Genomic DNA, 52583 nt, shown 5'->3' with positions numbered 1-52583 from the left:
CATTGTCCCATGATATTTGTACCATTTAGTTGTCCCAAATATCTTTATTGATTCGAAATCATAAAAAAATCACAACCAGATGATTAGTTGTGATCAATTTAATACATTAAGTATATATTAGTTGCTTTTTGCTACACGTGGACGAACTACGTGGTAAGGCATTAAAGCGATAAATCTAGCTCTTTTAACTGCATTTGCTACTTTTCTTTGGTGTTTAGCACATGTACCTGTTGATGATTTAGCTTTGATTTGTCCTGTAGCTGTTACAAATTTGTTTAATAATTCAACATTTTTGTAGTCTACATATTCCATGTGGTTATCACAAAATTCGCATGATTTTCTTCTTCCGAAAGCTTTTTTGTTACGTTTAATGAAAGCCATAATTGTCTCCTTTATTAATCTAAATCATTTCCAAAGTCAAATAAGGCAGAAATGTCTTGTTCAACTTCATTTGATTTAGCTTCGTTATTGTTAATTTCAGTAGTTACATTTGGAGTTTGTTTCTTTTCAACAGATGAATAATCAATGTTTTCATTTCTGGTGTATGTACGTTGATTATTATTTGCTGGTGCATTGTTAAATGTTGGTGTAAAGCTATTATTTGCTACTGGTGCAGCGTTATTTCTCATATCGCGCACAGCTTTAGATTCAAGTGGCACTACACGTTCTACAGTAACATCTAGTGATCTAACTAATTGATTAGTTTGATTGCTATTGTATGTTGATGAATGTAATGAACCTTCAACTAAAATTAAGGCACCTTTAGGCAAGTTGTTGGCAATAAATTCAGCTGATTGTCTTCACGCTACTAGCGGAATAAAATCAGTGATATCATTGTTATTTCCAAAACTTGGTCTATTTACTGCAAGTGTTAATCTAACATATGCAATATTATTTGAGGTATGTGATAACTCAGGTGTACTGGTTATACGACCAACAAGTGTAATTTTGTTATACATGCTACTCCTTTAAAATGTAAAACTATTTTTCTGAGTTTTCTTTACGAACTCTAGGTTGACGTGGTTTTGCAACTCTTTCTTGAGCGTTGTTTGCGTCTTTTGTAACTCTTTTTCTTCCACGTGCTTTTGCTTTATCATCAGCTTTTTTATTAAATCCTTTTTCTGTATCAAGGTTAATAACTAGTACTCTTCAGATATCTTTAACGATATTTGAACGACGTGTAAATTCAGCAATTGCATTTCCTTCAGCTTCAACTAAAGCTAAAACGTATTGAGCGTGTTTTGATTTGTTAATTTCGTAAGCAAGTTCGTTCTTTTCAAGTTTTTCAACTTTAGAAACACCTTTTCCAAAAACTTCTGTTAATAAATCGTTTAAAACTTTAACATCAGCTTTAGGGTTTACGATTGACATAATTTCGTATTTGTTCATTTTTTCTCCTTATGGTCATTTCTGGGCTATATTAGCCAAGGAGTATTGCTATATACTCTTGTATATTATACAAGAGATATTATTTTTCATTTGCCTTGATTATTTTTTTAAACAACTATGGCATAGGCATTTTATAAATAATTTATCAAATAAAGAAAATATAGCACGGTTAAATGCTATATTTCTAATTTGTTATTGTAATACAAATGTTTGAACAACATCTACAAACTTATTATTAATTTTTTGTTGATATTTAACTGTTAAAGTTTTCTTTTTAGCATCAAATTCACCATCTAGATAGTAAATTTTACTTTTTCCTTTTGGTTTTGAAATTTTGTCAAAACTAATATTATCTTTTGAGATGCTGTCAGCAAATTTTAGTATTTCATTGTCAGTAGTTCCACCACTTGCTATTCCATAAGTATTTGTGTTTTTATAATATTGAAAAATATTTTTTGGATGTTTTTTCATTTTTTCATTTACATTTTTGAATGTTGCATCTTTTCCAAGAACAAATGCTGTACCTTCAGTTACACTAACTTCTGGAGAAGGAGTAACTGGTTGAGGTTTAGGTTCTGGTTTTGGTGCATTTTGTTTTAAGCCTTCTAGCACAATAACAAATGTACCAACTTGATCTTTTGCTTTGCTTTCATCAGTAGTTTGAGTATTTGGAGAAGCTAGCATGTAAAGAGCATTTGGTTTAGTAATTGTGTCAAATGTTACTGTTACTAATAATTTTCCTTCAGCATCTACTGCTTCAACTTTTGTAACTCTTCCATTCATTTTTGCAAGCATATCTGCTGTAATAACAAATTTATCAGCTTCATTTGATCCAACTAATGTGACTTCTTTTGTAGCTAAGACAATTTGTTCTGCACTAATTTCGGATGGAAGCACTTGGTCTAATGCTTTTCCTAATTTTGCGACAGTTTTTTCTACATCTACAACATATGGCTTATTAGCACCATGTCCATAGAAGTTTGAAATAGCTTTGGCAGAAAGCACTGGAGTTGGTAATTCATTTACAGTTACTTTACTTGCTTCTGATGAAGTATCACTTTTATCTTTATAAGCAAAAATGTAATCTCTAGAATATTTATCTAAGTATATTACAGGTTCTAAAACAGCGCTTTGTGTTTTAGGATCACTTGAAATAATGTTGTTATCAACTTTAATTTCTACACTGCCTTGTGGTGAAACAGCTTCTACAAGGGCTAATTTCTTTAGACTGTTTTCTTCATATGTACCATTTAAGAATTTGTAAGCCTTTGTCATTCCTTTTGTGGTATCAGGTTGAATTTTAACTTGAGCTTTATTTATATTAGCAACAGGTTTGATTTCTAAAGTTTTAAAGATTTCATCAGCACTAGCTTTTGAAATAAATCCAGCTACATCATAAGTTTTTTCAATTGTCTTAGTATCGCTGGCATCTTTTTTAGATGTAACCTTAATGGTGTATGTAATTTCATTAATTCCATTTAGCATTTTGGCTTTTAAAGCTTCTTTTGCTTCTGGGCTTAATGCAGAGTTATCACTTAAAGCATCTGCATAGAAAACTGGATCAAGTGCTTCAATGGTATAGTCTTTATTTTCAGCAAATTTAGGAGCAACAAAGTCTTCATCTGTTGCACTAAAAGCTGTTTTCTTACTTGCAGCTTCCACTAGAGTTGGAACTGCATTTCCCATAAGAGCTTCGATTTCAGCTTGGTCTAATTCAGCTGCTTTTTTGATTTCATCTTTCTTTAATTTTAAATTATCAACTAAAGTTGCAAGGTTCATTGTTTCTTTAACTAATAATTCTAAGTTTGATTGTACTGAAGCTTCTAATGCTTCATATTTAGCTTTTAAGACAGCTTTAACAGCATCATAATCTGTATCTTTAGGTAAAAGTTCATGTGCTTTTTTAGCTGCTGCTGCTTTCATTTCAGGTAAAAATCCTTGAATAGTTGCAAGTGCTGCTACTGGAGATTCACCTGATTTAATTTTGATTGCTTTTGCTTTTTGAGCAATAGCTGTGATTTGATTTTTAAAGAAATCACTCATTCCAGCACTTAACGCTTCTAAATTAGCTACATTCTTAGTGCTGTCATTTGTTTTTAATGTGTCAAATACTGCTTTAGCCACTTGACCAAAGTCGTCTGCTTTAGCAGTAAGAACATTTGCTATATCTTCAATAATTGCATTCATTTTGTCTGCATTAATGAAGTCTTTAATTGTGTTTATCCCGGTTTCAGATTTTAAATTGATTGCGTTTTGTAATGCGTCTACTAGTACTTTATTTAGAACTAAAGCTACTTGGTTATAGATGTTTGCTACCTTTTCGTTTTCACTTGCTGGTAGTACACCTTCAACAGCCTTAAGTACTCCTAAACTTTCTTTTTCTAGACCTTTAGCTACAGTTGCTGCATAGATAGAAATTAATTGTTTTTGTTCTTCAGATAAAGCATTTGCTTCACTGTTAAGAACTTCATTATAACTTGCTGCAACTGGTGCTAAGATACTACGAGCTACTTCTGGCGCACTTTTGCCAGCTGGAGTAACTGGTGTTGGTTCTGGGTTAGGTTTTGGTTGAGGTGTAGGTTCTGGTGTTGGATCAGGTTGAGGTGTTGGGCTAACTGCTTGGAATTTAATTTGAGCTGTTTTTACTTTTGAAAATGCAAAAACACCTTTGTCTAACTTCTTATTAACTCTAAATTTAAAGCTAATTGTTTTATTAGCAGCATCAACTTCCACTTTAATTTCTGCAGCCGGATCTGTTATTTGATCATCCCGAACAGTTTTAGTAATTAAGAATTCATCAGCAGCAGATAGACCTAATTTTGATTCTGAACTAAAGACTCTATCTGTTTTAGATGTTATTTTTTTGAAGTCATTTTTGCCACTACCACTCTTGTAGTTTAAGATTCCATCTTTAAAGTAGTATTTAATAGCTTTGTTGTTTTCTAAATATTTAAATAGTGCATCTATTTCTTTTTCATCAGTGATTGTTACAAATTTTGGTTCTGCTTGATCTAGTTGATCAATCGCACTTTGTTCAACTTTAGCAAAATCAGCTATAACAATGTCTTTTGTAACTTTGTCTTCTGGTTTTGTTTTATCAGCTAGTTCCACTGTAAAAGTAATTTTTCCTTCAGCATTATTTGCTTCCATTTTAGTTACTTTTACATCATATTTATTTGCATCAACTCCTGTGATTTGAGGTTTTACTTCAAAGGCTGAGGCATTAGCATGAGCTTTATATTTATTGCTGAATTCATCTAAAGCTAAGACTGCTTTATCTAATTCAGCTTTCAAAGCTGCTTTTGCAGCATCAGCTGAAGGAGTATCTGATCCCGGGTTAATTCCTCGGATTTTCTTTATTTTCAGGTTGAGATGTTTCAGAAGCTAATTTTAAATTATTAATTAAATCTCCTAAATTATTAGTTTTCTCAATTAATAATGTTAAATTGCTTTTTACTGAAGCTTCTAATGCTTCATATTTTGATTTAAGAATTGCTCTTACAGCCATGTATTCATTTTCATTTGTTAGTAAAGCATGAGCTTTGTTGACTGCAGCTGTCTTAAGTTCTGGTAATAAGTTTTTCATTTGACCTAGAGCAGCTGTTTGAGATGTTCCTTCTGCAAATGATAAGTCTTTAACTTTTTTAGCAATTTCTGCTACTTGTGTTTGGAAGAATGCTGTCATTTCAGTAACAAATGTATCTAATGTAGCAATGTTTTTTGTACTTTCTTCCATCTTTAATGATTCAAAGATTGATTTTCCAACATTAGCAATTGTTTCAGCATTTGCACTTAAAACATCAGCAACATCGTTTTTAATTTCACCCATTTTTGCAGGTGTTAAGTATGCTTTAATTTGTTCAATACCAGTTGTTTTTGCTTTTGTTTCAATAGCTTGTTTAAGCATGTTAACTAGTACATCATTTAATTTAGAAGCAACTTGTGTATATAATGTGGTTACAGTTGTATATTGAGCTTCAGGTAATACTCCTTCAACTGCTTTAAGCACACCAATAACTTGAGTTCCTAAACCTTTTTGAACTTCTGTAGAGTAAGTTTCAATTTTAGATACTTGGTCTGCACTTAATTTGTAATCTTTATTATCTACAATTGCTTTATATGCACTAGCAATGCTTGCATTAACAGCATTTTTAGCTGCTTCTTCATTTGTTGATGATACTGTTGGAGCAACATATTTAATTTTAAATCCATCAAATTTAGCTTCTAAAGTAACTTTTAAGTCTTTAAAGTTCTTTGATTGAATTGTATACTTAAATGTTAATGTTCCTTCTGCATCATTTGCAACAAGTTCAGGAACTTGTTTTGCTTTTGCATCATTTGTTGTATCAGATGTCTTAATTGCTACAGTAAATAATGATTTATTGTATCCTGCAAATATGATATCTGATGCTTTGATTGATGAAGCATATACTTCACTCTTATTGATTGTATCTGATAAAGATACTTGGATATTAGCTTTAGCTTGTTGTAATTTACTTTCTTGATCTTGATAATCTCTTTGGTTTTTGTAAATTACTGATGGAATTGCAACAGCAGCAGAACCGATTGCAAGCCCTCCAACTACAACTAATAAAAATTTTCCGACTTTTGACATTTAATTGTCCTTTCAACTTTTAATAAGTTTTATTTTTCATTTTTGATTGATGCAAGTATCTGTTCAATTTTTTGTCCATTTTTAGATACTTCATCTAAGTAAAAGTGTACGCTTGGTACTTTTCTTCAATCAAGTGATTGAGAAAGCACCTTTCTTACATATCCTGAGGCATTATTTAATGCTTCAAGTCCTTTTTGCTCATTGTTTAAAAATGAAACAAAAACTTTTACATGTGATAAGTCATTAGAAAGCGATACATCCATGACTACTGGATCAATTACATTAGTATTAGTGATATCGTTAGCTACAATATCAGCAATTAACTGTTGTAATCTCGCTTCTTTTCTTTTTAAATTGATTTCATTCATATTTTAATTATAAATGTTTTTTAGTTAAATAGCCTAGAACAATAGCCTTTTTTGTAAATTAGGGTATTTTTCCATTCTAACCTAATGTTATGGTTTGTTTATAATATTTGCCAGGTTGGTCACTAAGCATATATTTAACTACAAGTTGCTTGTTTGTTTCATCTAAACTAGCATCTAAGAATTTATTCTTCCCTTTTGGGTTAGTGGTTAAAATATTTTCCATATTTAAGCCACTATCTGCTTTTAAAGTAAGCACTTTATTACTTTTGTTTTGTGAATTAGCTGTAATTCCTCAAAATAGTCCTTCTTTTTTAGTTTCATATCTTTGCAAAGCTCCACCTTTACTTAAAAATTTATCTTTTTTGCCATTTCATAAATTAAGAATAGTTTCAAAATTCATTTCAGGGTTTAAATCAAAAATAGCTTTTTCTTCATAAACTGATTCTTCTACAGCTTTAGGAGCTTTAAATCCAGCTTTTTTAACCACAAAAGTTCCTGTCTTGAATTGATTTGGATCTTGACTTTGTTCAATACCTTTTCCTAAATATATTGTGCCATTTGGATCGTTACTTGGAATGGTATTAAATTCAAATGTTACATATAGGCTTCCTTCTTTTTCGTTTACTTTTAGTTCACTAATGTGTAAGTTAGATTTAGTTACAAAATCAGATGTTACATCAAACTTATCATATGGGTTATTAAGTCTGCTTTGCACACTGGTATGATTAATATCTAAAGCTTGAGTTAGCATCTCAACAGTTACATCTTTAGGATCAATTTCATCAAGTTTCTTTCCAGCTAATTCTTCAAGTTTTGCTTTAGAAAAACCAATCGCTTGATTTAGATTGTAATTAGTTGCAATAGCAAGCGCTGATAAAGCACGAGATGGTAAGTTGTTAAATAGTATTGAAGTATTTTGGTCGTCTTCAACATATTGTTTACCATTGCGATATGCAAAAAATGTATTAATAGACTTATCATCTAAATATAAGAATGGTTCAATTCTTAATTCATTCTTTGCAGGGTTGACAGCTAGCTTATTGTATTCATATGAAGCTTTTGCTAGCGTTCCTTCATTTTTAACACTGATAGCTTTATTTACAGATTTTGGATAGTAGGCTCCATAGATAAATTTATAAGAGTTATTGGTATTTTTGAATTCTTCTCTTGTGCTATCAATGTCAATTTCTAGCTGACTTTTATCAATTACATAATTATCATTAGCTAATAAATTCAATGAATTTGCAAAAATTTCATTAGCTTTTGCCTCTGAAATATAGCCAGCTAATTGATATGATGTAGTAAATTCTTTAGCTACGCTTGCATCTGCTTTTGAAGCCACCTTAAAGCGATAATCAACTTTCATTTTTCCTTGTTTGAGTCAATCATCAAAGCGTCCAAGTCTTTCTTTATCATCTGGCATGCTAATAGATACTATTGAAACTGCCTCTGTTTCACTTGGATTAAATTCAATATCTTTTAAGTCTTCCACTTGAGCTACTCAAGCTGTTTTCTTTTCAAAAACTTCATCTTTCAATGTAGGTGCATGTTTTATATATTTATTAACTAATGCATCATTGTCTAAGGCTAAAAAGTCTTTATTGATAGCAACACTAGTTGTTTTGTCTTTGCCATTTGTATTTCCTGGTTCTGTGCCTTGTTGTGGATCTTTTGTCCCACCTTGAGTTGCTGGGCTTGGTGTTTCTTTATTAATTGGATCCGTTGTTTGCTTGTCATCTTGCTTAGTGGTTTTAGCATCATTATGACACTGTGTAGCCACTAATGGTAAAGTACTTAAACAAACTCCTGACATAGATATAAGTAGTAATTTAATTTTTTTCATATTCCTCCATAATTTATAACATTCAATTATATTAATTACTATATAGAAAGGCAGGAAACAGTCAAAAATAAGCAAGATTTGTGGAAATTTCCACAAAATGTGGAATGTGGAAAAAAAGCCATCTTGTTGCCAAGATGACTTATATCCTCTGTTTTGTCTTGCTACTTATGTAGCAAAAATATTTTACCACATCACAGCTAACAACAGGCTGAATTTTTATTTTTTTTAGCTCTATTTCATAGGAGTTTTAAACTTAAAATTCAGTTATTTTACTAGACAAAAGACTATTTATTTTTACTAATTTCAAAATCCAAGCTAAATCCAATTCTACTTGTTCTATAAGTATTTTATTGGTAAAAATGTGCTTAGTTTTTAAGCAAATTATACTTATATGGCTATATCATAGTGTTTTTAGCTAGGTGGGCTAAAAAAATTAGGGCAATAAATTTTTGCTTTTTCTTATATAATTAAAGCATGAAAAAATTAGGAATTATTTTAGACTCATTTAGTGGTCTATATCAAGAAGAAGCTGAACAAGCTGGATTTAAATTTATTCCATTGCAAGTTGATCTTGATGGAATTGTATATCAAGATGGATTAGAAGATAAAATGACTGTGCTAGAAAAGCTTTCTAAAGCTAATAGTTTTAAGTCTTCTAGCCCTAGATTAGAAATAATTAACAATATTGTAAAAGAAGCAAGTGAAGAGTTTGATGAAGTTATTTACCTTGGAATTCACCCAGGATTAAGCTCAACATCAAGCCATGTTCGTACAGTAGCAAATGATTATAAAAATGTTTATGTGTTTGAAAACCACTGAAGTGGAATTCAACTAGTAAATGCTGCTAAATATGCTTTAAAACTTTATAAAGATGGCTTATCAATGAAAGAAATCTTTGATTTATTACAAAAAATTAATGATTCTTCAGCTACTTATTTAGTACCATTTGACATGAAATACATGATTCAAGGTGGAAGATTACATGGTGTTAAAAAATTCATCATGACTAAAATTAGTTTACTTCCAATCTTAGAATATACAACCGATGGAAAAGTAAGCCCTGTATTCTTAAAACGTACAGCTAATGGAGCCATTGCTAAAGCTATTGAAAAAGCATACTTCTTCCATGAAGGTGAAGATTTAGCTAACTATGAATTTAACTGAATGCATGGAATGGATCTCAATGTCAATGCTGAAGTATTAAAACAATGTGCTGAATTAGATATTAAACTAGCACATGAACAAATTACTTCAAGCGTTATTGCAATCCACACAGGTCCACAAGCCTTTGCTATCACAGTGATGCCAAAGCTTAACTTAGAAGACTAATGGCTAAACAAGCAACTAGTAAAAGTAAGAAACCTAAAAAGTCAAAACATGCAGCTTTAAAAGCTGAAATGGAATGTAATAGTACCACATCACTGAATGATAAACGTTTTACCAAACTTGTTGATAGTATTATTATCGAAAATCAACAAGATGAATTTGAAATAAAAAAATATCGCAAGAATAAGTGAGCTTATTTCCTTGCGATAGGTTCAATTATTTTAATCATTGCTTTAGTTGTAATTATTATCCTAGCTATCATTTATAAATGAGCTGGTTAATGAATAAATAAAGCAGAATTATGATTAATTGGCAACTCAACATAAACTAGAGAAACTAGTGCTGTTGAAATTATATAAGCTAATGCAACAAACAATATGTAAGTTGTGTTAGCTTTTATTTTATCTCTATCATAGAAGAGTGAAACTATATAAGATCCGGTTGAAACATAAATGTTAGTTGGGAATGATAAGCGTAACATTCAAGAAGCAGCTAATAAGATTAAATAAGTTAATAGTCCTGTATAGGTAGAAGATAAAATATAGTTATTACTTTTCTTGTTGATAACATATTGAATAATAAAGGTTAATAAGGTAAAAATAAAGATAAAGCCAGTATCTCAGCTTAATTCCTTGCTTTGAATTAAGGCTACATTCTTATATGAGTTGTTTAAGTGCACATTATTACGTTTAATTCAAGCTCATAGCAATCCTCCAATAATTCCACCAATAAAGTGGCCTAAAATAATTAGTCAAATATTAGCGACATGGATTTGAGTCTTAATTGGGTTAAAAACATAGGTAAAGACATAAAATAGTGTAACCATTGGGTTAACTATAGGAGGGATACTGTTATTAATCTTTAAGTATATTGCTCTTGGCTCAAAAATTTGGGCCAGTATTCTTAAAATGGCAAATGAAATAAAGGCTGAAGATAAAGTTGCTAATGCATAAAAGAAGGCATAAGTGAAATTTCTACGTTTATACTTTTTAGCAAAGTGGGTGCATAAAAAAGACATAAGTGTTAAAAACGCAACACTTATGAGTTCTGCTATAAAGAATTCTCAAATAAAGTTATTGGTTAATAAATATTGCACTTATGTCTCCTGAATAATTAATTATTTTTTATTCACTTGGGTTTTTGAATTTTGTCTCATGTGTTTTGATCCCTTAGTTACATAAATAATTCCTGAAACTACGCTTAAGATTAAAGCAACGTAAATTGGGATGTTTAAAACATACATGAAGTGGTATTGTGTAATAAAGTTTGTGTATGGTAATCAAATTAGCATTAATAATGTAACGCAAATTCCAATTGATAAAATTAAAGTTTTAATTTTTCCAAGTTTACCAGCTGCAACTGAAACTCCAATTTTAGCTAGAAACATTCTAACACCATCTACAATAATATCACGTAAGATAAAGATAGCTACTGCTCAGAATGGAAGTACGTTAATAACTCCAAAATAAATGAGCACTAAATTAGTCATCACTTTGTCAGCGATTGGATCTCAAACAATTCCAAAGTCAGTGACTAAATTTTGCTTACGAGCAATTTTTCCATCAAAGAAATCTGTAATCATTGCTGCTGCAAAGATTGCTAAAATAAATCCTGTAATTAATGAGAAAGCAATTTTAAATCCGGTTTCATGTAAATTAGCTAAATTTCCACCAAATTCAGAACCTCTTGATAATGTATAGTAACCAGCAATCATTAATAAGAAAGCTGGAATAACTAAAATTAAGCGAAGTAAAGTAAGCTTATTTGGTTTGTTCATTGTTTTCAAACTCATTCTTGTACACTCCTCTAATTTTTTCTTTAATATCATTTTCATCCTTAAATAAGGATTCAATTTCTGTTTTATTGAATTCTTCTACTTTTTTTGCAAACTTTTCAGGTGCTGCTGCGAAGTATTTAATATATTTAACACCTTTTTTGTCTCATAAATTAGCGTTTAAGTCTCTTAAAGCTACTAAGTTATGTTCAAGCTCATGATATTCTGCTGAAGGAATTTCTTTTATATAATCACGGAATTCAGGTGATTTGTATAATGATAGTACAACATTACGAGTATTTTTATTAATTTCTCCCATTGAATATTTTCCAATACTTGGAACAAATTCATCTAGTGTTGCACGATTTAGAACAACTAATTCATTGATCATGATAGATAATTCATAAGCATAAACTGCAGCATTTTTGCTAATTTCCACCATTTGGGCAGCTGCTTTCTTTTTTAAACGCTTGTCTTTGATGTATTGGTATAGGATTCAACCAATAAATAACACCATTACGACAGCAAATAGTATCCAAATACCTATTGTGGCATTCATTTCCATATTTTTTCTCCTCTATTTAGTTATTTTTAATACTCATTTTGAGTCTTTTTTCACCACGAATTGCTTCATGATTTCATCAAGTTGTTCTTCAGAATAAGTTATTCCTTGAATCATTGCTGTATATAAATAATTTGAATATCCTTTAAAATCAAAGGTTGCTTTAGGAGTTACTTCAGTGTATAAAATTTTTCCACCTTCTGATAAAGATTCAGATATAGTAACTTCTGTATCAGCAACTTCTTGCTTAATTTGTGTTAGATATTCTTTCATGTCAGCCTTAGCTCTTAAATAATTTTCAGCCAATAGCTTAACTCTTTCAACGTCTGCTACTTTCATTTAATCTCCTTATATTCAACACATAAAGTGTGCGAATGCTAAGACCCCAATGTTTAATCCAAAGAAGATTAAAGTAGAAATAGCATCACTTAATGTGGCTAAAATTGGTGCTGACATAACAGCTGGGTCTTTTTTATGTTTAATTGCTACAAGTGGAATTACTGTTCCTAAGAATTTAGCAAAAATAACTACTACAAAAAGTGAAATTGAACTAGCTAGAATAATGAAGGAAATTGGACCTCAACTTGCTTCTGTTCCATCACCATTGTCTCTAAAGCTTGGGATTGCGAAATAAATATAAAGTCTAGCTACATTAACTAGGAATAAAATTGAACCAATTACAGCTCCAACTGAAATTTCCTTACGGATAACTTTTCAAATATCTTTATGTTCAATTTCACCCAAAGCACTAGCCCGGGTAATAGTAGTTGATGATTGTGAACCAGCATTACCAGCTGACCCAGAAATAATTGGAATTAGTCCAACTATAATCCCGGTTGATACTGCTACACCTAAGCCTTTAATAAAGTTTTCTGAGATATTTGAAAATTGTTGAATGATGTATTGAGAAAAGGTAGCTGAAATCATTAGAATAATTAGTCAAACTACCCGTGATTTAACTATTTGTAATAGTTTGGTTTTTAGATAACTTTCTTCAGCAGCTTCAGGATTAATACCAGCAAGCTTATACATATCTTCAGTTGCTTGTTCTTGAATAACATCAATAACTGCATCAGAAGAAATCATCCCAATTAGACGATTATCTGCTGAAACAACTGGAAGAGTTGATCTATCGTGATCCGCAAAGATGTTAGCTGCTTCTTCTTTGTTATCGTATGGGTGCACTGTAGCAACTGCGTTATATAAATTATCTAGTGTTTCATTTTCATCATCAGCAAAGACTAATTCTTCTAAAGTAATATCCCCAACTAAGAAACCATCTTCATCTGTGATATAGAAGTTGTGGCTAAGTTCAATATTGCTCTTATAGTCTTTCTTAATCTTTCTGATTGCTTTTTTAGCACTTCAGGTGTCATTTAAGACAGAAAGATCCACTGACATAATGCTTCCTACATGTTCATCATCATATGAAAGCAAGTTATTTAATTTAGCTCTTTTTTCATCTGGAGTTTGAGCTAGTATTTTTTTAGTAAAGTTAACTGGTAAGTCTTCTAAAACGTCAACCAACTCGTCACTTTCTAGATCTTGAAGAATTTTCATTCCTCAATCTTCAGTAAATGATTTAGCAAGGTTAACTTTAGTGGTATCTTCTAAATAAGAAAATACTTCAGCTGCTTCTGCTGTTTTTAAGACTCTTAAAACATATAGTTGTTCTTCAGCAGTTAAGCTTTCAACTGCTTCAGCAAAATCTGCATATGGGTATTCTTCGCACAATTCACGAACTGCAATAATTTTCTTTTCTTTAATTAATTCAACTAAATCATTAATTAAAGTTTCTTTTACTTCAGGAGTAAATTCCATTATTGTTCTTTCAAGTACTTAATTAATTGTTCTTGGAATTGTTCGAGTTTAACTGGTTGTATTATGCTTCCTTTAAGGATTTTAATACTTCCATCTTCTTCAGATACTACCACTGTAGTAGCATCACATTGTTCTGAAATTCCCATTGCTGCTCTATGGCGTGAGCCATATTTTGAGTCTACACTTTTACGTGTGATTTTGTAAAAAGTAGCTGCATAATAAATTTTATTATCTCTAATAACTACAGCTCCATCATGTAATGGACTAGTCTTATTAAAGATTGCAATTAGTAAAGAACTTGAAATGTTTGAATTAAGTACAACACCATCAGTTCTTAAGTTATCAATATTGTCATTATTTTCAATAGTGATTAATGCACCTATTTTGTTCTTTGAAAAATATTCGACACTTTCTCTTAATTGGTTGATTAAACGAATTTGACTGCTTTTTCCTAATTTTTCATATTTAGTCTTTTTAATCTTTGAAGCCACAAAGCTATAAATATGTGGCCATAAGTAAAGACCTAAAATGATAAATGCTACAACTAAAACGATTGAAGCAATTACGATTAAAGCAGTAATTGATTGGCTTGAAACTGTAATTTCATTTTTGCTTACAGCTTCAGCAAAATATTTAACCACTATAACCCCTTAACTAAGTAAGCAATTAAGATAATAAGTATCATTACACTCAGTGCAACTGTTGCACCTAGAAGATTAAGAAATAAATCTCGCTTATATCAAGGCAACGCCTTTTGAGATGTCTTATATTCTTCCTTTTCATTTTCTTTTTGAGCGGAAAGAATGGCGTGTTGAATTTCTTGTTTACGGAATTCAACTAAATCAATATATTTTGTTTTTTTGGTTTCATTTGTTGTCTTTTCTGTGTCCATAAAACGCCTCCTTCTTTGTTTATTTAAATTTTAAATTTTTTTATTAAAAATAAAAACATTTAAATAAAAAGTTTATTTCATCAAGAATTTCGACTTATTTACATAAATTCACCATTTGCAAGGGTAATAAGTGTAATTTTCAAATGCAAATTATGAGCATATTTTTCCATATTATTGTTTTTTTAAAGCTTACTTATAGAGCTTAATGTCAATTTATGGAAATTTCGTTTAGTTTTTAGATATTGGCCAATACCTCACTATATAAGAATATAATTATATTGTGAGAAAAATATATAAGAAATTGAAGCTATCAAAAAATACCATTATACATGGCAGTTATGCATTATATTTACAAAATAAATTAAATAGAGACTTCCATGATATTGATATACTCATTAGTAGTAGTCATAATATAATCGATCAAAATATTGCTGCTTATAATTTTATTATTAAAAACAATATATTAGTTAAAAAGACAAACGAATTCATATCAACAGGAAATTTTCGAATCAAAAATAAGACTTATGATATTGATATTATGCAATATAAAAATATTTCAGAAGATATGATCATTTATTATGATGGTGTTCCGGTTTTAGATGCATTATACATAACTACATTTAAGATAAATCAAATATTTACTAATTATATTAAATTTAGTTCAAATAAAATTCCGATAAATAAAGCACAGCAAGTATTTTATGATGTTGACTATCTTTTAAATTATTTTGATAATACTGAAATTGTAAAAGTCTTAACAAAATGTATGCTAATAAATTTACCATATGACCTATACCTCTATGAATTAAATCCTTACACCCTTGTATTTAAATACAATTTTATAAAAGGCATACTTCGCATTACTAATACTGTAAGGCTAGATGAATTTATACAAAATTTAGTACAAAATGCAAGCTTTCTAAAAAACCTGTATCTTATTAATGATATTTATTTTAGTTTTAGAGCATTTTATAATTTCCTTAAGGACAAAAAATTTCCCAACGTATTATTTTATGGAACACTTATAATGATTGCAGATAAGGATGTATTTCAAAACATTATTTTAATTTTTATAGAATTTTTTAACATAAAGGAATTTGATAAAATTGCCTATTTTAAAAACAACAATTATGTTATTGATATGAATGAATTTGTTAAATTAATTCAAAAGGAGATATTATGCAACAGCAAATTATTTTAAATATTTTAAATGGAACACAAGTAGCTACATCGGTATTATCTAATAATGTAATACAAAATGAAAAGTCAATGATAAATGAAAAAAATATTTCTGATTTGACTGAAGATGAGAAAATAAAAATTCTTTTATTATGTGATTTTTTATCAAAAATTGATAAAAGAGAACTCAATTTAACTGAAAAGCAATTTGCAAATTTAATAAAAGAGATTAAGAATAAAGTTAATTATAATCTTGTAAAAAAATCACTGCACACTCGTAAATACTACTATGCTGGCAGAGCATTAGAAAAGTCAGATATACAGTTTTTAGGTCAATTGCTCGACATGTTAAATAGATACTTTTTTGAAGTGTATGGTGGAAATGGCCTAATTCAAGAAGATAACAGCAAGAACTTATTTGATTCTACAGTAGCATTTGTCTTATCATTTATATCTACTGTAGGGGCTATAATCGGTGATATTGCATCACTAGGTACAATATCAATATTCACAACATTATCAATTGGTTCTCTCATTCTATCAACCAAGGATATAATTAAGCAGGTAGAACTAGCACAAAAGAGTGGGCAGATTATCGAAAATACACCAGCGAAAAAAAGAATAATGAGCCGGATTAAAGCAAAAGGTAATGAATTAGGTACTATTTACAAAAAAATACTAAATAATGATTCAAAGACAGTTGAACAGTTAAAAGCACAAAATGAAGCTTTAGAAGAATTATATGATTTCTTGAGAAACACTCAGGAAATGTTGAAATTTAGTAATATGAGCACAAAAAAGATTGATGGGTACTTTAAATTCTTAGAGGCTTGTATTAAAAACAATATGGATTATATTGGAGTTCTAGAAGGCTGAAAAAGTCCTGAAGAACTTCAAGATAATAATTGTTCTGCTTGAATATATAATCCAATTTTAGGAGAAATGTATGACCCTTACTAGTTATCAAGATATCGTTTTTAAAATTAAGAGATTTAAAAGAATATATATGCCATATTTCTTAGCATTAATTGCCTTAAGTGCTCTTTGAACAGCATTTGTTATTTGGTGAATTGTCATAACCATAAATGCTTGTGTTATTCAAAATATAAGCTTTTGAGAAGTACCTAATGAATCTAGAATTATCTATACTGTAGTAGCCATATCACTTGTTATCAACATAATTCATTTAGCTTTTATGTTTAGATATGGAAATCAAATCAGTAATTCATTATCTAGATATCCTGAATTTATTGCATACTATTTAAATTCACTTAAATGATATGAACTATTTGGAACAAAATACATTGTTAGACTAGGCTTGAAGCGCAAAGGTATGAAAATTCTTAAGCATCTTAGAAAGCAATATAAAACTAATAAACCTACTATCGAAGACTTAGAAAGTCAAGTGCTAGAAAAAAATCTTTATATTGTCAAAGATGTAGAGATCTAAATGGCTCATTATTAATATTGGCATTAAGTTGCATATTGTAAAGCAAATAAAAATGCAGTTACTGGCTGCATTATTTTTTAATTCTTTTTGGTTTTGAAATATTTAAAGATAGATATTTATCATAAGCATCAAGTAAAAATTGCTTTGGTGCTAGATTATTTAATTTTTTATAGGCCTTTTTTACTGAGAAGTATTTCGCTCTCTTTGATTCACCTTTTACATGATGTGGAACTTCTACATCTTGCGTATAGGCTAAAAAGTATGTTACTTCTTTATCGTTTCCAGTTTCTTTTACTACATAGTTATCAACGTAAGATACATCTGAAATAATTTGGAAATTCTTAATAGTTGTTTCTTCCATTACTTCACGGTGTGCAGTTTCAACTGGGGTTTCATCACCTTCAATGTGGCCTTTAGGAAACACTCAAATATCATTTAATTGTTTAACTAAAAGCACTTTAGTTCCGAAACGAAATCTTCTAAAAATTATGGCCCCACAGGATTTCTCTAACATTATTTATTTAACTCTTTCACTTTCTTTTGTAATTCTTCAACTTTATTTAATTGTTCTCAAGGAAGGTTTAGATCACTTCTTCCAAAGTGTCCAAAATATGATGTTTGAAGGAAGATTGGTTTTCTTAAACCTAAAGCATCAATTATTCCTTTTGGTGTAAGGTTGAATATTTCACTTACAGCTTGTTCAATTACATCTTCTGGTACTGTATTTGTTCCAAAAGTATCAAGCATAATTGAAACAGGTTTAGCAACCCCGATTGCGTAAGCGATTTGAATTTCAGCTCTTTTAGCTAGTCCAGCTGCAACAATATTTTTTGCAATCCATCTAGCTGCATATGCTGCTGAACGATCTACTTTGGTTGAATCTTTTCCACTAAAAGCTCCACCTCCATGACGTGCAGCTCCACCATATGTATCAACTATGATTTTTCTTCCAGTTAATCCAGTATCTCCAATTGGTCCACCAATTACGAAGTTACCTGTTGGATTAATTAGAATATTTTTTGGTGCTGCTAAATTATATTGTTCCATTACAGGAAGAATAATATGATTCTTAATGTATGACTTAAATTCAGCTTCATCATAGTTTTTAGCATGTTGAATACTCATTAATACAGTATCTACAAAAACATGATTTGGATCAGTGTAGTCTAATGTAACTTGAGATTTCATGTCTGCTTTAGCATTCTTGAATTCTAGGCTAGTTCTAAGTTTTTCAGCTCTGCGAACTAAAGCGTGTGCTAATGTAATACCAAGTGGCATATATTCAGGTGTTTCATCTGTAGCATATCCAAACATAATTCCTTGGTCACCAGCTCCAATTTCATCACCTAATTCAACTCCCATAGCGATATCTTCGCTTTGACGTTTAATATCAGTTATAAAGCTGGTTTCATTTGTATAGTAACCTAATTGTTTTAAAATGTTTTTAGCAATTTCAATTACATCAACATCAGCATTTGATTTAACTTCTCCAGCAATAAAGATATTGTGACCTGAAGCCATGCATTCTACTGCTACTTTTGAATCTGGATCTAGAGATAAATAAGCATCTAAGATTGCATCTGATAATTGATCGCAAACCTTATCTGGGTGTCCTCTTCCAACTGATTCACTACTAAATAATTTTCTCATATTACTCCTTTTGTAAATGGTTATAAAAACAAGGATTACCCTTGTTTAGAAATAGTAAATAAATTATAAAAGAAAACTAGTTTTTTAGAAATCTTATTTTAAGCTAGTCTTCTTTTTTTAGTGCTATCTGATAGCACTAAAGGTATTATCTTTTTTTAGAAATAAAATTCTTATCGTTTCTTTCAAGTAAGTTAAGTAATTTAGCTACAAAGTCAGTTTCCTCAACCGTACGTTCTTCAATAAGAATTTGGCTATAATCAATGAAGGTATCAAATAAGAGTTTTCCTTCAATATATTCGGGCTTATGTTTGCTATTAGCCAGCTTTTCCAAGTTACATGTTTCGTAAGCTAAAGTAGTTTTACGATTAAAGAAATGAATTTTATTTGTTTTAACTTTAGCTGGAAATTCTTTTTTAGATTCACAATCTTTTAAGTATTCATAAAAAGTTTTTGCTTCTGGATTTTCAACTAAGTTTCAAGCATTCATTTCTTTATTTCAAGCATAAATTTCACGATAAATTGTTCAAATTAATAGTCCTGTAAAGAAAACATCAAGTAATCATAATACTACAGCTACTCCAGTTTGTGTAATTTTTGCTATTTGATCATTATTTTTGTTAACTTCTTGAAAGATTTGAGCCACAAAAATAAAAGCAATTGGGGTATATGCAACTGTTAATGATGCAATAATAACTGTAATTATGGTAAAGATAACAAATCTCATCTTTCAATATTTGTATAAGTTTTGGTTTAAAATCACTCTTTGTAACATCTTTTCATTATTGTGTAGATGTAAACGATTGATTTTAACATGGTTAATAAATTTCGCTTGTGCTAGCACTAAGACTATAAAAGCCAGAAATGGTAGTAGTCCGATAACTCAAATGGCTGCTATTGGGATCATAATTCCTCCTAAAATAAAAAAACTCATTATTTGTAAATAATGAGTTAATTATACTATTTATTCTTGCTCTGTTAAACTTTTTAATTGTTCTATTTCTTTAATTGAAGGAATAATTTTACGATATGAGTGTCCAATTTTACCATCACTAAAGGCTATAGGAGTTACTATATTTGCATCATAAATAATTGCAACTTGTTCTTCTTGTGATTGGAAAATATTTAACACTGGATCACTTGCCCAAGAAGCATCTGAACTATCTTGAAATACCATTTTATATTGTGAGCCTGTTAATTGGTTTAATGCAGTTAAAATATTATTAACTTTATCAGCTTGTCCATAATTAATTTCAGTTAATCCTAAAATATCAAATCCACCGGCTGCAATTACTTTAGCAATTGACATGTATTTAAATTCTGGGACAGTTTCTACACCATAATTAAGAATATTTCAGTGACCAATTCTAATTACATTTTTTCCTTTAGCATATTTTTCAATTGCACTATTAGTTTTAATGTCAAATTTAGCTTCTATATCAGTAAATACTGGAGCATGATCAGAAAGTCCAGATCTTAGTGGATTTCTTTTTGCATTCTTGTTATATCCTGCTAGCTCTTTATCTTCTTCTGCTAAAATGTGATCATTAAATGCCTTTAAGATATCAATTTTAAATTGCATATCTGGAGTGTTAGCTGTTGTTAAAAATTTCAATTTGTCTTTATTCACATTTTTGAAAAACATTTTGTCATATGGTTGTGAATAAGGATTTTTAGTTGTTCCTAGCGAAGTATAATATGCCAAGGCATCATGTGAATTAGTTAATTTTGATACAGTTGGTGTATATTTATCGCCAAAGTTCTCTTGCAATGTAAAGTTTTTATCTTCGATGTTTGTATCACCACCAAAAATAATATTACTATTGCTACTAATAGTTGCAAAATCATCCATTACATTAGGTAAGGCAAGAAATTCACTGAATTCTTGTGCCCCCATAATTGCATGACCATGATATTTTGCTTTAAAATCAGGGTCCTTAGTTGAAATTGAGCTTTCTGAATATCCTTTTTTATCTTTATTACCAGGTGAGTCTAAATGTCCAAAGATAGTTGTAAATTTAATGTCTTGATCATTTAACTTAAATTGTGCTCCAAATGGTGGACGTACGTATGCTGTCTTATATGGAGATGAAATAATAAATTCAGCACTATTGGCATCTGGTTGTGTTGAAGGTTTTGGTTCTATTCCGTTGTCAGTTTCATCATTATTGTCTGATGTATTATCATCATTAGCCTTTTCATCCATTTTTGCAATTTGAGCTTCTAGTTCTTTGATGTGTTGACTATAAGTTTCATTCTCTGCATCCTTAATTCGTAATTCCTCTTGCAGATTAGTAATTTGTGCTTGTAATTGGGCAATTTGAGCATCTTTATCACTAGTGTCAGACGCTTTTTTACTTTCTAATTCAGCCACTGTTTTTTGAGCACTTTGTAATTGCTTATTAATGATGTCTTTTTCTTTCTTTAAAGCATCAAATTTAACTTTTAGATCATTAGCCTTTTGAATTAATTTATCTTTTTCCTTTATTTTTAAGGTTAATTCATCAATTTTAGCTTGCTTTTTATCACCATCTGGTAAACAACTGGCAGCCACAGTTGGGACAGCTATTATTGAACCAATAGCTAAGGTTAAAAATGTTCATTTGCTTCTTCTCATATCTTTATTGTATCCTAGATAGATATATAGGACAGAAAATAGCAGAAAAAATGTGGAAATAACTTTTTATTTCCACATAGCATTTTATAAATATGATTTTTTAATTGGGAATTCTTGAGTAAGAGCAATAACTTGAGCTTTCAATTGAGCTAATTTTTCTTCTCCTTCAGGAGAGTTTAAAAAGTCTAAATTTCTAAGTGAATAATCAATAATATCACATAATTCTTGTCACTTAGTAAAGCCTCTACTTGTCATAGCAGCTGTTCCAAGTCTTATTCCACTTCCAAGAGTAGGTGAAAGTGTGTCAAATGGAATAGTATTTTTATTAATTGTTATATTAATCTTTTCAAGTAATGTTTCAGCTTGCTTACCATTAATGTTGTATGTTTCAAGTACATTAACCATAAATAAGTGGTTATCTGTTCCTCCAGATACAATTACTGCTCCTTTATCCTTAAAGGCTTGGCAGAATGTTTGTGCATTAGCAATTATATCAGCAGCATATTGTTTAAACATAGGTTGCATTGCTTCATAAAAAGCTACAGCTTTTCCTGCAATAGCATGGAATAAAGGACCACCTTGGTAGCCTGGGAATACTCAACGATCTACCTTTTTAGCAATCTCTTCATCATTGGTCATGATAATACCTCCACGTCCACCACGTAGGGTTTTATGTGTTGTAGAAGTAATAATGTCAGCATATCCAACTGGTGAAGGATGTAATCCTGCAGCAATTAATCCAGCTATATGAGCAATATCAGCCATTAATTTAGCTCCACATTTGTCAGCAATTTCTCTAAATTTAGCAAAATCTACTGTTCTAGAGTAAGCTGAATAACCACAAATAATTAAATCAGGTTTTTCAATTAAAGATTGTTGTAAGATTGCATCATAATCTAATAACCCATCTTTAGATAACTCGTAAGAAACTGAGTTATAAAAGATCCCACTAAAGCTAATTTTATAACCGTGTGTTAAGTGTCCTCCACAGTTAAGGGCTAGCCCCATAATTTTTCCACCAGAAGGTACTACTGAAGCAATTGCAGCAGCGTTAGCTACAGATCCTGAATATGGTTGCACATTAGCATATTTAACCCCAAAAATAGCCTTTAAACGATCGATAGCAGCTTGTTCAACTATATCAACATTTTCACAGCTACCATAGTATCTTCTACCAGGGTACCCTTCTCCATATTTATTTGTTAGCACTGATCCTTGAGCTTTAAGGACATCTTCTGAAACATAGTTTTCAGAAGCGATTAGTTCAATATGATCTTGTTGACGTGCAAGTTCATTGTTAATTGCATCTTGCACAACTTTGTCATGTAATTCTAAATTCTTATACATCTATTCTCCTTTTTTATTGAATTTGGCATCAATAAGTGAAATTATTTGTTCAGTTCCTACAAAACGAACTGTTGTATTAACTTTGTCACCTTTTTGGAATTGATCAATGACTTTAACTGTTTGTAGTTCATTTGCAGCATTATCGATTTGATTGATAAAGTCAAGTGCAGGTGAAACATAATCATTTGCATCTAATTCAAAGGTAATATCAAGTGTTTTTAAAGGTTCTAAGTTAATTGCTTGGAATTTTAGTTCTGAGCTTTGTTCATTAAACATAGAAGTTAAAATTTCAGCATATAAAGTTCCATTTGTAGTGTCATATTTAGGGTGAATTTTTCCAATTCATCCTACCATTTGGTCATGGAAGATAATTTCAGCTGAAGCATTTGGATGAATCATTTCATTATCTGCTAATGGAACAAATTTTAAGTCTTTTCCAGTTATGTTAATTAAATCAAGTTGCATTTGTCTAAATGATTTAGTGCTGCTTGCAATTCCATATACCATTACGTTGTTATTAATCATTCCTTTTTCAAAGATATTAATATCATTCATCTTACGTTTTAAGTTGTATTCAACTACTCCAGTAAGTGAAGTTACAATTGAGTTTCTAACTACTTCACGTTCTTTAGATACGTAAGTTTGTAAAACTTGGTTAGTTGTAAAGTTGAATGGATTAAAGAGTGCTTTTTCATGTGATACTAAAGTAAATGTTCTAACTTCTGAATATCCTTGAGCCACAAAGTTAGCTGGGGTAGGATTAGCTTTCATAGTTTTAAGAGGTACGCTTGGTAAAATTTCTTCTCCGATACCATCATATGAATAGAAACGTAAAATTTCTTCAATGACATCTTCCATTACATTAACATCATATCTATATTCAGGAATTGTAATCTTGCTTAAATCACTAGTTAACTTAAATCCTAAATTAGCTAGAGCTTGGTAAGCAAATTCTAAACGCTTAGCATCTAGTTTTCCTCCATAAGCAGCTAATTTATCTTGTTCAAATTTAATCGTTTTAGCATTATTTTGAGGTTCATTAGCAAACTGATTTTTACTTGGTTGCTTTAATAAAGCTTGTGCTAAAGAATTCATTCCTTGATATGCTAAATGCTTTGTAATAGGTCTAGAAGCTTGAGCACCAGCAGGATTTGAAGTCTTAATTTCTCTTAAGGTATGTCTAATTTCACTAGGTACAAAGGCTGCAACTTCAAATAAGAAGTTCTTTGTTTGCTCACTAATTTGGTATTGGCTTAGGACGCTAACACCTGCAAGTGAAATTAAATCATTATTAGCATAAATAGCTAATACATCTTTAACTGAGATTTCTTTATCATCAATTGTGACATTGCCTGAGAATTTTTTAGCACTTAAAGTAGCTTGAGTTGGCAATTTATCTAAATCATAAACTTGAGCAGGAGTTCCTGCCATTAGAAGTAACATATTAGCTACATTATTAGCTCAAGATTGATTAGTATCAAAACCATGTTTAGCTAGTAACATTTTATCAACTAAATCAACACTAGCTTGTGATACAGTAACTAGAAGATAAAATGCATCATTAATTGCTTTGTTATTAAGGTCTAATTTTAAATCACATACAAGTTCGCTAGCTTTAATTGTTGTATTCATTAATTGATAATTTACTTCAGCGCCATAATATGCAGCAAGCTCACGAGCTAGTACAAAATAACTATTAGCATCATTACGGTTAGCTGTAATTGAAATTTCAATTAGATAGTCATCTAGTCCTAATTTTTCAATTGGATCATCATTTAATGAAGCAAAGCTTGGATCAAAAGTAACAATTTGGTCTTTTTGGCTTAATAATTTTCAATCATAACCAATTTCACTTCAAGCTCCAAACATACCTTGTGAAGGTAATCCTTTTAATTCTACTTCACTAAAAGTGAAATCACCTTTACTTGCTCCAACTGGGAAACAAATTGTTAAATCTCCAGGTTTTAGGATACGGTTATTAGTTTGAATTGTATATTGACCTGATTTAGTTTTGACTTCAACTACATCTAAACGATCGCTATTTGGATTAGGCTTTACTGAGATAACTTCACAGAATTGTAAACCTTTAACATTACTAAAAGGTTTAACTTCTTCAACCTCAAATCCAATGCTATTTAAGGTCTTTTCTACATCACTTGCAGAAAGTTTAACTCCCTTAAGTAATGAATTTAAATGATTTAATGAAATTAACATTATGCCTCCTTATTAGTATCTCAATTAATTGCTGTGATACCTTTTTCTATTAATTTATCGTTGATTTCTTTAAAAATATGTGAGTTTTCAAAACCTTTTTTATAGCTAAATGGGCTTGGATGTGAGGTTATAATTAAGTTACTTGCTGCAATTGGTAAATCTGCAACAAATCTAGCTGCTTGCTTACCAAGAGCCACTATAATGACATCAGGATTTTGTCTAACTACTTGTAATAAAACTTCATGAGTGAATTTTTCTCATCCAAAAGTAGCGTGTGAATTAGCACTTCCTTCTGAAACTGTTAGCACTGTATTAAGTAATAAAACTCCTTGTTTAGCTCATGAAACTAATGAAGTATTATCTAATTTAGCATTTGGATAATCTTTTTTAATTTCAGTAAAAATGTTTCTTAAAGAAGGAGTTAACTTTCCATTACCAGTTGAAAAAGCTAAACCATCTGCATATCCAACAGTATGATATGGGTCTTGACCTAAAAGGACAACTTTTGTTTCATGCACTTGAAAGAAATCAAATGCGTGAAACATATCCATTTGGTGTGGTAAAACTTGAGCTTCTTTTTCAGCTACTTCTAATTTATTAATGATTATTTCAAAATAAGGTTTCTTACCTTCAGCTTGTAAAATATTTAAAAAACTATCTTTCATGTCTAAATTGCTCCATTATTCTTAAATCATTTCTATATAAGTCTCTAATATCATTAAATCCATATTTAATCATTGTAATTCTTTCGATTCCAAGACCAGCAGCTAGTCCATTAAATTCTGGATCAAAGCCAGCCATTGCTAAAACATTTGGATGTAGCATTCCAGCTCCTAAAATTTCAATTCATCTACCTTTGTAAAGCACATCAACTTCAACACTTGGTTCAGTAAATGGGAAGTAGCTTGGTCTAAGTCTAATTTCAACTTGTTCTTCAAGCACATATGAAAGTAAATCTTTTAGTGTTCAAATTAGGTTTCCAAAAGAAATCCCTTTTCCTACTGAAACAATATCAACTTGAGTAAATTGGTGTGAGTGAGTTGCATCATCTTCATCATTACGATATACTTTTCCAATTGCAAAGGTTGAAAATACTTTATTTGGATTTTCAGCTAAAACTTTAGCTGTAATTCCGGTGTTATGTGTTCTAAGTAATGTAGTTGGATTGAAGTATAAAGAATCATGCATAGCTCTAGCAGGGTGATCGCTTGGAATGTTTAATCTTTCAAAGTTAAATAGATCAGTAACAATTTCACCTTCTTCTTGTTGATAGTAACCATGTTGGTAAAATCATTCTTTTAATCTGTTTTCAACGATTGTAATTGGATGTAAACTAGCTGGTTTACTTAAAGGTGCAGTTACATCAATAAACTCAGAATTAACTTTAGCTTGAATTTCTAATTCTTTAATTCTATTTTCAGCTTGTTCAAAGAAGTTATTGTATGCTGTTTTAAGTTGATTAATTTTAGCTCCAAGTTCTTTTTTCATTTCTACAGGTGCAGCTTTTAATTCATTTTGCAACTGTGCTATTTCACCTGAAACACCAAAGGCTTTAGCTTTAGCTTGTTTTAAGTCTTCTAATGTATTTATAGTTTCTAATTTAAGCTCCATTATAGCTCCTTATTTTTTTTAATTAAATTTCAATATTTTTCTATATTTAATTCATTTGAATTTTGTTGAGGTCAATAAAACTGCATGTTTTTAATTTCATTAGGTAGATATTGTTGGTCTACATAATTATTGGCATAATCATGTGGATATTTATAATCATTTCCATCCCCTAATTTAGCTGCTGATGCATAGTGAGCATCTCTCAAATGCTTAGGAATTTCATAAACTCCTCCAGAAGCAATCAATTGTTCTACCTGGCTAATAGCTAAATATGATGCATTGCTTTTAGGTGCTAATGCTAGATCTAAAATGGCAAAGCCAATTGGTAGACGTCCTTCTGGCATCCCTAAACGTTCAAAACTTCTAATAGCTTCTGCCACCCTAAGTGAAACATTAGGTGCAGCAAGTCCAACATCTTCATATGCCACACAAAGCATTCTTCTAAATAATCCATCTAGATCACCTGATTGTAAAATCAGCATTCCTCAATATAAGGCAGCATCTGGATCGCTACCTCTTAAAGATTTATGAAATGCAGATAAATTATTATAATGAGCACTTGAATCTAAATCTGAATAAAAGTTCACATTTGGCACAACTGTTTTAATCACTTCATCAGTTACTTCTTGTCCTTCATCAACACAGTTAGCTAGCATTTGTAAATTATTAATGCTAGAACGCAAGTCACCAGCTGACAAACGTGCTAGTGCCAGTAATTGAACACGCGATACTTTTAATCCTGGATAAGTGGATGTAACAATTTGTTCCAGTTTATTGACAATATCTACTTCAGAGATCTTATTGAATTGTAAAATTTGCATTCTGCTGCGTACTGCTGGTACAACCTTAAAATAAGGATTCTCAGTAGTGGTTGCATATACAATTATCTTGTCAAATTCAACATATGATAATAAGATATCTTGTTTGTCTTTATTTAATCGATGAATTTCATCAATAATAATGCATTGATTGTTTTCTAAAATATTTACAAGTTTAGATTTTGAGTCAACTGAAGCATTAAAATAATCATATTTTAAGCCCAGATCATTTGCTAGCGCTATTGCAGTAGATGTTTTTCCTGTCCCAGCTTCTCCAAAGAATAAGAAGCTGCTTGTAATTTTATTTGCAACTACTTTTTTTAATAATTTTATGATATTTTGTTGGCCAACAATATCATTTAACGTCTGTGGTCTTAGGGCGTTTGCTAAGTTTTGACTCTTCATATAAAACCTCATTTAATTAAATATAAATATTTAATTCAATTATACAACACTATATATTTTTATGCTTTCTAAAAAGATTAATATCAGTTAGGCATAAAGTAGCTTGTATGTTCCTTATTTGACTAAATAAGCTGCTTGTTAATCAAAAAATATCTGGCATACAGTTCCAGATATTTTTTGATTAAAATTACCCAATAAGACTATTGGTACATTTTAAATTATGCATTAGATTAAATGCATTTAAAGCTCGCGAAATTTTATTCAATATGAGGATTAAGTGCTCTTTGCATTAATTCATTTAGGTATTCTTGAATTTTTTTAGCAAATTTTTCTTGTTCCTTTTTTGAAAGTTTAGCTGCTTTTTTTGAAATACTTGTTAGTTTATCTGACATTTCTTGAGCAATCTGTATTGCGTTTTGTGGGTTAGCTGTGATTTTTGTTACCATTTCATCAAAAACTGTTTTCATTTCTTTTGAAATGCTTTCAGAAGAAACATCAGAGTTGTTGCATGCTACTGCAGATATTGGAAGAACAACTACAGTTGAACTAAGTCCTATACTTAATAATAATTTTTTAAATTTCATATTTTCTCCTTTAATTATTTTATCAAGAACGATTTATTACTGTAGGAATTATCATATTTATTTAATTCCATTATTAGAGCTTAAGGCTTGCAAATTATGATAAAAATTTTGAATTTCAAGCAATGAGTTATTTTGAGATAAGAAAAAGTTATCCAGCTTATAACTAAATGAAAATAAAAAGTAAAAAATATCTTCAATCTCTGAATTATTTGCTCCCAATCGTTTTCAATATTTTATCTTGAAATTAATTTTAGATATATATCTGCTATTTGACGAGTAAGTCTCTAATAAAGGCACAAAAATTTTACATGTTAATTTTGTACTGTTCTTATTTAAAGTTTTATTTGGAATTTTATTTGAGAAATTTTCAATATCATTCTTATCTTCAATTAGTGTTTGAGATAAAATTGGCATCTTCATTATATTTTTTATTTGAAGAATCCTTGAAATAAACCCAAAATACGATGCAAAACCCATTCAGCAAAAAACATTAAAATATGTGATATAGTTGTTCAAAATAGCAAATGCAAATGCAATTGATTGAATTATTGCATATACTATTCTAAAAAATGAGTCATAAATGATTTCTTGTTTGAGCTTACGCTTTATTAATGTATTTACGAGTTTGTGGCCTTTATTATATTTCTTAATATTACATTTGGTTGGTAAATTTAATTTGCTTTCTGTGTATTTAGCTTGGAATGAGCAACCAACGCAATGTATAAAATCAATTCCTCAAAATGCATAAAAATAGTAATCTTTGATTAAAAATATGCAGCACAAGATAAGTGCAAATCATGATAATGGTGAGGTTAAATTACTACTAAAATTCATAATTAACCTAAATTATCATGTTTTTTATTATTAGGTAATGTTCTAATATATCATTCTTTAGTATCATGATTATAAGCTTTAGTTAGTCCTTCAGCATGAAGAGCATAATTACTCATAGCAAGCATCTCTGATAATGTTTTAACTTCTCCTGTAATTAAGTTTTTAAAAACTAAGTTCTTTCCACCTGTTGCCCCAGTGCTGTAATCATCACCATAAATGGGTGTTTCATTTATTACAACCCATCTTACTCATTTTAGATTATTCATTTGTTTTATTATATTTTCCATACGATTTTTTAGATTTTGAGTAAAATTGTTGATTTCATTTATCATCTTATCTGCTCTTATTATATCTGATGTTGAATTATATATAGTATAGCCATCTATTGCAATACTTGCACCTGCAAGAACCCCTGATAATACCTCAGATGGCGTAGAAAACACAAAGGCAGATTTTATTTTCAATTTTTTCAAACCATTTAATCCACTTTTCCCTAGTGTATATAAATTATTCATATAATCAACATTCGCAACAATCGGTGTTACCCCATATGCTATTAGATTATCAAATATTGATGATTTTGTTACTTTTGCATTTTTAATAGCATTTTCAATCGACTCATAAATTTTATTTCTTTCTTCAAAAACTGTATATTCATTTTTGAACTTATCTAATGCTAGTGAGAGGCCAAAAGTTGTTGCTCCTGCTGCCATTGCCCCTAGTGTTGCAGGAGGCCAAAAGAATGAAAATATGGTTGATAAAATAGAAACAACAGACATACCAATAATTGCAGCATTAAGTTTTTTGATTGTATATTCGTATGATTTCATTATCTCTAAATTTTTTGTTGAAACCGATTGCAATGATTTTAATTCATCTTCTAATTTAATAAATTCAATGCCTATTAATTTTGAGTTCTCATTCAGTTTTTCTTTATCAACACTTACATTTACTGAATATCCTTTTTTTGCATCGGTTATAATTTGCTTGTATTTTTTGCTAATTTCTTGATTTATAATCTTCTCAAGTTTTTGCTTTTCTTTGATTTTTGACTGTTCTTCTCTAATTGTTTTTCTAAATTTTGTTTTAAATTTAGCAACAAAGGTGTCCACCTTTGAAAGAGCATCATTATATTGTTCCATATCTATAAGTTTTTTCTCTTTTGCTAAATTTAAAAATTTTATTAACATGTCCTTAACTTCTTGATCTGAAATTTTCTCGCGTACTATCTTTAGAGAACTATCAGAACTATTTTGGATAAAATTAGCTAATTTACTAAATAATTCTTCATTCCCTTTTATGAATTCAGGCACTAGTAATTGATTAAAAATTTTCCCAAATTCATCAAAATCTGCTTCTTTGTTTATTGATGCTTTATTTATTATGTTTGGATTATCTACTGTTGTACCCACTAAGCTTGTGCTTAAATTTCCAATTGCATTAATTGGTTCTCCTAATTTTAAAATAGTTTTCATTTAACTCCTTGTTATTTCGTGAAAGGCTACTTTTAAATAAGTAAGCCTTATAAATTATTATAAATGAGAATAAAAACATTTTAATAAAATCGTAAAAAGTTTCCACATTTTGACTTTTGCACCTATATGCTAGAGAGAAATATGAAAAAAGCACCATTTCTGGCGCTTATAAATGTTACATAGTAGTTGATACACTTTAGTTATAGAATCCATCATTTAATCAACATTATAATGTTTTCAAATCTTCTTCTAGGTTGCTGATTAATTGTTGTATTATCACTTTGGTATCTGCAACTTGCTTAGCTACATCAATAGTTATTTTGTTTGCTAGCGCAGTCATGTTTATATATGACTGGATAGTACGTGTTCGCTCATTAAGGCTATTTAATTCATTATTAAGTTTTTCAATTGCATTTTTTATCATTTCTCTATAAACAGCATCAATTCCTTGTTCTGCATATTCCTTAATAATAGTTTGTACATATCTTTCGCTTTTATCCATAAACTTAGAATTGTCTTTAGCAGAATCAATATTCATATATCTATTCTTATTGATGAAAATTGTTTTTCTTAAAGCGTCTTTAAGAATTTTAGGGCTATTGGAATCCGATATTTTGCTAATGATAAATAAGTCTTTAAAATTGTTGATTGTTTGCTGATTAGTAACATATTTTGTCTCAATGTATGAGTTAATTGAAAACTGCTTATCATCAATTGCAAACCTAGACTTATCCTTTAATAAGTCTGCTTTAACTAGTCTTTCTGGACATATTGTTCCTGCAAGACACCCATTTGTATCAAAGTACGAAACATCAAGCATTTGACTCATTAAGGTAGCTATCTTCAAATCTAAATTAACTTGTCAAAAAATATTTTCATTTTTTATTTTGCCTTCTAAATAGTTAATCCAATTCTTTGTTTCATTTGTATCTAATTGTTTTAGCAATTTCAACATTCAAAAGTCGTGTTCATATTCTGCTTTTTCTTTTAGAAGTTCTGCAATTTTTGGATCTTGTTTGTAATTTCTATTAGCTGCATTTATATTTCGATTTCTATTTTCTTTATATTCATCAAAAATATGACTGATATGATTTTCTGAATTAGTCTCTTCACTTTTACCGAGGAATGTTGCAATATCATTTAATTCATCAATAATCATATTTAGTTTTTCACTCTTGTCACTGATTTGAGAATCTTTTGCAATACGAGCATACTTAGCTAAAAGTTTATTTGTTTGATCAATAATACCATCTAGTTTTGAATATTTTGAGTCGTTATATAAAGCAGGAAAAGCTAGTAAATTACTGTAAATCCCCTCATTTATATTATCTACTGCAGTAGACACCTTGTTATTTAATTTTGAAACATTACTTTCTTTATCAGTTTGGTTGCATGCACAAGCAAAAGCAAGTGGTGTAATTGCTAATGGAGCTGCAAAATAGAATTGTCATGTTTTCTTCATTTTTCTCCTTTTATCTTACATATAATAAAATTATAAAGGAGAGTTAAACAATTTTGTGCAATAAGCAAAAAGTTTCCACATTTTGACTTTTGTGCCTATGTGCTAGAGAAAAATATGAAAAAAGCACCTAAGTGCTTATAAGTTGTGGTATGGTTCTTCAATGTCTTTTAACACGAATTTATATTCAGGAAGCATACCTGTTAAAATTTCATACATGTGTCATGCATAAACTTGTTCATCTAAATGAGGGACTTCTAAGATATTTGTCTTCATTTGATCAAAGACGATTCAGTCACTTCATCTAAAGTCACTTGAAATGATTAAGTCTACCTGTGAGGCTAAATCATTTATTTGACCAATATACCCGCTGCCTGATAAAATGGCTACTGTGGCATATTTATCATTATATTTATCAGCTGGCACATTGGTTCTAAATGCGGATAAATGCATTTTATCTTCTAATAATTTTTTAAGTTCTAAAAGGGATTTATTTGCCTTAAACACAGCGCTAAAGGTTTGAGTCTTATCTCAATCCATTGAGGCTTCTAGGCCCATATATTTAACGATTTGATATGAAGTTCCATATGGATCACAATCATAATTAGTATGCATTGAATATGCTGTAATTTGATGTTTTCTTAATAAGTTTAGAATTTCACGTTTATAAGGAGCTTTCTTGTCCTCAGCAAGTCAAGTTGCTTCAAATTTAAATGGGTGATGGGTTAAAATTACATTGCAATCATTAGCAATAGCTTCTTGTAACACATCCATAGTTAAGTCAATGGCTAAAACTGCTCCTTTAAAGCGTTTGCTTTGAACAGTTTTTACACTATACCCAGATGGATCTCAAATTTCTTTATTTACATTTGGATACATTGAATTAACTATGGCAATAAAATCTTTGATTTTTAAACTTTTTTCTTGGCGCATTTTAGTTCTTTAGATAATCCTTCAAGTTTTTACCATGTTTAACATTGCTCTTTAATTTACGTAAAATCTTGTTTTCAATTTGTCTTACACGTTCTTTTGAAACACCACCACGGTCGATTGAAAGTTCTTCTAAAGAGTGCACTCTATATCTTTCACCATTTTCATCAACTCCTACACCAAAGCGCTTACAGATTAATTTTCTGTCTTCTGGTTCAAGTTCGCTAATCATATCATCAAGAATCTTACTTAATTCTTCATGAGAAGCATAGTCAACTGGTGAAATGATGTTTTCATCTTTAACAAAGTCACTAAATGATGAATCATTTTCTTTACCAACTTGTTTATCCAATGAAATTGGGTCAATATTAATTTTTCTAATGTATCTAACTTTAGCAGCATCAAAGCCATTTCCGTATTTGTCTGCAATTTCATCATCACTAGGTTCTCTTCCTAGTTCTTGTTGTAATTCACGTTCGATTTTAGAAATCTTATTGATTGTTTCAACCATGTGTACTGGCACACGAATTGTTCTAGCTTGGTCAGCTACAGCACGAGTAATTGCTTGACGAATTCATCATGTTGCATATGTAGAAAACTTAAATCCTTTATTAACATCGTATTTTTGAACAGCTTTTAGAATACCAGAGTTACCTTCAGAAATAAGATCAATGAATGAAAGACCTCTGTTCTTGTATTTTTTAGCATTGTTAATAACTAAACGTAAGTTTCTTTGGATTAGCTTGTCTCTTGCTCTTTTTCCTCTGAAACCACCTTTTTCCATTTGTTCAGCTAATTTACGTTCTTCTTCAACAGTAAGTAATTCTCCATACTTACCAATTCATCTCATGTATCACTTAACAATATCGTTAGTTTCAGTTAGCTTGTTAGATAAGTCAGCTTTTTTCTTAGGAGTTTCATTTAAATCTACTGCTTCGACATAATCAAATGATAAAGCGTTTAGATTAATATCAAGATCATCAGGTTCTTCAAAGAAGTTTTCATTTAATTTTTCTTCATCTTCTTCAGAATCATCGTCTTCTTCTTCCTCTTCTTCGATTTCTTCATCTGGAATCTTGTAATAATCTTCATCAACTTCGTCGTCTTCAACATAATCATCATCTACAAAGTCATCATCGTCTTTGTCATCTTCGAAGTCAATATCCATATCATCGTTATCGATTTCAGGTAATTCCTCATCTTCATCATCTAAGTCAAGCGCTTTTGAAGTTTTGCTTTTAGCTTTTGACTTATTTTTAGCTTTATCTTCATTGATTTCATCTAGAAAATCATCTGCTGAATAATCACCATCTAAGTATTCTTCTTCATCTTCAGCAATGATGTTATTATCTTTTAATTCTTCAAGAAAATCATCAAATTCAGCATCATCAATAAATAAATTTTTAGCTGCTAGAACTTCTAGTAATTCATCTTGTGTGAAGTAATCCTTATGTTTATGTTTTAATTGTTGTTTTAGATAAGTTATCACTGTGTTATAGTCAAATTTATTATCCATACAACCCCCTTTATTTCTTTTTGAGCGTTAAACGCTTATTTTTGTAGTTTATTAATAAACTAATTTGGTCCTGAATATATGTTGGAACAGGCACATTACCATTTTCTGGATATACAAAGTTTTTAAATTTTTCTCACTCAGCTACTTGCTCATTTAATGCTGGCATTAGCGGAATTGAAGAACCATTTGTAACTTTTGCTTCATTAATATTTTCATCAATATAATCTTTGATAATTAAATTATTAGCAGCAGAATTAGTATCAATTGTATTTAGCATTAGATTTAATGAGTGAGATATTTGATCAAAAATTTGTTTTGCATCTTGAGGTGTTTCAAGTGTAATGGTATATTCAAATAAATCTTTGATGTTTTCTGGCTTAGCAAAAATAAGCGCGACATCGGAAGTACTTTTGAGTAATTCTAAAATATTTTCATTACTCATTGCCCTAATTAGTAGAGCTAAACGATTTTGATTAGTTAATAAGTCTACTTTTTCTTGGTAGCTTTTAGCATGCTTATAATCTACTAGTTCTTCATCATTATGAAATACATCATAATGAGGGACATTATCCAACTCTTTTATAGTTAGCGTGTAATTATACTCTTTTTGTAGTAAGCTAGCTATATATTTTTGTTGTTCAATATCAAGTAGGTCAATATAAGATTTAAGCACTAAAATAAATTTAGAAAAGGCTTCATAATCTTTAAGAGTATCAACTTTATGCTTTTGCTTTAATTTTTCATAAATAAAGTTGACAGCTGATACTTGTGAGTTTTTAATTAGCTCTGTTAATGTTTCAGCTCCATAAGTATTTAAAATCTCATCAGCATCTTTTGAATAATTATTTTCAATTAAGGACACTGTAAAATTGTGCTCTAATAAAATTTTTACAGTGCGTAGTGCAGCATCTATTCCAGCTGCGTCATTATCTAAGAATAAAATAACTTTGTTGTTTTTAATTAAATTTAAATGTTCCTTGGTTAGAGCAACTCCCATTAAGGCTACTACGTTTTCAAATCCAGCTTTATATAATGCGATTGCATCCATAAATCCTTCAACTATAATAACTTCTTTTTTGCTTGCAATTGCTTCTTTAGCATTATTGAAGTTATATAGGATCTTAGATTTATTAAACAATTCAGTTGCTGGAGAGTTAACATATTTTGCTACAGGGTGAGCTTCAATTGATCTGGCAGAAAACCCAACTAATTCATTGAATTCATTTCTAATTCCAAATGTAACTCTATCTCAAAACAGTTCATGTAAGTCACTATTAATTAAACCAGCCTTAAGCATGAGACCAGTATCATAGTTTAATGACTTTAAATACTCAAGGGTCTTATTCTTGGGTGCATAACCAATATCAAACTTTTCACGCAATGTTGCATCATCAAGTTTTCTAACTTTAAGATAATCCATTGCAGCTGGATTAGTTAACACTTGAACTTTGTAATATGAATTAGTAATTGAAAGCATATCAATCAATTCTAAAGTTTCTTGTGAATAAGCCTGAACATTTTGCAAATTCTTTAATGAACTAAAATCATATTGAATTCCAGCTCTTTGAGCTAAGAATTCAAGCGCCTGTATAAAGTTTCAATTTTTGATCCGTTGTAAGAAACCTACAACATTACCAGAAGCTCCACAAGGGAAGCATTTAAAGATTTGTTTTTGGGGAGAAACTGTAAAACTTGGGGTGGAATCTTCATGAAATGGACAAAGTCCTACATAGTTGTTTCCTTTTTTAGTTAAGTTAATAAACTCAGAAATTACATCAACTATGTTAGAACTAGTAATTATCTGATTAACTAATTCCGTTGGGATTCTCTTGTTTTCCATTCTTTCTCCAAAATTTTAACTATTTATGTGAGGCTAAAAACTCATTTAGTTTAGAGATTTCTACTCTAACTTGTTCCATTGTGTCTCTATTTCTCAATGTCACACAATTGTCTTCTAATGTATCATAATCTACTGTTAAACATCAATATGTTCCAATAGCATCTTGACGACGATATCTTTTTCCAATTGAACCAGCTTCATCATATGTTACTGAAATACCTTGGTCAATTAAACTTGCAAAGATTTCTTTACTTGTTTCAGATAACTTCTTAACAAGTGGTAAGACAGCTACTTTGTATGGTGCAAGGTCGTAAGTAAATTTAAGTACAACTCTTGAATCATTTTCAGCAAGTGTTTCTTCACAGTATGCATCAGAAATGATTGCTAGCATTAAACGATCAAGTCCAATACTTGGTTCAATTACATAAGGAATCACTTTTGTATTAGTTTCAGGATCTAGATAATCAAGTGATTCACCTGTAGCTTTCATGTGAGAAGTTAAATCATAATTTGTACGGTTAGCAACTCCTAAAAGTTCTCCTCATCCAAATGGGAATTTAAATTCTATATCACTAGTTGCATCTGAATAGTGAGATAGTTCTTCTGGTTCATGAGCTCTAATACGAATGCTATCTTGCTTGATTCCTAATTTTTGTACAAAGTTATAAGCCTTGTTAATGTAATAATCAAATCAAACATTTGCTTCTTCTGGTTTTGTGAAGAATTCAAGTTCCATTTGTTCAAATTCTCTTGTTCTAAAAATAAAGTTTCCTGGAGTTACTTCATTTCTAAAGCTCTTTCCTACTTGAGCAATACCAAATGGTAGTTTAGCTCTCATAGTTCTTTGAACGTTTTTGAAGTTTACAAAAATACCTTGAGCAGTTTCAGGTCTTAAATAAACTTTTGATTTAGCACCTTCAATAACCCCTTGAGATGTTTCAAACATTAAATTAAATTTCTTGATTTCTGATCAATTTGTTTTTTCACCTTCATATTCTTTAATGTGTTCTTTAACAAATTGTGTCATTTCTTCAAATGTCATTTTTTCAGGAATAATATTTTCATCATATTCTTGAATTAATTTATCGGCTCTATATCTTTTTCCATTAACTTTGTTTTCGATTAATGGATCAGAGAAATTAGATACGTGACCTGATGTCACTCAAACGTTTGGATTCATTAAAATTTTTGAATCAATTAAAAAGTTATTTCCCTCTCTTAAAACAAATTCTTTCTTTCAAGCGTTTGCTACATTGTCTTTTAATAAAGCTCCTAGTGGCCCGTAATCTCATGTGTTTGATAATCCACCATAGATTTCACTTCCTTGGAATACAAATCCACTATTTTTTAAATGATTTACTATTATTTGCATTGAGTCTTTGTTATTTAGCATATTGCTATTTTACCACAATATTAAAAAATTATATTTTTTAATAGCATAATTTTGAAAAAATGAAAATAATTTTTCCACATTTTATTTTAGGCACAAAAAAAGCACATAGCGTGCTTTTAAAATAAAACTAAAGTGTTGGAATAATTCCGATTCCCATTAAGATCACAAGTGTGATTAGGATTCCGTATGACAATGCTAGTAAGAAGATAGCAAATCAGTTAACTGTGCTTTCAGTTCTTTCAGCTGGAACTTCTTTAACAACTTCTTTTTCTTCAGCTGGTGTTTGGAATACCATGAAGTGTTGTCTTTGAGCATCATGTCCAATGAAAATAGCGTAGTGGTATTGGTCTTTTGGTACAAATCCTACATGTTTATCATTGAATAAAACGTATGAAGTTTTTTGTGCTAATTTGATGTTTCCATTTAATGAACATACTGAATAAATGCAATTTTCAGCTGTGTTTGCTATTTCTGGTTTACCAATAATTTTTGCATCGAATTCTTGTACTGATTTTGTAAGTGAGTACATAATTGCTGCAAGTAATTCTTTTAAGTCTTCTGCTTTAAGTTCTTTTTCTAATGCTTTAGCAACTTCTAGTACATCTTTGAAATTCTTTTCAATAGCTTTAACGTCTTCAACAGATGTTTCTGTGTATTCTAATTGAGCTACTGTTGAGCGCATTTTTCTAGCATAAATTGCTAATACTTTTAGTTGTTCTTCAACAGGTAAGTCTCTTACATAGGCATATTCTACAATTTTGTCTTCAACTACTGAAACAACTGGAAGAACTACTTCTTCTTTTTCAATAATTACTTCTTTTGTTGCGTCTTTTTCTAATTTTTCAGATTTTTCTCTTAATTCTTCAATTTCTTTTAATAGTTGTTCTTTATCTGAGTCTGAGTCTTGTAATCTTTTGTAAAGTTCTTGTAATTCTTTTTCGTAATCTGTTGCGTGTTTTGCTGATAATAAAGCTGATAATTCTGCTAATTTTTTGTTTAATTTTTCAATTTCAATATCTTTAGCTGATTTCTTTCTTTCAATTTTGAAATCATCATCAACTGGGAAGTATGTTTCTGGGTCTTTTAAGATTTTGAAGTCAACAACAGCTTTTAAGTTTTTAGCTGCTTCTTTATCATTTCTTAATCCTGATTTAGGATCAATTGCTAATTCTTCTGCTGTTGCATCATATTCTAATCCACCATCGAATTTATCAACATTAAATTCGTAGGCCATAACTTCTTTGTTGCCTCTTAATTCTTTTTCAGCTATTACTAATCCACCTCAGATTTTTTTATCTGTTTGGAATCATGTTGCAGCATCGTATCCTAGTGATAAGAATCATGTCATAGCATCTTTACGTGACTTAAATAAAGCTAATGGGCTTTCTACTTTTGGGTGTTTTAAAGCTCATGGATAGTTTTTATCTTTATTTGGTCTATATAAACATTGTAAACGTTTCATTTTTCCTCTTTCTAATAGTTATATTAGCCTTTAGGCTAGTTATATTATTTTTTCTATATATAAAAATTATATCCATTTCGCACCTTTTTTCTAATATTTTCACATTTTCTGTTTATCCTTGAAAAATAGCACTAAAAGTATGCAAAATGTGGAAAAAATAAAAAAATATTAGGCAATTTTGGGGCAAAATAGACTTTTGTGACTATACGCAAGTTATAAAATGCTAAATTTAATCGTGTTTTAGCCTCTTGTGGATAAATAAATTACTATCTAGTAAACTTAATTTTATCATATATTACTTTCAAGTTAATTTCCACTAATAAATAAAAACTGTTTTATAATTCTATATATATGGAAACAAAATTATTATATAAAGTAGGACAAGTTGTAACAGCAAAGGTTACAAGAACAGGCAGCAAGTTTGCTCTCCTCGAAGATAAAAATAACAGTAAATTTATTATTTACAAAAATGAAGTAACTGATTTTTACAAAATGCAAGTGTACGATATTTTACAAGTCAAAGATATCGTAAATTTTGTTGTAATCGGATATGATCAAAATACTAATCAATATATTGGATCATTTAAAAGAAATCACCCAAACTTTTTAAAGAGTGAGCAATATTTTAGCAACAGTAAAAATCGTAAAAATGAATTAAAGGAAACAAAAAATGGCTTTGCAAATTTAAGAGAATTTACTTTATCTTATATTGATCCAGAAGCTGCTAAACAAGCTGCTGAAGATGAAGCTACAAATATTAAGGAATAATTATGCCTTTAATTTCAATTAAGACTAAATATTACCAAGAAAAAAATACTCAAAATCAAGAATCTCAAGTAGCAAATGACATAATATCAAAAGTTAAGTCACTAAACTTTAAAGGTTCTTCTTTTTTAGGTTTTGATGATATTGCACTAAATTTTAAAATCAATGGGATTGATCGCATTGTAGATTTTTGTAATAAACTTTATCGTAGAAAAACTAACACTTTAATTATTTGATGTAAAAAAGAAAATCAAGTGGCCATTGATGCAGCCTTACAATTCATCTTTGGAGCAAGCGATTATCACAAGGACAATAAGATAGAGCTAGTTTTTATCAATGAACAATTACCAGAACACATTGTTTCTAAAACTATTAATCATTATCTAAATATAAATAAGCAAGATAATATAGCCTTACTTTTTTTAGATTCCCTAGGTTATGATGATAATCAGCAAGCTGCAGTTAAAAACTTTATCTCAAAATTCAACTATCAATCTAGTGAATTCTTAATTAAGAAATCCATCTATTTTATAGGTAGAAAAAATATTTTTAGCACAATTGATAACATCTCAATTCCACGTGAAAATGCCTTTTTCGTGTCTAATGATATTCATTCTGATTATGCTTTATTAAGTGAAATTGGACTAATTTTACTAGCTACTCAAGGTGTTAATATTGAAAAAGTTATAGCAGGTTATACGGATGCAAATAAAAACATCCTAAACCCTGATGTTTACTTTAATAATGCCTTAAAATTAGCACTTTATTTAAATGAAAATGATACAAAAAATAATCCTGGTGGATTTATTAATTTAAATATCGCTTATGACTTATTCTTAGACAAATACGTTCATTTTTATGCCCAATCACTTAACAAAATTACACTTGAAGAAAGCATTCTAAATCAAGCAGTTTTATTCCCAAATGATATCCCTTGACAAGCTGAAGATATTTTATCTGGACAACGTAATAAATTCATTTTATTTTGAACTTTAAAGCAAAGATTTTTTGACTATCAACTCTCTTCAAACATCGAAAATGATGACTTAATTGATCAGTTAAAAAACTATACAATTAACCAATTTAATGAGAAATCTTATGACGTTTTCTTAAACTATTTAACTAGTTTTAATGATGATGTTAATGCTATTGAAATCGCAATAGAAAACAATAGTGAAGAAGCTTTGGGAGAGTTAATTTCACTTTGTTATTGAACCAAAATCTTCTATTGCATCATCAATGATATCGATCCTTTTAAATAATAAAATATTACCTTTTAGTACGCTAATGGCTTAAAAAAGTCTTAGCGTTTTTTCTTTGCCTTTTCCTTATAGCCCTAAAATATAGTGATTTTAGTATATAAAACCATTTCCATATGGCAGTGGCATAAAATTACAGATTTGTGATACTATTTATTTATAAATAAATAAATACCTATGTAAAGGGGAAATTATGAAGAAAAATAAACTAGTAACATCAACAGCAAGTTTAATTGCTTTTATGGGAGCTAGTGCCTTAACTGTTGCATGTAAGGCACCAGGTTCATCTCGTGGTATTGACGCCTCTGACCCAGTTGGTGACATATATGGTAATAATCCAGGTGGGACAACAATTAAGCCAATTGATCCAGGTAAAGAACCACTTCCAGAAATTAAGCCTGAACCAATTCCTACACCTAATCCAGAAACACCAGCTACTCAGCTAAGAGAAGTTTCACCAGCCTTTATTCAAGCTGACCAAAAAATTAAGCTTGTAGCTCTAGGTGACTCAATTACTGCTGGATTTGATGGTGGTCTATTACAAGACTATCCAGGTCAAATGGTTAATGGACAAATCGAAGGAGCTTCATATCCTGCCTTTTTAGCGCAACTTTTAAATCAAAATAATCGTGTTGAAAGCTTTGGAAACTATGCTGCCTCAGGAGCAAGAGCAATTGATTGAATTATGATGCTTGGAGCCAACTATCAAAACCCATACAGTGACAGTCCAACTTGAGATAAACTAGATCAAACTTTTGCAGGTAGACGTGGATTTGGGCAATTTAAAGCTGGGTATGCCAAAGAAGTTGCTAATGATACCATTGCAGCTTTAAAGGATGCTAACTTAGTAACCTTAAGTATAGGAGCTAATGACTTTTTCTACTTACTTACTAAACACTTAACTCAAGCTAATCCAATGCAAATTATTAACGAGTTAAAGAAACCAAATCCGGATTACTTATTAATTTACAAATTCGTTAATGATGCCATTAAAGCTACTATTCCGGAAGTTGCCACTCGTGTTAAGATTTTAATCGATCGCATTGCTGAATTAGCTCCTCAAGCTAATATTAACTTAGTAACTTACCCAATGCCTATGTCAGGTCTTAAGAAGTCTTTAGATGACTTTATTCAAAGTTTAATTAAAACCAACCTCCCTCTTGATCCAGTTGTAGTTTTACTTGACCAAATCAACTTGCCATTTAAACAAGTTGATGAACTATTAAATCAAGAATTCGGTAATAAAAATCGTGTAAGTATCGTTAATGCTTACAACTCAAAATATTGAAGTTCACATTCAGCTGACTTGTCAGATGTTTATTTTGATATTCACCCTAACACAAATGGATATAAAAAATTAGCACTTGATATGTACCTTAAAATGACTAATCCAAGTGTTAATATTTCTCATTATGATCCTAATTTTGACCTTAATAAAGCCTTTATTGAAAGTGATGCTTTAACTTTAAAATATGAAATTGCTGTTACTCAAAGCCCAGTTGAAGTTATTGGTAATAGTACTCAAGCTTACTTAGAAAAAAGCGATCCTTTCTTAGATAAAATTAATCAAACTCGCTCACCATACAACTATGGTGAAAGATTACTTAGAATGTCACAAACATTCAAAAACATTACTGTAGAAGCTATTTTAGCTCTAACTTCAAGTACTTTCTATAAACAACTAGATCCTGAAGGAAAACTAGCTGAATTAATTTTAGATAGCGAAAATAATGGAGAAAATGGTTTTGAATCAATTATCCAAGAAATCATTGATGAAAAGATCTTACAAAAGATCATGGGTGATTTCCAAGCTGAATTAACCAAACGTAATAAAGCTGGAGTTTTAAAATTAAGTGACATTCCAAACATCTTTATTAGCAATGTGCTAACTGATGATAATTTATTTAGACTAATTAATGCTTTAGCTAAAAGTAACTTTATTAATCACAATAAAGCAGGACTAGCTGATGCACTAACTACTGTAATTGACAACTTATTTAAGAAGAATCAAGATTTTATTGCTCAAGCCATTGTTAAGGGAATTAAGCCAACATTAGACAAAGCTCAAATCCCTGCAAGCGATGTTGAAGGTTTAATTAAAACCATTATTTCTTCTTCACAACTAAATCAAATTATTAATGCTTTAATTAAGACTTTTATCTCTAACTCAGCGCAATTCCAAACTGTTAATAATTATCCTGAGTTAATTAAAGCCTTCTTAAGTGATGAAGCTAATATCAAACAAGTAGCTAACTCACTTTCTACTTTTGCTTGAGATATCTTAAATAATCCAACCATTAAAGCTACCTTACAAGATATTGTTTGAAAATTAATTAATCAATATCATGTAAATAACAACCTTACTCAAGAACAATCTAATGCCTTTATTTCTAGCTTGCTAGATAATATTATTCAATTTAAGGGAGATAAAACTAACAAGTTTATTGCTGATTTCATTTCTCAATTCCTAATGGAACTAAGAAATACTGAATTTAATAAGCTTGATATTGCTTTAAATAAAGCCTTTAGAAATGCTTTAAATAATTTACTTGGTAAAGATGATATTCAAGGCAGTCTTTCTCCATACAAAGCAATTAATATCTTAGTTGAATCAAATCTTATTGTTTCAAATAAAGACTTCCTTAAACAATTACTACACAACGTAATTGAGCAAGCTCCAAACCTAAAACTTGGTAATGTAATTTATTCAGTTCTACCAGCTAGTGCTAAAAACATTCTAGCTCAAGATGGATTTATCACATTATTTAATGTTTTAATTAGTAATGAACATTCAAATGCCATCTTAATTAGCACTCTAGATCATTTAATTGATAACTTTAATATCTTAAAAGATAGCAATGATCTCGGAACCCTAGTTGCTAACATTTTAAAAACTCAAGATTTAGCAACTTTAAAAACTCATTTAAAAGCAATTAGTAATGAATTATTAACTCAAGAATCAATTCAAGATACTATCATTACTCTACTTCGTAAGTCATTTGAAAAGATTAAAGAACCAGCAAACATTACTGATAATGAAATCTCTAACTTCTTAAAAGACTTCAGAAGTGAAGGATTTAGCTTTATTAGTCAACTTAAATTCATTGATCCATTAATTGATACACTATTTGACTCCTTAAGTAAAATTAAAGATTCAGCTACCCCTTATGTTGAACTAAAAGCCTTACCACAAGCTTTATTAAATTCACTCAAACAAACTGCACTAAGCGATCCATGAGCTCTAGTTGATAAGTTAGCAGATAGTAAGACAATTAATCAAAATAAAGAATTTATCAAAAAACTAGTTAGCTACTTATTTACAAGCCTAAACAAGAACAATGAATTAATTCAACAAATTCATTCATTAGCTCAAAATGCTCTTAATAAAGCAAATATTGAGCAATATGTTGATAAGGGTGAAATTAATGCTTTATTAGATCAAATCTTTAAGCAAAGTCAAATTAATTCCTTTATTCCAGCTTTAGCTAACTATGCCATTGATCATATTGACTATATTAAGTTAGCTAAAAACCCAAATGAATTACTAGTTAAATTATTTAGTGATGCAACCTTTAAAGAATTAATTAAAAATCAAATTCAACCTATTATTCCACAACTTGTACCTAACTTTAAGGCACCAAAAACAATCTTTAAACTTGTTAAGTATCTAGCTCAAAGCAATAATATTAAGCTAGAAGTCAAGTATGATGGAGTTATTGAAAAACTTATTTCAAATGCTCTTGATAACATTTGAAATAAAGACAAGATTGTCTCTGTCATTAATTCACTTCTAGAACAAGCTATCCAAACTAGTGATGTCAATGCCTTTGTTAAATCTTTACCTAACCTAATTAAAGATAAAGTAGAAATTAATGCATTTGACTTAGTCAAAGGCTTATTAGTAGTTCCTCTTGATAAGAATGAATTAGAAATATATGCACAATTATTAAATTCATTATTTGCCCAAGCTCAAGAACTTGCCAAAAGCAATGAACCAAACATTTTAACTAAATTACTTGCAAAAATTTCACTACCAGAGAGCTTAAAAGAATATAACATTCAAGCTAGTGATATAGCTAAATTTGTAATTAGAATCTTACAATCTAACTCATTAAATAAATTAGCTAATGCTATTACAACTAGTGTAATTAGTAACCAAGAAGCTTTAAATAAAGCAACTAACTTTAAAGAATTAGGATTAGTCTTCCTTAAAGATGCTACATTTATTGAGCAAATTAAGCAAGTTGCCCTAAGAATATTTGCTAAATACAATGAAGTTCCTGAATTTGCTATTGCAAAGAATGCGTTTGTTTCAATTGCTGCTAAAGTCTTAAGTACAAATGAACAAACAGCTTGAATTTTTGCCCATCAAAATGATGATCAAAACTCTGAACTTAAAGCTTTACTTGGCTCAGCTTATGATTTATTAATTAAATCTCAAGACAAACTAAATATTGTTGAAATCTTATTTAGTGGAATAGAAAAATTTGCCAACGATGGTAATGTAACAACATATGCTTCACTTGGTAAATATATAGCTAATGAATTCGCTGCCTTATTTAAGGGAGCAAACCTTGAAACCAATGTTATTAAGTTATTGCATCTTTTTGGAGATAGCTTACTAAAACAACATGCTACCTATCTAAAACAAATTATTACAAATGTATATAACAAGATTGCAACTGATGATAGTTTCATTGATCAAATTTATCAATTATTACCACAAAATATTAAAGATTTAGTGGCTAAATATGCAACTAAAGAAAATATTATAACTGTTGTTAAATTTATCTTTAGTAATCAAAATATCAAGGCAATCTTTACTAAACAATTATCAAATGTATTAGCTGCTTATGGAAGTTTTGAAAACATCAATAGCTTTAATGATCTACTTAAAGTAACCTTTGGTGCTGTTGACTTCAAGACAATTAGTAGTGATGTAACTAACTTTGTAACTGCTTTCTTTGCCAATAATCAAGTTAAAGAAACTTTAATTAGCATACTTGATAAAGTAGCTCAAGATAAAATTGAATACATCTATGTTCAAGGAATAAAAGGAAATAGCAACCTAACTAAAGAATTTATTACCTCTGTAGTAAATAACTTCTTACCATTGGTTAAAGAACTTAACTTATATGATGGTATGCTTCAAGTGCTATTCGATAGCTTAGAACAAGCTAAAAATGCAAGTGATATTACTGGTGAAATTAAAGCTATTGGACCTAAATTATTAGCTGTGCTTACAGCTGAATTTAAGAAAGACCCAAGTGCCTTTATTAATAAAATCTCAGCTTCACCAATTGTCGCTAATAATAACGAATACTTAAAACTAGTAGCTAAAATTTTAGTAACTAAGTACATTAAGTCACCTGAACTTATTTCTCTAATTAATAAGCAAATTCAAAATAATGAAGCAAAAATTGCTCCTTATACAACTGTTGAACACTTACAAGCTCTAGTTGATAAGTTGCTAAATGATAACAATACTCTAGTAGTACTTATAGATGCAATTGAAGCTGGTTTAAGTCTTAAAGATTTAGGTGAAATTGTAGCTAACCCTATGGCAGGTAGCTATCAATTGGTTAAAAATTCAAACTTATTTACTCACTCACTTGAACTTTCTAAATTTATTAAACTTATTTTAAATAGTGAAACTATTACTGATTTACTTCAAAACTTCATTAATAAGTTCTTAATTAGTAAAAATGTCTTTACTGCTGAAAATACCTTCCCACGTGAATTCTATAGTGGTGTTAGAAAGACTTTAGTAGCCTTACTTGAACAAGACCCAAGTTTATTAACTAAATTCTTTACTTTAGCTAAAGAGCAATTACCAAATAGCAATTCTTGAATTGATTTAGTAACTAATATAGCTCCTAAATTAGGTTCATTAGTTAACTTAAGTGACTTTGCTTTTGTTAAAACAATTCTTAATTCAGACATTTGAGCCTACAGCAATAAGCTTAATGTCTTTGTAGATCGTGTCTTTAATAGTGATACAGCAAATGGTTTATATGATACTTATGCAGGTAAACTAGTTGCATACTTACCAATAGACAAAATTGCTGCAAAATTAAACATTACAGATCAAGACAAAATTAATCAATTATTTAATAAGTTAATTGTTTCAAAACAATTTAAGACTATCTTACACGAAACAATTAAAGCTATTGTATCTAACGCTAACAACACAGCACATCCTGAATTATCATTAAATGCTGCAAACAGCTACAATGACCTAGTTAGAATCCTAGTAAGCAACGATACTTTTATTGCTAACATTAAGCCTCAAGTATTAGAAATTATTTCACAAGCAATTAATCAATTTGGTGTTCTAGATGTCTTAAAAGATATTATTACTCAAGCAATTAAGAATGAAAAAGTTGCCTTTGTCTTTAAAGATATTAATCCTGACAGAATTGATAGCTTAATTAGTAACATTTTAAGTCTTTACGATATAGTTGATACTAACTTTGGTATCTCAAACTTACTATTTGAAACTGTAATTAGCTATATGAAGCTACATGGTGCTAACTTTAGTAAGCTAAATCTTGGTGCAGCTTTAAGTTCATTATTTAAAGATAAAATAGCTCATGATACTAACCATGAATTCGAAGCCAAAATTGTTAAGACATTTGCAAGCATTTCAGGTTCAAAACTATTTAGTGAAAATAAACCTGAAATCTTACAAATACTACAAAATATCTTTGGAAACTTAAGTCAAGAAGATGAATTAAGTGATCCAGAAATAGTTGCTCTTTATGGAACTAAAGGTCCTAAGAAAGCAATCGAATTAACTCATTCAATTCTTAAATTAATTCCTCAAGCTACACTTGAAAAGATTTATAGTTTTGTAGATAAACAAGACTTTGAAAAACTCTTTGTCTTTGTGTTAACAAACCAAAACTTCCAAGGCGTAGTAACAAAAAGTATTAATAACCTAATTGAGCACATGGATCAATTCAGCTTTGTAACTTCATATGCTGATATTATTAAGAAAGTTGTAACTCTAGTTGATCTAGTCTCATTAAGAAGTGATTTAACTGGCTTTATTAATGATTTACTAACTAACCAAAGTGTTCAACATATTGCTCAAAATGCCTTAATCAAAGGCTTAAAAGCACTTGGAGTAGATACTGATTCTTACTCTGAAGAAAAACTAGCAACTATTAAAGCTTTAAGTCAAAACCTTAAACCATTATTAGATAAAGTTGAATTAATTAATGAAACAATCAATATTGTGTTTGAAGGCTTAAAAGTAGCTGGAAATGAAACAGATTCAGCTCAAGTAATTGCTAAATTTGCTTTAATTCCTCAACAAATTACTCATCTAATTGATGAAAAAGTCAAAAAAGACCCTCTTGCTTTTGTTAACAAGATTCTTAACCTTGACTTTATTAAACCTCACTACACAAGCTATATTGAAATCATGCAAGATGTAGTATTTGCCTTAATCAAGTCAGGTAAATTACAAAACATCGTAACTCAACAAATCACTTCACTAAATAGCAAGCTATTTGAATACGTAGATAGACAACATTTTGCTAACTTAATTAACTTTATTTTAGGTGAAGTAACCACACAAAATGGTCAAGTTTCAGTAGCTCACAATGAAGATATTTTAACTTTACTAGCTGCTTACTTTAACTTAATTAAGGAACCTACTTTCCTTCAAGATGGTGATAGTCTAAAATTAGACCCTAATAAGTTTATTGCAGTATTAAAGAATGAAGAGTTCCAACAACAAGCTAAAAATAGCTTAAAATCAATTCTAAATCGTGTATTAGCTTCTAAACAATTTAGTCAAGTTGTTGTAGATGCAACTAATGCAGCTGCAAAAATCTTCCATATTGATTTAGGTACAGTAGATCGTGATAAATTAACTCAAGATCTCTTATCAGATACAATCAAATGACTTGAAAGTACAAAATCATTGGATGCAGTATTAAATGCTTTAATCAATACAGCAGTGCAATTTGCTAATAATGAAAACAAGCCATGAAAAGAAAGAGCTTCTCTTGCACTTAAAGATTTATCTAGTCAACTATTAAAAATCTTTAACTTTAAGAAATATAAATTTATTCAAGCCTTCTTTGAACAAGCAAATAACTTGCCAAAGAACAAAGATGCAATTATTAAACTAGTTGATATTATCTATGATGATATTTCTAAACGTGATGATGTAATTTACCAAATTATCACTATTTCAGGCCTAAATAAATATCTAGATAAATTTGACTTAAAATACGATCTTGCTAATAAAGATATTAATGCAGATGCTAAATCAGGTGAAATTATTGAATTAATTAAAGAAGTTCTAAACTTACCACAAGCCAAAGCCTTCTTACATGTAGTACTAGAAGATGTTTTATCACAACAAAACTGAGATAAATTTGCTCAAATTAAACTACCATCAGACTATCAAGAAGGTGATCAAGCAACAGCTCAAGATGATGAAGCTTACTCAAAATTAATTCAAGCCTTAGTTTCTGATCCTAAATTTAAGCAAGCAGCTGTTAGTGCAATTAGAAACTGAATTTATCAAATTAATAAGAGTGAAAACTTTGTCAAGATTCTTTCAAAAGTATTACATAAAGTACTTACAACTCTAGATATTAGTTCATTTAGTGGCAAATTACCTCTAATTGGTCAAAATAAAGGTACTAATGAAATTCCAGCACCTGAAATTACTTCAATGAAGTTTGCTCAATTGTTTGATGGAATTACAAATCCAGAACCTTTATTAGCAATCTTGATAAATAATTTAAGTGAATTTGATGCCAACTTAGATTTAATTCCTCAACTATTAGATAGTTTGATTGAATTAGTCAAGGACAAAGGCTTAAACATTTCAACCAGTGACTTTACTAACAAGCTTTTAGCTCTTGGAAAATCAATTTACAATAATCCTAACTTCCAAGCTAAAGTGCTTGAATCGCTTAAAACAAATGCTACAGCTGTTAAAGAAAAGAACTTACAACAAGATGTATACACATTCTTTAGAAATGTAACTAAGTTTGCTACCTCAAATATTTCAATTGGAACTATTGCTTGAAGTCTTATCCCTCAAGACAATGCTACAATTGTTAAAATTAAACAAACTTTAAATATTAGTGATGAAGAGTTCAATACTATAGGACTAAACTTTAAGTTCTTCGTTGATCAATTAATGAATAATGATCGCATTCCTGGTTTAGTTGAAAATATCTCAAAATGATATTTAGAAAATCCAAATCAAATTGAAGGAATTACAGATTGATTTAATGGATTACAAAAATATCTAAATGTCAAAGAAAATGAAGAAGCTACTTCAAAAGCAATTATTGACTTACTCAAATCAGTGCTTAATGACAATCAATATGCAAGAAACATTGCACATTTACTTGTAAATAAAGCGCTTGTTTTTGCTGGATTAGACTATAGCACAGATACTGAAGGTAAGAAACGTCTTGATAAGATGGTTAACTTATTTGTTAATAATCTTGGAACCTTATTTGAAGAAACAGATATGTTTAAATCAATTATTGGTTCAATTGTTAACACAATTAAATCTGCTAATGGATTTAAAGACTTTACTTCAAAAGTTGGCCTTGCTATCTTCAATGGACTTGAATTCACTGAATTTAAGACAGCTAAAAAATTCCTTAAAGCAAGTTTAATTGTTAATAATAAAGATGATATTGTTAATATTACTCAAGAATTAATTACTAAACTACTTACTAGTTCAGCAAATGGTAAGAAAGGTAAAATCGAAGAGCTTATCCATACCTTTAATGTTGGAAATATGCTCCTAGATGCCTTAATGCCTAAAGAAAAACAAGCTGAATTATCTCTAGAAAATCGTGCCAAGATTACAAATTCAATTAATGATATGCTAGTAGAAGCGATAGCTCAACCTGCACTAGCTAACTTATTAATTACCTTACTTAAAGATATCTTTGATCGGGCAGATGTATATACAAATGACGAACACAACTCATATTCTTCAATGTTAAGTGAATTATTTAACTCACCTAAATCTGAAGAAATTAAGAAAGATATTAAAGATTGATTTACAGCTATCTTATCAAACAGAGATAACATTATCTCTAAAGGTGTAACAGTTATCTTACAAAATGTTTTAGCTAACTCATTAAAGATTGACTTTAGCTCACAAGAAGATTACAACCTATTACAAAATGTGGCTAGTGGCCTATTTAAAACTATAGTAGGTTCACCTGAATTAGATCAAGCTGTTAATGGTATTTACCAACGGATTAAAGATACTCACTTTGAACAAAGTCCAAACCGGATGAAAGATTTAACCAATGCAATTATTAAGGGTGCTTTAAGTGTTATTACAACTGAAGATGGAAATAACATTTCACTTGGTAAGATACTAGATAAAAATGAATTTCTAGCTAAATTGCTTGAAAATATTGGAGCCGATAATTACGCTACATTAATTAATCGTCTCTTTGATGCAAGCTCACTTGAAAACAATACAGGAATGTATAAGATTATTAAAGGAATCTTAAATATTCCAACAGAAAATAATACTGCTAGAAGCGCAATCCAACCTACAGCAGCAAGTGAAACTCGTGCTGATGAAGGATTACAAAACCAACTTAAGTTTGGATTCAAAGTAGATGTTAGTCTCTTTAGCGTGCCAGGCAAATTCAAAGCTTTAATTAAAGCTTTATATTACCCATTATTCAAATATCAAATGTCACAAGTTATGTCTGATAAAGTAGATGTAACTGGAATGCAATATGTCAAATCAGAAGGATACAAAGCCATGTATCGTTTAACAGCAACATTACTTCTTTTAGTTAAAGAAAAAGGAAATGTTGGTGGCGTATTCTGAAACTGATCAGGAATCTCAATTGAAGGATTCTATAGAGATGGAATGGGTGATGCCTACAATGCTATGAAGGATGAAATACCTGGCTTTGATAGTATTCCATCTGATAAGCGTGTAGCTATGGGTGCTCAAAAATATAATACAAAATACAATAAAGAATTTATCTTTGGAAACACCTCTTCATCAACTAACTTAAACAACTACTGATCAGATCAATTATTAGTTTATGTTTGATGATTTGGTGATAAGAATGCTATGGATAAATATAGCGATCCTAAAGTAACAATTCAACAATCATACTTTGAAGCCTTAAAACGTGGATACTTAATTCCATTTGGTACTAAA

40 protein-coding genes are annotated in these 52583 nt (G+C 29.9%); 8 read left to right on the top strand and 32 right to left on the bottom strand.

Translation table 4 applies throughout. The annotated features are described in order from the left end of the window. Positions 1–117 precede the first annotated feature (117 nt). The 7 genes from rpsR to ACNQ2T_RS02400 form a co-directional block, all read right to left on the bottom strand. On the bottom strand, positions 118–381 hold the full coding sequence (gene rpsR, locus ACNQ2T_RS02430) for a 30S ribosomal protein S18 (RefSeq protein WP_416742023.1): 264 nt from the start codon (positions 379–381) through the stop codon (positions 118–120). 14 nt (positions 382–395) lie between these two features. Beyond that, positions 396–959 (bottom strand): single-stranded DNA-binding protein, encoded by a 564-nt coding sequence (locus ACNQ2T_RS02425; protein WP_416755757.1) that lies wholly within the window; start codon positions 957–959, stop codon positions 396–398. Between the two features lie 22 nt (positions 960–981). Next, positions 982–1389 (bottom strand): 30S ribosomal protein S6, encoded by a 408-nt coding sequence (gene rpsF, locus ACNQ2T_RS02420; protein ID WP_418006125.1) that lies wholly within the window; start codon positions 1387–1389, stop codon positions 982–984. Between the two features lie 192 nt (positions 1390–1581). After that, the gene (locus ACNQ2T_RS02415) at positions 1582–4683 is read right to left on the bottom strand and encodes a hypothetical protein (RefSeq protein ID WP_418035893.1); all 3102 of its coding nucleotides are present in this window, start codon (positions 4681–4683) and stop codon (positions 1582–1584) included. 43 nt (positions 4684–4726) lie between these two features. Further along, a complete protein-coding gene (locus ACNQ2T_RS02410; RefSeq protein WP_418035892.1) occupies positions 4727–6004 on the bottom strand; it encodes a lipoprotein 17-related variable surface protein in 1278 nt (425 codons plus the stop codon). Positions 6005–6033: 29 nt separating this feature from the next. Further along, a complete protein-coding gene (gene rbfA, locus ACNQ2T_RS02405) occupies positions 6034–6372 on the bottom strand; it encodes a 30S ribosome-binding factor RbfA (protein WP_416755750.1) in 339 nt (112 codons plus the stop codon). A gap of 76 nt (positions 6373–6448) precedes the next feature. Next, positions 6449–8215, bottom strand: a complete 1767-nt coding sequence (locus ACNQ2T_RS02400; RefSeq protein ID WP_418035891.1) for a hypothetical protein — start codon at positions 8213–8215, stop codon at positions 6449–6451. A 474-nt stretch (positions 8216–8689) separates the two neighbouring features. Between ACNQ2T_RS02400 and ACNQ2T_RS02395 the strand changes: the two genes are divergently transcribed. Both ACNQ2T_RS02395 and ACNQ2T_RS02390 read left to right on the top strand, forming a co-directional pair. Beyond that, positions 8690–9544, top strand: a complete 855-nt coding sequence (locus tag ACNQ2T_RS02395; RefSeq protein ID WP_416755748.1) for a DegV family protein — start codon at positions 8690–8692, stop codon at positions 9542–9544. Next, positions 9544–9822, top strand: coding sequence for a hypothetical protein (locus tag ACNQ2T_RS02390; protein WP_416755746.1), 279 nt, complete (start codon positions 9544–9546; stop codon positions 9820–9822). The genes ACNQ2T_RS02395 and ACNQ2T_RS02390 overlap by 1 nt, the downstream gene beginning before the upstream one ends. On the opposite strand, the gene ACNQ2T_RS02385 is transcribed toward ACNQ2T_RS02390, so the two are convergent. From ACNQ2T_RS02385 to ACNQ2T_RS02355, 7 genes are read right to left on the bottom strand one after another with little or no spacing between them, the layout of a single operon-like run. Continuing rightward, the gene (locus ACNQ2T_RS02385) at positions 9819–10637 is read right to left on the bottom strand and encodes a hypothetical protein (protein WP_418035890.1); all 819 of its coding nucleotides are present in this window, start codon (positions 10635–10637) and stop codon (positions 9819–9821) included. The genes ACNQ2T_RS02390 and ACNQ2T_RS02385 overlap by 4 nt on opposite strands. A gap of 21 nt (positions 10638–10658) precedes the next feature. Continuing rightward, entirely contained in the window at positions 10659–11333 is a 675-nt protein-coding gene (pgsA, locus tag ACNQ2T_RS02380; protein WP_416755743.1) for a CDP-diacylglycerol--glycerol-3-phosphate 3-phosphatidyltransferase, read from the bottom strand. Then, entirely contained in the window at positions 11302–11880 is a 579-nt protein-coding gene (locus ACNQ2T_RS02375) for an MHJ_0274 family protein (protein WP_418035889.1), read from the bottom strand. Before ACNQ2T_RS02375 ends, pgsA begins: the two co-directional genes overlap by 32 nt. Before the next feature lie 12 nt (positions 11881–11892). Further along, positions 11893–12216 carry a hypothetical protein gene (locus ACNQ2T_RS02370; protein ID WP_416742010.1) on the bottom strand — a complete coding sequence of 108 codons (324 nt, stop codon included), beginning with the start codon at positions 12214–12216 and terminating at the stop codon, positions 11893–11895. A gap of 9 nt (positions 12217–12225) precedes the next feature. Further along, positions 12226–13698 (bottom strand): magnesium transporter, encoded by a 1473-nt coding sequence (gene mgtE, locus ACNQ2T_RS02365; protein WP_416742009.1) that lies wholly within the window; start codon positions 13696–13698, stop codon positions 12226–12228. Beyond that, the gene (locus ACNQ2T_RS02360; RefSeq protein ID WP_416742008.1) at positions 13698–14339 is read right to left on the bottom strand and encodes a diadenylate cyclase; all 642 of its coding nucleotides are present in this window, start codon (positions 14337–14339) and stop codon (positions 13698–13700) included. The genes mgtE and ACNQ2T_RS02360 overlap by 1 nt, the downstream gene beginning before the upstream one ends. Beyond that, positions 14339–14590: a hypothetical protein gene (locus ACNQ2T_RS02355; RefSeq protein WP_416742007.1), complete on the bottom strand. Its 252-nt coding sequence runs from the start codon at positions 14588–14590 to the stop codon at positions 14339–14341. The genes ACNQ2T_RS02360 and ACNQ2T_RS02355 overlap by 1 nt, the downstream gene beginning before the upstream one ends. Before the next feature lie 301 nt (positions 14591–14891). Here ACNQ2T_RS02355 and ACNQ2T_RS02350 point away from each other — a divergent pair, with 301 nt between their 5' ends. The 3 genes from ACNQ2T_RS02350 to ACNQ2T_RS02340 are packed head-to-tail and all read left to right on the top strand — an operon-like array spanning position 14892 to position 17219. Next, on the top strand, positions 14892–15791 hold the full coding sequence (locus ACNQ2T_RS02350; protein WP_418035888.1) for a hypothetical protein: 900 nt from the start codon (positions 14892–14894) through the stop codon (positions 15789–15791). Then, positions 15770–16729 (top strand): hypothetical protein, encoded by a 960-nt coding sequence (locus ACNQ2T_RS02345; RefSeq protein WP_418035887.1) that lies wholly within the window; start codon positions 15770–15772, stop codon positions 16727–16729. Before ACNQ2T_RS02350 ends, ACNQ2T_RS02345 begins: the two co-directional genes overlap by 22 nt. Continuing rightward, positions 16716–17219, top strand: coding sequence for a hypothetical protein (locus ACNQ2T_RS02340; RefSeq protein ID WP_416755738.1), 504 nt, complete (start codon positions 16716–16718; stop codon positions 17217–17219). The genes ACNQ2T_RS02345 and ACNQ2T_RS02340 overlap by 14 nt, the downstream gene beginning before the upstream one ends. 70 nt (positions 17220–17289) lie before the next feature. On the opposite strand, the gene ACNQ2T_RS02335 is transcribed toward ACNQ2T_RS02340, so the two are convergent. The 18 genes from ACNQ2T_RS02335 to ACNQ2T_RS02250 all read right to left on the bottom strand — a co-directional run bounded on the left by ACNQ2T_RS02335 (position 17290) and on the right by ACNQ2T_RS02250 (position 39371). Then, on the bottom strand, positions 17290–17733 hold the full coding sequence (locus ACNQ2T_RS02335) for an NUDIX domain-containing protein (protein WP_416742003.1): 444 nt from the start codon (positions 17731–17733) through the stop codon (positions 17290–17292). Next, positions 17733–18869, bottom strand: coding sequence for a methionine adenosyltransferase (metK, locus tag ACNQ2T_RS02330; RefSeq protein WP_416742002.1), 1137 nt, complete (start codon positions 18867–18869; stop codon positions 17733–17735). The genes ACNQ2T_RS02335 and metK overlap by 1 nt, the downstream gene beginning before the upstream one ends. A gap of 145 nt (positions 18870–19014) precedes the next feature. Then, a complete protein-coding gene (locus ACNQ2T_RS02325) occupies positions 19015–19773 on the bottom strand; it encodes a hypothetical protein (RefSeq protein WP_418035886.1) in 759 nt (252 codons plus the stop codon). 57 nt (positions 19774–19830) lie between these two features. After that, on the bottom strand, positions 19831–21483 hold the full coding sequence (locus ACNQ2T_RS02320; protein ID WP_418035885.1) for a hypothetical protein: 1653 nt from the start codon (positions 21481–21483) through the stop codon (positions 19831–19833). Between the two features lie 84 nt (positions 21484–21567). Beyond that, positions 21568–22830, bottom strand: a complete 1263-nt coding sequence (gene glyA, locus ACNQ2T_RS02315) for a serine hydroxymethyltransferase (RefSeq protein ID WP_418035884.1) — start codon at positions 22828–22830, stop codon at positions 21568–21570. Continuing rightward, positions 22831–25044: a phenylalanine--tRNA ligase subunit beta gene (locus tag ACNQ2T_RS02310; RefSeq protein WP_418035883.1), complete on the bottom strand. Its 2214-nt coding sequence runs from the start codon at positions 25042–25044 to the stop codon at positions 22831–22833. Beyond that, positions 25044–25709 carry a uracil-DNA glycosylase gene (locus ACNQ2T_RS02305; protein WP_418019680.1) on the bottom strand — a complete coding sequence of 222 codons (666 nt, stop codon included), beginning with the start codon at positions 25707–25709 and terminating at the stop codon, positions 25044–25046. Before ACNQ2T_RS02305 ends, ACNQ2T_RS02310 begins: the two co-directional genes overlap by 1 nt. After that, positions 25699–26655, bottom strand: a complete 957-nt coding sequence (gene pheS, locus ACNQ2T_RS02300; RefSeq protein WP_418035882.1) for a phenylalanine--tRNA ligase subunit alpha — start codon at positions 26653–26655, stop codon at positions 25699–25701. The genes ACNQ2T_RS02305 and pheS overlap by 11 nt, the downstream gene beginning before the upstream one ends. Then, on the bottom strand, positions 26655–27878 hold the full coding sequence (locus ACNQ2T_RS02295; RefSeq protein WP_418006135.1) for a replication-associated recombination protein A: 1224 nt from the start codon (positions 27876–27878) through the stop codon (positions 26655–26657). The genes pheS and ACNQ2T_RS02295 overlap by 1 nt, the downstream gene beginning before the upstream one ends. Positions 27879–28135: 257 nt before the next feature. Next, positions 28136–28462 (bottom strand): hypothetical protein, encoded by a 327-nt coding sequence (locus ACNQ2T_RS02290; protein WP_418035881.1) that lies wholly within the window; start codon positions 28460–28462, stop codon positions 28136–28138. A 57-nt stretch (positions 28463–28519) separates the two neighbouring features. After that, positions 28520–29296, bottom strand: coding sequence for a hypothetical protein (locus ACNQ2T_RS02285; protein ID WP_418035880.1), 777 nt, complete (start codon positions 29294–29296; stop codon positions 28520–28522). 2 nt (positions 29297–29298) lie between these two features. Then, positions 29299–30771 (bottom strand): hypothetical protein, encoded by a 1473-nt coding sequence (locus ACNQ2T_RS02280; RefSeq protein ID WP_418035879.1) that lies wholly within the window; start codon positions 30769–30771, stop codon positions 29299–29301. A 226-nt stretch (positions 30772–30997) separates the two neighbouring features. Continuing rightward, positions 30998–32233 carry a hypothetical protein gene (locus ACNQ2T_RS02275; RefSeq protein ID WP_418035878.1) on the bottom strand — a complete coding sequence of 412 codons (1236 nt, stop codon included), beginning with the start codon at positions 32231–32233 and terminating at the stop codon, positions 30998–31000. 135 nt (positions 32234–32368) lie between these two features. Further along, positions 32369–33163: a Nif3-like dinuclear metal center hexameric protein gene (locus tag ACNQ2T_RS02270; protein WP_416755726.1), complete on the bottom strand. Its 795-nt coding sequence runs from the start codon at positions 33161–33163 to the stop codon at positions 32369–32371. A gap of 1 nt (position 33164) precedes the next feature. Further along, positions 33165–34676 carry an RNA polymerase sigma factor gene (locus ACNQ2T_RS02265; RefSeq protein ID WP_416755725.1) on the bottom strand — a complete coding sequence of 504 codons (1512 nt, stop codon included), beginning with the start codon at positions 34674–34676 and terminating at the stop codon, positions 33165–33167. Positions 34677–34686: 10 nt separating this feature from the next. Then, complete coding sequence (gene dnaG, locus ACNQ2T_RS02260) at positions 34687–36516, bottom strand: DNA primase (RefSeq protein ID WP_416755724.1); 1830 nt, start codon at positions 36514–36516, stop codon at positions 34687–34689. 19 nt (positions 36517–36535) lie between these two features. Further along, positions 36536–37909: a glycine--tRNA ligase gene (locus ACNQ2T_RS02255; protein ID WP_416755723.1), complete on the bottom strand. Its 1374-nt coding sequence runs from the start codon at positions 37907–37909 to the stop codon at positions 36536–36538. A 127-nt stretch (positions 37910–38036) separates the two neighbouring features. Beyond that, entirely contained in the window at positions 38037–39371 is a 1335-nt protein-coding gene (locus ACNQ2T_RS02250) for a coiled-coil domain-containing protein (RefSeq protein ID WP_418018263.1), read from the bottom strand. Between the two features lie 351 nt (positions 39372–39722). On the opposite strand from ACNQ2T_RS02250, the gene ACNQ2T_RS02245 reads away from it, so the two are divergent. From ACNQ2T_RS02245 to ACNQ2T_RS02235, 3 genes are all read left to right on the top strand, one after another. Further along, the gene (locus tag ACNQ2T_RS02245) at positions 39723–40139 is read left to right on the top strand and encodes a S1 domain-containing protein (RefSeq protein WP_416755721.1); all 417 of its coding nucleotides are present in this window, start codon (positions 39723–39725) and stop codon (positions 40137–40139) included. A 2-nt stretch (positions 40140–40141) separates the two neighbouring features. Beyond that, positions 40142–41398 carry a hypothetical protein gene (locus ACNQ2T_RS02240; RefSeq protein ID WP_416741985.1) on the top strand — a complete coding sequence of 419 codons (1257 nt, stop codon included), beginning with the start codon at positions 40142–40144 and terminating at the stop codon, positions 41396–41398. Positions 41399–41588: 190 nt separating this feature from the next. Continuing rightward, positions 41589–52583, top strand: a 10995-nt coding sequence (locus tag ACNQ2T_RS02235; RefSeq protein WP_418035877.1) for a GDSL-type esterase/lipase family protein, incomplete at its 3' end; no start/stop codon positions are given.

The sequence above is a fragment of the Mycoplasma haliaeeti genome (assembly GCF_048284645.1).
Classification (GTDB): domain Bacteria; phylum Bacillota_I; class Bacilli_A; order Mycoplasmatales; family Metamycoplasmataceae; genus Mycoplasmopsis.
Note: the sequence above shows the minus strand (reverse complement) of the source record. Positions and strands in the feature narration are given on the sequence as shown.